The 57,671-nt window shown below is 52.3% G+C and carries 50 protein-coding genes, 6 tRNA genes and 1 pseudogene (1 of these 57 running past the window's edge); 32 read left to right on the top strand and 25 right to left on the bottom strand.

Going from position 1 to position 57,671, the window contains the following annotated elements:
- From sucA to sucD, 4 genes are all read left to right on the top strand, one after another.
- Positions 1 to 2,748, top strand: the 3' portion of a protein-coding gene (gene sucA / locus EHN07_RS02710) for a 2-oxoglutarate dehydrogenase E1 component (RefSeq protein ID WP_124022671.1). It extends 60 nt beyond the left edge of the window; 2,748 of the gene's 2,808 nt are visible here — the last part of the coding sequence; its start codon lies beyond the left edge, outside the window; the stop codon is at positions 2,746 to 2,748.
- A 14-nt stretch (positions 2,749 to 2,762) separates the two neighbouring features.
- Positions 2,763 to 3,989, top strand: coding sequence for a 2-oxoglutarate dehydrogenase complex dihydrolipoyllysine-residue succinyltransferase (gene odhB, locus EHN07_RS02705; RefSeq protein WP_124022670.1), 1,227 nt, complete (start codon positions 2,763 to 2,765; stop codon positions 3,987 to 3,989).
- Between the two features lie 108 nt (positions 3,990 to 4,097).
- Positions 4,098 to 5,264 carry an ADP-forming succinate--CoA ligase subunit beta gene (gene sucC / locus EHN07_RS02700; RefSeq protein ID WP_124022669.1) on the top strand — a complete coding sequence of 389 codons (1,167 nt, stop codon included), beginning with the start codon at positions 4,098 to 4,100 and terminating at the stop codon, positions 5,262 to 5,264.
- The gene (gene sucD, locus EHN07_RS02695) at positions 5,264 to 6,136 is read left to right on the top strand and encodes a succinate--CoA ligase subunit alpha (protein ID WP_124022668.1); all 873 of its coding nucleotides are present in this window, start codon (positions 5,264 to 5,266) and stop codon (positions 6,134 to 6,136) included. Before sucC ends, sucD begins: the two co-directional genes overlap by 1 nt.
- A 61-nt stretch (positions 6,137 to 6,197) precedes the next feature.
- On the opposite strand, the gene EHN07_RS02690 is transcribed toward sucD, so the two are convergent.
- Positions 6,198 to 6,914, bottom strand: a complete 717-nt coding sequence (locus EHN07_RS02690) for a GntR family transcriptional regulator (RefSeq protein WP_124022667.1) — start codon at positions 6,912 to 6,914, stop codon at positions 6,198 to 6,200.
- 185 nt (positions 6,915 to 7,099) lie between these two features.
- Between EHN07_RS02690 and mngA the strand changes: the two genes are divergently transcribed.
- The 20 genes from mngA to pnuC all read left to right on the top strand — a co-directional run bounded on the left by mngA (position 7,100) and on the right by pnuC (position 23,941).
- Positions 7,100 to 9,019: a PTS 2-O-a-mannosyl-D-glycerate transporter subunit IIABC gene (mngA, locus tag EHN07_RS02685; protein ID WP_124022719.1), complete on the top strand. Its 1,920-nt coding sequence runs from the start codon at positions 7,100 to 7,102 to the stop codon at positions 9,017 to 9,019.
- Positions 9,020 to 9,045: 26 nt separating this feature from the next.
- Positions 9,046 to 11,688 carry a mannosylglycerate hydrolase gene (gene mngB / locus EHN07_RS02680; protein ID WP_124022666.1) on the top strand — a complete coding sequence of 881 codons (2,643 nt, stop codon included), beginning with the start codon at positions 9,046 to 9,048 and terminating at the stop codon, positions 11,686 to 11,688.
- A 632-nt stretch (positions 11,689 to 12,320) separates the two neighbouring features.
- Positions 12,321 to 13,889 carry a cytochrome ubiquinol oxidase subunit I gene (cydA, locus tag EHN07_RS02675; protein WP_124022665.1) on the top strand — a complete coding sequence of 523 codons (1,569 nt, stop codon included), beginning with the start codon at positions 12,321 to 12,323 and terminating at the stop codon, positions 13,887 to 13,889.
- A gap of 15 nt (positions 13,890 to 13,904) precedes the next feature.
- Positions 13,905 to 15,044, top strand: a complete 1,140-nt coding sequence (cydB, locus tag EHN07_RS02670; protein ID WP_124022664.1) for a cytochrome d ubiquinol oxidase subunit II — start codon at positions 13,905 to 13,907, stop codon at positions 15,042 to 15,044.
- Positions 15,045 to 15,058: 14 nt separating this feature from the next.
- Entirely contained in the window at positions 15,059 to 15,172 is a 114-nt protein-coding gene (gene cydX / locus EHN07_RS02665) for a cytochrome bd-I oxidase subunit CydX (protein ID WP_124022663.1), read from the top strand.
- Positions 15,172 to 15,465 (top strand): cyd operon protein YbgE, encoded by a 294-nt coding sequence (ybgE, locus tag EHN07_RS02660; RefSeq protein ID WP_124022662.1) that lies wholly within the window; start codon positions 15,172 to 15,174, stop codon positions 15,463 to 15,465. Before cydX ends, ybgE begins: the two co-directional genes overlap by 1 nt.
- A gap of 147 nt (positions 15,466 to 15,612) precedes the next feature.
- Complete coding sequence (gene ybgC, locus EHN07_RS02655; protein ID WP_124022661.1) at positions 15,613 to 16,017, top strand: tol-pal system-associated acyl-CoA thioesterase; 405 nt, start codon at positions 15,613 to 15,615, stop codon at positions 16,015 to 16,017.
- On the top strand, positions 16,014 to 16,700 hold the full coding sequence (gene tolQ / locus EHN07_RS02650) for a Tol-Pal system protein TolQ (protein WP_124022660.1): 687 nt from the start codon (positions 16,014 to 16,016) through the stop codon (positions 16,698 to 16,700). Before ybgC ends, tolQ begins: the two co-directional genes overlap by 4 nt.
- 10 nt (positions 16,701 to 16,710) lie before the next feature.
- Positions 16,711 to 17,136, top strand: a complete 426-nt coding sequence (gene tolR / locus EHN07_RS02645) for a colicin uptake protein TolR (RefSeq protein WP_124022659.1) — start codon at positions 16,711 to 16,713, stop codon at positions 17,134 to 17,136.
- A 34-nt stretch (positions 17,137 to 17,170) separates the two neighbouring features.
- Positions 17,171 to 18,352 carry a cell envelope integrity protein TolA gene (tolA, locus tag EHN07_RS02640; protein WP_124022658.1) on the top strand — a complete coding sequence of 394 codons (1,182 nt, stop codon included), beginning with the start codon at positions 17,171 to 17,173 and terminating at the stop codon, positions 18,350 to 18,352.
- A gap of 130 nt (positions 18,353 to 18,482) precedes the next feature.
- On the top strand, positions 18,483 to 19,775 hold the full coding sequence (gene tolB, locus EHN07_RS02635) for a Tol-Pal system beta propeller repeat protein TolB (RefSeq protein WP_124022657.1): 1,293 nt from the start codon (positions 18,483 to 18,485) through the stop codon (positions 19,773 to 19,775).
- 25 nt (positions 19,776 to 19,800) lie between these two features.
- A complete protein-coding gene (gene pal, locus EHN07_RS02630; protein ID WP_064544887.1) occupies positions 19,801 to 20,322 on the top strand; it encodes a peptidoglycan-associated lipoprotein Pal in 522 nt (173 codons plus the stop codon).
- 9 nt (positions 20,323 to 20,331) lie between these two features.
- A complete protein-coding gene (gene cpoB, locus EHN07_RS02625) occupies positions 20,332 to 21,123 on the top strand; it encodes a cell division protein CpoB (protein ID WP_124022656.1) in 792 nt (263 codons plus the stop codon).
- A 164-nt stretch (positions 21,124 to 21,287) separates the two neighbouring features.
- Positions 21,288 to 21,363 (top strand) — tRNA-Lys (locus EHN07_RS02620).
- Between the two features lie 195 nt (positions 21,364 to 21,558).
- Positions 21,559 to 21,634: transfer RNA gene (locus tag EHN07_RS02615), tRNA-Lys, on the top strand.
- A gap of 53 nt (positions 21,635 to 21,687) precedes the next feature.
- Positions 21,688 to 21,763: transfer RNA gene (locus tag EHN07_RS02610), tRNA-Val, on the top strand.
- A 3-nt stretch (positions 21,764 to 21,766) separates the two neighbouring features.
- Positions 21,767 to 21,842: transfer RNA gene (locus tag EHN07_RS02605), tRNA-Lys, on the top strand.
- Positions 21,843 to 21,886: 44 nt separating this feature from the next.
- Positions 21,887 to 21,962, top strand: a tRNA-Lys gene (locus EHN07_RS02600).
- Positions 21,963 to 22,139: 177 nt separating this feature from the next.
- Positions 22,140 to 23,201, top strand: coding sequence for a quinolinate synthase NadA (gene nadA, locus EHN07_RS02595; protein WP_124022655.1), 1,062 nt, complete (start codon positions 22,140 to 22,142; stop codon positions 23,199 to 23,201).
- Between the two features lie 23 nt (positions 23,202 to 23,224).
- A complete protein-coding gene (gene pnuC / locus EHN07_RS02590; protein ID WP_124022654.1) occupies positions 23,225 to 23,941 on the top strand; it encodes a nicotinamide riboside transporter PnuC in 717 nt (238 codons plus the stop codon).
- On the opposite strand, the gene zitB is transcribed toward pnuC, so the two are convergent.
- A complete protein-coding gene (zitB, locus tag EHN07_RS02585; protein ID WP_124022653.1) occupies positions 23,942 to 24,874 on the bottom strand; it encodes a CDF family zinc transporter ZitB in 933 nt (310 codons plus the stop codon).
- Between the two features lie 119 nt (positions 24,875 to 24,993).
- Complete coding sequence (locus tag EHN07_RS02580) at positions 24,994 to 25,371, bottom strand: YbgS-like family protein (protein WP_124022652.1); 378 nt, start codon at positions 25,369 to 25,371, stop codon at positions 24,994 to 24,996.
- A 320-nt stretch (positions 25,372 to 25,691) separates the two neighbouring features.
- Between EHN07_RS02580 and aroG the strand changes: the two genes are divergently transcribed.
- Positions 25,692 to 26,744 (top strand): 3-deoxy-7-phosphoheptulonate synthase AroG, encoded by a 1,053-nt coding sequence (aroG, locus tag EHN07_RS02575; RefSeq protein WP_124022651.1) that lies wholly within the window; start codon positions 25,692 to 25,694, stop codon positions 26,742 to 26,744.
- A gap of 65 nt (positions 26,745 to 26,809) precedes the next feature.
- On the opposite strand, the gene gpmA is transcribed toward aroG, so the two are convergent.
- From gpmA to modE, 7 genes are all read right to left on the bottom strand, one after another.
- On the bottom strand, positions 26,810 to 27,562 hold the full coding sequence (gene gpmA, locus EHN07_RS02570) for a 2,3-diphosphoglycerate-dependent phosphoglycerate mutase (RefSeq protein WP_124022650.1): 753 nt from the start codon (positions 27,560 to 27,562) through the stop codon (positions 26,810 to 26,812).
- Positions 27,563 to 27,770: 208 nt separating this feature from the next.
- A complete protein-coding gene (galM, locus tag EHN07_RS02565) occupies positions 27,771 to 28,811 on the bottom strand; it encodes a galactose-1-epimerase (RefSeq protein ID WP_124022649.1) in 1,041 nt (346 codons plus the stop codon).
- Positions 28,805 to 29,953: a galactokinase gene (gene galK, locus EHN07_RS02560; protein WP_124022648.1), complete on the bottom strand. Its 1,149-nt coding sequence runs from the start codon at positions 29,951 to 29,953 to the stop codon at positions 28,805 to 28,807. Before galK ends, galM begins: the two co-directional genes overlap by 7 nt.
- A gap of 2 nt (positions 29,954 to 29,955) precedes the next feature.
- The gene (gene galT / locus EHN07_RS02555; RefSeq protein WP_124022647.1) at positions 29,956 to 31,002 is read right to left on the bottom strand and encodes a galactose-1-phosphate uridylyltransferase; all 1,047 of its coding nucleotides are present in this window, start codon (positions 31,000 to 31,002) and stop codon (positions 29,956 to 29,958) included.
- Between the two features lie 9 nt (positions 31,003 to 31,011).
- Positions 31,012 to 32,028: a UDP-glucose 4-epimerase GalE gene (gene galE, locus EHN07_RS02550; RefSeq protein ID WP_124022646.1), complete on the bottom strand. Its 1,017-nt coding sequence runs from the start codon at positions 32,026 to 32,028 to the stop codon at positions 31,012 to 31,014.
- 217 nt (positions 32,029 to 32,245) lie between these two features.
- Complete coding sequence (gene modF / locus EHN07_RS02545; RefSeq protein WP_124022645.1) at positions 32,246 to 33,727, bottom strand: molybdate ABC transporter ATP-binding protein ModF; 1,482 nt, start codon at positions 33,725 to 33,727, stop codon at positions 32,246 to 32,248.
- 75 nt (positions 33,728 to 33,802) lie between these two features.
- Complete coding sequence (modE, locus tag EHN07_RS02540; protein WP_124022644.1) at positions 33,803 to 34,594, bottom strand: molybdenum-dependent transcriptional regulator; 792 nt, start codon at positions 34,592 to 34,594, stop codon at positions 33,803 to 33,805.
- 128 nt (positions 34,595 to 34,722) lie between these two features.
- Here modE and EHN07_RS02535 point away from each other — a divergent pair, with 128 nt between their 5' ends.
- Positions 34,723 to 34,872 (top strand): AcrZ family multidrug efflux pump-associated protein, encoded by a 150-nt coding sequence (locus EHN07_RS02535; RefSeq protein ID WP_124022643.1) that lies wholly within the window; start codon positions 34,723 to 34,725, stop codon positions 34,870 to 34,872.
- 60 nt (positions 34,873 to 34,932) lie between these two features.
- On the opposite strand, the gene EHN07_RS02530 is transcribed toward EHN07_RS02535, so the two are convergent.
- Positions 34,933 to 36,213 carry a DUF445 domain-containing protein gene (locus tag EHN07_RS02530; protein WP_124022642.1) on the bottom strand — a complete coding sequence of 427 codons (1,281 nt, stop codon included), beginning with the start codon at positions 36,211 to 36,213 and terminating at the stop codon, positions 34,933 to 34,935.
- Positions 36,214 to 36,451: 238 nt separating this feature from the next.
- Here EHN07_RS02530 and EHN07_RS02525 point away from each other — a divergent pair.
- Both EHN07_RS02525 and EHN07_RS20585 read left to right on the top strand, forming a co-directional pair.
- Positions 36,452 to 36,622, top strand: a pseudogene (locus tag EHN07_RS02525) (S24 family peptidase); the annotation flags it as partial.
- A gap of 226 nt (positions 36,623 to 36,848) precedes the next feature.
- A complete protein-coding gene (locus tag EHN07_RS20585) occupies positions 36,849 to 37,067 on the top strand; it encodes a DUF4113 domain-containing protein (protein ID WP_425267163.1) in 219 nt (72 codons plus the stop codon).
- A gap of 35 nt (positions 37,068 to 37,102) precedes the next feature.
- Here EHN07_RS20585 and EHN07_RS02515 read toward each other — a convergent pair whose 3' ends face one another.
- From EHN07_RS02515 to EHN07_RS02500, 4 genes are all read right to left on the bottom strand, one after another.
- Positions 37,103 to 38,545 (bottom strand): sugar porter family MFS transporter, encoded by a 1,443-nt coding sequence (locus EHN07_RS02515; RefSeq protein WP_124022641.1) that lies wholly within the window; start codon positions 38,543 to 38,545, stop codon positions 37,103 to 37,105.
- 477 nt (positions 38,546 to 39,022) lie between these two features.
- Positions 39,023 to 39,099: transfer RNA gene (locus tag EHN07_RS02510), tRNA-Pro, on the bottom strand.
- A 73-nt stretch (positions 39,100 to 39,172) separates the two neighbouring features.
- Positions 39,173 to 40,936, bottom strand: coding sequence for an LPS biosynthesis-modulating metalloenzyme YejM (gene yejM, locus EHN07_RS02505; RefSeq protein ID WP_124022640.1), 1,764 nt, complete (start codon positions 40,934 to 40,936; stop codon positions 39,173 to 39,175).
- Between the two features lie 19 nt (positions 40,937 to 40,955).
- Positions 40,956 to 41,183, bottom strand: coding sequence for a YejL family protein (locus tag EHN07_RS02500; protein WP_124022639.1), 228 nt, complete (start codon positions 41,181 to 41,183; stop codon positions 40,956 to 40,958).
- 136 nt (positions 41,184 to 41,319) lie between these two features.
- Between EHN07_RS02500 and yejK the strand changes: the two genes are divergently transcribed.
- Complete coding sequence (gene yejK, locus EHN07_RS02495; protein ID WP_124022638.1) at positions 41,320 to 42,327, top strand: nucleoid-associated protein YejK; 1,008 nt, start codon at positions 41,320 to 41,322, stop codon at positions 42,325 to 42,327.
- Between the two features lie 49 nt (positions 42,328 to 42,376).
- Here yejK and rplY read toward each other — a convergent pair whose 3' ends face one another.
- Both rplY and radD read right to left on the bottom strand, forming a co-directional pair.
- On the bottom strand, positions 42,377 to 42,661 hold the full coding sequence (rplY, locus tag EHN07_RS02490) for a 50S ribosomal protein L25 (RefSeq protein ID WP_124022637.1): 285 nt from the start codon (positions 42,659 to 42,661) through the stop codon (positions 42,377 to 42,379).
- A 126-nt stretch (positions 42,662 to 42,787) separates the two neighbouring features.
- Positions 42,788 to 44,548, bottom strand: a complete 1,761-nt coding sequence (gene radD, locus EHN07_RS02485; protein ID WP_124022636.1) for a DNA repair helicase RadD — start codon at positions 44,546 to 44,548, stop codon at positions 42,788 to 42,790.
- 174 nt (positions 44,549 to 44,722) lie between these two features.
- Between radD and rsuA the strand changes: the two genes are divergently transcribed.
- From rsuA to EHN07_RS02470, 3 genes are all read left to right on the top strand, one after another.
- The gene (rsuA, locus tag EHN07_RS02480) at positions 44,723 to 45,430 is read left to right on the top strand and encodes a 16S rRNA pseudouridine(516) synthase RsuA (protein ID WP_124022635.1); all 708 of its coding nucleotides are present in this window, start codon (positions 44,723 to 44,725) and stop codon (positions 45,428 to 45,430) included.
- 15 nt (positions 45,431 to 45,445) lie between these two features.
- Positions 45,446 to 46,648 carry a Bcr/CflA family multidrug efflux MFS transporter gene (locus EHN07_RS02475; RefSeq protein ID WP_124022634.1) on the top strand — a complete coding sequence of 401 codons (1,203 nt, stop codon included), beginning with the start codon at positions 45,446 to 45,448 and terminating at the stop codon, positions 46,646 to 46,648.
- Between the two features lie 344 nt (positions 46,649 to 46,992).
- Positions 46,993 to 47,340, top strand: a complete 348-nt coding sequence (locus tag EHN07_RS02470) for a YejG family protein (protein ID WP_124022633.1) — start codon at positions 46,993 to 46,995, stop codon at positions 47,338 to 47,340.
- A 16-nt stretch (positions 47,341 to 47,356) separates the two neighbouring features.
- Here the strand turns inward: EHN07_RS02470 and yejF are convergent, their stop codons facing one another.
- The 8 genes from yejF to EHN07_RS02430 form a co-directional block, all read right to left on the bottom strand.
- Entirely contained in the window at positions 47,357 to 48,946 is a 1,590-nt protein-coding gene (yejF, locus tag EHN07_RS02465) for a microcin C ABC transporter ATP-binding protein YejF (RefSeq protein WP_124022632.1), read from the bottom strand.
- 1 nt (position 48,947) lies between these two features.
- Positions 48,948 to 49,973 carry a microcin C ABC transporter permease gene (locus EHN07_RS02460; RefSeq protein WP_124022631.1) on the bottom strand — a complete coding sequence of 342 codons (1,026 nt, stop codon included), beginning with the start codon at positions 49,971 to 49,973 and terminating at the stop codon, positions 48,948 to 48,950.
- Positions 49,970 to 51,067: a microcin C ABC transporter permease YejB gene (locus EHN07_RS02455; RefSeq protein WP_124022630.1), complete on the bottom strand. Its 1,098-nt coding sequence runs from the start codon at positions 51,065 to 51,067 to the stop codon at positions 49,970 to 49,972. Before EHN07_RS02455 ends, EHN07_RS02460 begins: the two co-directional genes overlap by 4 nt.
- 8 nt (positions 51,068 to 51,075) lie before the next feature.
- Positions 51,076 to 52,884, bottom strand: coding sequence for an extracellular solute-binding protein (locus EHN07_RS02450; RefSeq protein ID WP_124022629.1), 1,809 nt, complete (start codon positions 52,882 to 52,884; stop codon positions 51,076 to 51,078).
- A gap of 89 nt (positions 52,885 to 52,973) precedes the next feature.
- Positions 52,974 to 54,569, bottom strand: coding sequence for a cyclic di-GMP phosphodiesterase (locus EHN07_RS02445; protein WP_124022628.1), 1,596 nt, complete (start codon positions 54,567 to 54,569; stop codon positions 52,974 to 52,976).
- 250 nt (positions 54,570 to 54,819) lie between these two features.
- Positions 54,820 to 55,386 carry a bifunctional murein DD-endopeptidase/murein LD-carboxypeptidase gene (gene mepS, locus EHN07_RS02440; protein WP_124022627.1) on the bottom strand — a complete coding sequence of 189 codons (567 nt, stop codon included), beginning with the start codon at positions 55,384 to 55,386 and terminating at the stop codon, positions 54,820 to 54,822.
- Positions 55,387 to 55,808: 422 nt separating this feature from the next.
- A complete protein-coding gene (locus EHN07_RS02435) occupies positions 55,809 to 56,516 on the bottom strand; it encodes a phosphatase PAP2 family protein (protein WP_124022626.1) in 708 nt (235 codons plus the stop codon).
- Positions 56,517 to 56,557: 41 nt separating this feature from the next.
- A complete protein-coding gene (locus tag EHN07_RS02430) occupies positions 56,558 to 57,538 on the bottom strand; it encodes a CobW family GTP-binding protein (protein WP_124022625.1) in 981 nt (326 codons plus the stop codon).
- Positions 57,539 to 57,671 lie beyond the last annotated feature (133 nt).

Here is a 57,671-nt window from a genome sequence, read left to right as displayed (position 1 = left end):
TCCTGGATAGAGCAGCTCTATGAAGACTTCTTAACCGATCCTGACTCTGTTGATGCGCACTGGCGCTCAATGTTCCAGCAATTACCTGGAACCGGGGCCAGACCGGATCAATTCCATTCCAAAACACGTGATTATTTCCGTCGTCTGGCGAAGGATGCCTCACGTTACTCCACCGCAATTACCGACCCTGACACTGACGTTAAGCAAGTCAAAGTGTTGCAGCTGATCAACGCCTGGCGTTTCCGTGGCCATCAGGCCGCAAACCTCGATCCGCTTGGCTTGTGGAAGCAGGACGCGGTTCCCGATCTTGATCCAGCCTTCCATAATCTGACGGACGCCGATCTTCAGGAAACCTTCAACGTCGGTTCTTTTGCCAGCGGCAAAGAGACCATGAAGCTTGCTGACCTGATCGATGCGCTGAAGCAGACTTACGGCGGTTCAATCGGTGCGGAATATATGCACATCACCAACACCGAAGAAAAACGCTGGATCCAGCAGCGCATCGAATCGGTGGTGGGCCACTCAACGTTTACCGTTGATGAGAAAAAACGCTTCCTCAGCGAACTGACCGCAGCAGAAGGCCTTGAGCGTTACCTGGGGGCGAAATTCCCGGGCGCGAAACGCTTCTCGCTGGAAGGCGGTGATGCACTGGTGCCGATGCTCAAAGAGATGATCCGCCATGCGGGCAAGAGCGGCACGCGCGAAGTGGTGCTGGGCATGGCACACCGCGGCCGCCTGAACGTGTTGATCAACGTACTCGGCAAGAAACCGCAGGAACTGTTCGACGAATTCGCCGGTAAGCATAAAGAACATCTCGGCACCGGCGATGTGAAGTACCACATGGGCTTCTCATCAGACGTGGAAACCGAAGGCGGCCTGGTTCACCTGGCGCTGGCGTTTAACCCGTCGCACCTCGAAATCGTAAGCCCGGTGGTTATCGGTTCTGTGCGTGCGCGTCTGGATCGTTTAGATAAACCCGGCAGCAACCAGGTTCTGCCAATCACCATTCACGGTGACGCCGCGGTAGCGGGCCAGGGCGTAGTTCAGGAAACCCTGAATATGTCTAAAGCGCGTGGTTACGAAGTGGGTGGCACCGTTCGCATCGTTATCAACAACCAGATTGGTTTCACCACCTCTAACCCGCTGGATGCGCGTTCCACGCCGTACTGTACCGATATCGGTAAGATGGTGATGGCACCGATTTTCCACGTCAATGCCGATGACCCGGAAGCGGTGGCGTTTGTCACTCGCCTGGCGCTGGATTTCCGTAACACCTTTAAGCGCGACGTATTTATCGACCTGGTTTGCTACCGTCGCCACGGTCATAATGAAGCTGACGAGCCAAGCGCCACCCAGCCCGTGATGTACCAGAAAATCAAAAAGCACCCGACGCCGCGTAAGATTTATGCAGACCGTCTGGAGCAGGAAAAAATCGCCACCCTCGAAGATGCCACCGAAATGGTGAACCTCTACCGTGACGCGCTTGATGCCGGTGAATGCGTGGTGAAAGAGTACCGCCCAATGAACATGCACTCCTTCACCTGGTCGCCGTACCTCAACCACGAGTGGGATGAGAGCTACCCGAATAAGGTCGAAGTGAAGCGTTTGCAGGAGCTGGCTAAACGTATCAGCAGCGCGCCTGAAAGCGTTGAAATGCAGTCCCGCGTGGCGAAAATCTACAGCGACCGTCAGGAAATGGCGAACGGCGCGAAGAAATTCGACTGGGGCGCGGCTGAAAACCTGGCGTACGCCACTCTGGTGGATGAAGGCGTTTCCGTGCGTCTGTCCGGTGAAGACGTGGGCCGTGGCACCTTCTTCCACCGTCACGCTGTGATCCACAACCAGACCAACGGTTCGACTTACACGCCGCTGCAACACGTGCACAACAGCCAGGGCGAGTTCAAAGTCTGGGACTCGGTGCTGTCTGAAGAAGCGGTACTGGCATTCGAATACGGCTATGCCACTGCGGAGCCTCGCACCCTGACTATCTGGGAAGCGCAGTTTGGCGACTTCGCCAACGGCGCTCAGGTGGTTATCGACCAGTTCATCAGCTCCGGCGAGCAGAAATGGGGCCGTATGTGTGGCCTGGTGATGCTGCTGCCGCACGGTTACGAAGGCCAGGGTCCGGAGCACTCCTCCGCGCGTCTGGAGCGTTACCTCCAGCTGTGTGCCGAACAGAACATGCAGGTTTGCGTACCTTCCACGCCTGCGCAGGTTTACCACATGCTGCGTCGCCAGGCGCTGCGCGGTATGCGTCGTCCGCTGGTGGTGATGTCGCCGAAATCTCTGCTGCGCCATCCGCTGGCGGTTTCCACTATGGAAGAGCTGGCAAACGGCACCTTCCTGCCGGCGATTGGCGAAGTTGACGAGCTGGATCCGGCTGGCGTGAAACGCGTGGTAATGTGTTCGGGTAAGGTTTATTACGATTTGCTGGAACAGCGTCGTAAGAACGATCAAAAAGATGTGGCGATTGTGCGCATCGAACAGCTGTATCCGTTCCCGCACCAGGCGGTGCAGGAAGCGTTGAAACCTTTTGCTCACGTACATGATTTTGTCTGGTGCCAGGAAGAGCCGCTTAACCAGGGCGCATGGTATTGCAGCCAGCACCATTTCCGTGAAGTAGTTCCATTTGGATCGGGTCTGCGTTACGCAGGTCGTCCAGCCTCCGCATCACCTGCGGTAGGGTACTTGTCCGTTCACCAGAAACAGCAGCAAGATCTGGTTAATGACGCGCTGAACGTCGATTAATTAAAGGATAAAAAATGAGTAGCGTAGATATTCTAGTTCCTGACCTGCCTGAGTCCGTTGCCGATGCGACCGTTGCCACCTGGCATAAAAAACCGGGCGACACCGTGACCCGTGATGAAGTGCTGGTGGAAATCGAAACTGACAAAGTGGTACTGGAAGTACCGGCGTCGGCTGATGGCATTCTGGATGCCGTGCTGGAAGATGAAGGGACCACCGTCACGTCTCGTCAAATCCTGGGCCGCCTGCGTGAAGGCAACAGCTCCGGTAAAGAAACCACGGCGAAAGCGGACAGCAAAGAGTCAACGCCTGCACAGCGCCAGCAGGCTTCTCTGGAAGAGCAGAGCAATGACGCGCTCAGCCCGGCGATCCGCCGCCTGATTGCCGAGCACTCTCTGGATGCCAACGCCATTAAAGGCAGCGGCGTTGGTGGCCGTATCACCCGTGAAGATGTGGATAAGCATCTGACGCAGGCGAAGGCGGCTCAGCCTGCTCAGGCTAAAGCGCCGGAAGAAACTAAAGCAGCGGTTGCGCCACTGGCTGGCCGCAGCGAAAAACGCGTGCCGATGACGCGCCTGCGCAAACGCGTTGCCGAGCGTCTGCTGGAAGCGAAAAACTCCACCGCCATGCTCACCACGTTTAACGAAGTGAACATGAAGCCAATCATGGAACTGCGTAAGCAGTACGGCGAATCTTTCGAGAAACGCCACGGCGTGCGTCTGGGCTTCATGTCTTTCTACATTAAAGCGGTAGTAGAAGCGCTGAAGCGCTATCCGGAAGTGAATGCTTCTATCGATGGCGAAGATGTGGTTTACCATAATTATTTCGATGTGAGCATCGCGGTTTCTACCCCGCGTGGCCTGGTGACGCCAGTGCTGCGTGATGTGGATACCCTGGGTATGGCTGACATCGAAAAACGCATTAAAGAACTGGCCGTGAAAGGCCGTGACGGCAAGCTGACCGTTGAAGATCTGACGGGCGGTAACTTCACCATCACTAACGGTGGCGTGTTTGGCTCCCTGATGTCGACGCCGATCATCAACCCGCCGCAGAGCGCGATCCTCGGTATGCACGCCATCAAAGACCGCCCGATGGCGGTGGACGGTAAAGTTGAGATCCTGCCGATGATGTATCTGGCGCTCTCTTACGATCACCGTCTGATCGATGGTCGCGAGTCCGTCGGTTATCTGGTAGCAATCAAAGAATTGCTCGAAGATCCTACTCGTCTGCTGCTGGACGTTTAGTCGTAAGGTTTCACCTGCACTGTAGGCCGAAAGCTGCGCGCCATCTGGCATGAATAGCGCACCGGCCTACAGGTTTATAACGATTACCCTGAAGGATGGATAGAACTCATGAACTTACACGAGTATCAGGCGAAACAGTTGTTTGCTCGATATGGCCTACCGGCTCCCGTCGGTTACGCCTGCACCACGCCACGTGAAGCGGAAGAAGCAGCCTCTAAAATTGGCGCAGGTCCGTGGGTGGTAAAATGTCAGGTTCATGCCGGTGGCCGCGGTAAAGCGGGCGGCGTGAAAGTGGTCAACAGCAAAGAAGATATTCGTGCTTTTGCTGAACACTGGCTGGGCAAACGCCTGGTCACCTATCAAACAGATGCCAATGGCCAGCCGGTTCACCAGATTCTGGTGGAAGCGGCGACGGACATTGATAAAGAACTGTATCTCGGCGCGGTAGTCGATCGCAGCTCCCGTCGCGTCGTGTTTATGGCGTCCACCGAAGGTGGCGTAGAAATTGAGAAAGTGGCGGAAGAAACCCCGCACCTGATCCATAAAGTGGCGCTGGATCCGCTGTCAGGCCCAATGCCTTATCAGGGCCGTGAACTGGCGTTCAAACTGGGCCTGGAAGGTAAGCAGGTTCAGCAGTTCACCAAAATCTTTATGGGTCTGGCGAACATCTTCCTTGAGCGCGACCTGGCGCTGATCGAAATCAACCCGCTGGTGATCACAAAGCAGGGGGATCTGGTCTGCCTCGACGGCAAACTGGGCGCTGACGGCAACGCGCTGTTCCGCCAGCCGGAGCTGCGCGAAATGCGTGACCCAAGCCAGGAAGATGCGCGTGAATCTCAGGCTGCTCAGTGGGAACTGAACTACGTTGCGCTTGATGGCAACATCGGCTGCATGGTAAACGGTGCGGGCCTGGCAATGGGCACCATGGACATCGTGAAACTGCACGGCGGCGAACCAGCAAACTTCCTGGACGTGGGCGGCGGTGCCACCAAAGAACGCGTAACCGAAGCATTCAAAATCATTCTGTCCGACGACAAAGTGAAGGCCGTTCTGGTTAACATCTTCGGCGGCATCGTGCGCTGCGACCTGATCGCAGACGGCATCATCGGTGCGGTGGCAGAAGTCGGTGTTAACGTTCCGGTGGTTGTCCGTCTGGAAGGTAACAACGCGGAACTGGGTGCGAAGAAACTGGCTGATAGCGGCCTGAATATTATTGCTGCGACTAGTTTGACGGATGCAGCACAGCAGGTAGTTGCTGCCGTGGAGGGGAAATAATGTCCATTTTGATCGATAAAAACACCAGGGTGATTTGCCAGGGCTTTACCGGCAGCCAGGGGACTTTCCACTCCGAGCAGGCGATTGCCTACGGTACGCAAATGGTTGGCGGCGTGACGCCAGGCAAAGGCGGCACCGAGCATCTCGGCCTGCCAGTATTTAATACCGTGCGTGAAGCGGTAGAAGCAACGGGCGCTACCGCATCTGTTATCTACGTTCCGGCACCGTTCTGCAAAGATTCCATTCTGGAAGCCATCGATGCAGGCATTAAGCTGATTATCACCATCACCGAAGGCATCCCGACGCTGGATATGCTGACGGTGAAAGTGAAACTGGACGAAGCCGGCGTGCGCATGATTGGGCCAAACTGCCCGGGCGTTATCACTCCGGGCGAGTGCAAAATCGGCATTATGCCGGGCCATATTCACCTGCCGGGCAAAGTGGGCATCGTTTCCCGTTCTGGTACGCTGACCTATGAAGCGGTTAAGCAGACCACAGATATCGGTCTGGGCCAGTCGACTTGTGTAGGCATCGGCGGCGATCCGATCCCGGGATCTAACTTTATCGATATCCTGAAGCTGTTCGAAGAAGATCCGAAAACTGAAGCTATTGTGATGATCGGTGAGATCGGTGGTAGCGCGGAAGAAGAAGCCGCAGCCTACATCAAAGACCACGTCACCAAGCCTGTTGTGGGCTACATCGCAGGTGTGACCGCGCCGAAAGGCAAGCGTATGGGCCACGCGGGCGCTATCATCGCGGGCGGTAAAGGCACTGCGGATGAGAAATTCGCAGCGCTGGAAGCCGCAGGCGTGAAAACCGTTCGCAGCCTGGCTGATATCGGTGATGCACTGAAAGCTATTTTGCCTCAGTAAGCAGAACTAATAATAATTGTTCGACATGGTTGGCCGCTCTTTTGAGCGGCCTTTTTTATGGCTAATGCTTACGCCGCGCCACCAGCGTAAATTTGTAATCGTCACTTTTAAAGATATTGCGGCTAAATTCAAACACTCGTCCATCCTTCAAATAGCCACAGGAAACCTTCTCCAGAATGGGTTTACTGGCGTCGATTCCCAACGCTTTCGCTACCTCTTCTGACGGCATCACGGGGATGATTTCTTGTTCGCTGCGGTCGATAACCATCTTTTTCACCTTCTCAATAAAGTGATATTTGGAGTTTTCCATCACTTCCCAGGTGAGATCGGGAAATAGCGTGAGCGGCATCCAGGTTTCTTCCAGCGTGACCGGCTTTTGCTTGATAAAACGCACGCGTTTTACATGCCAGACTTTGTCATCAATGGTGAGCTGCAGCCGGGCTGCCAACAACGCATCGGCTTTTGTCACTTCAAACACTTGTACTTCGCTATGGGTTTCAACGTTACGATCGGCCAGTTTTTCATACAAGCTGGTGAGCTGATAAATATCGTAGTTAACCTTTTCTTCTTTGACGTAAGAACCGCTGCCTTGAATGCTCTCAATGATTTGCTGTTCAGTCAGCTGCTTTAGCGCCTGGCGAACCGTGACCCGACTTACGGAAAACTGAGCCTGAAGCGTAGATTCGGTCGGTAGTGCGTCACCCGGTTTCAGCTCGCCGCTTTCAATCTGTTGACGGATAGCATCGGCTATCTGGCGATACATTGGTTTTTTCCCCACCACGCACTCCTCTGAGAACGTTAGTCATCATGGGCAGATAATAGCGCTATTCATCATCGCTGTTAACAGATAAGTATTAATACAAATTAAATACAAATATGGATTAAGGTGAAATTGATCACATAAAGGTATTGTTTTACTGTGTAAACTTCCGGCAACCAGCACCGACTCCTGACGAGGGAATGATGAACCTGACGGCTTTAACGCATCCTGATTTGCTAACGCTACAAACGACGTTCGTTAGTCGTGATGAAGCAATAAACGCGATGGCGCAGCAACTTGCGGCTCTTGGAAAATTACATAATCTGGAACAATTTCTGGCGGAGGTTTTTGCTCGTGAAGCACAGGGACCAACCGCGCTGGGCGAAGGGCTGGCCGTACCACACGGCAAAACCAACGCCGTAAAAGAAGCGGCATTCGCAGCCGCAACGCTTACCACTCCGATTGACTGGGAAGGGGTCGACGGGCCGGAGGCAGTACAGATGATTTTCTTGCTGGCAATCCCTGAAGGGGAAGCCGGCTCTACGCATATGCAGCTCCTGACTTCGCTAACCACGGCTCTGGTGGATGATGAAGTGCGTGAAAAAGTGATGCGGGCCAGAACTGTTGACGAATTTATGTCGCTGCTGAATCGCGAGCCGGAAAGTGTTGCCGCCCAGGAAGATCTCACGCGTCCTACTATCGTTTGCGTAACGGCCTGTCCGGCTGGCATTGCGCATACCTATATGGCCGCTGAGTATCTGGAAAAAGCCGGACGCAAACTCGGTATTAATGTTTACGTTGAAAAGCAGGGGGCAAACGGGGTTGAAGGGCGTTTGACCGCCGCTCAGATTAACCAGGCGCACGCCTGTATTTTTGCGGCAGAAGTCGCGATTAAAGAAATCGAAAGATTCAAAGGCATCCCGTCCATCACTACGCCGGTTGCTGAACCCATCAAACACGCCGAGCGTATTTTGCAGCAGGCTCTGGCTCTGAAACCTCTGACGGAAGAGCGGGTGCAGCAACAGGACGCGCCTGCGGCTAAACCCAGTGTTAAAACAGAATTAAAGCAGGCACTGCTGAGTGGGATTTCCTTCGCCGTTCCGTTGATTGTCGCGGGCGGTACCGTGTTAGCCGTAGCCGTTTTGCTGGCGCAGATTTTCGGCCTGCAGCATTTGTTTGATCTCGAAAACTCCTGGCTGTGGATGTACCGCAAACTTGGTGGAGGCATGCTGGGCACATTGATGGTGCCGGTCCTTGCAGCCTATACCGCTTATTCTCTGGCGGATAAACCCGCTCTCGGCCCGGGGTTCGCCGCAGGGCTTGCCGCCAACATGATCGGTTCGGGTTTTCTGGGCGGCGTGGTCGGAGGATTAATTGCGGGTTACCTGATGCGCTGGGTAAAACAGCACATCCGCCTGAGTGCAAACTTCAATGGTTTCCTGACGTTCTATCTTTATCCGGTGATTGGTACGCTGGTCGCAGGCAGCCTGATGCTGTTCGTGGTCGGCGAACCTGTTGCGTGGCTCAATACCTCATTAACCCACTGGCTTAATGGGTTATCCGGTAGCAATGCATTGCTGCTGGGCGCCATTCTCGGCTTTATGTGTTCCTTCGATCTCGGCGGACCGGTGAATAAAGCCTCCTACGCATTTTGCCTGGGGGCGATGGCAAACGGCGTATACGGGCCTTATGCCATTTTTGCTTCCGTTAAAATGGTTTCCGCTTTTACCGTAACGGCTTCGACGCTGATGGCGCCTCGTTTGTTTAAAGACTTCGAAATTGAAACGGGAAAATCGACCTGGCTACTCGGACTTGCGGGGATCACCGAAGGGGCGATCCCAATGGCGATTGAAGATCCGATCCGTGTGATTGGCTCTTTCCTGGTGGGATCGGTGGTGACTGGTGCGATGGTTGGGGCAATGAATATTGGGTTATCAACGCCGGGCGCAGGCATTTTCTCTCTGTTCTTGCTGCATCCTGGCGACCATAGCGGCATGACGGCGGCGGCGGCCTGGTTTGGGGCGGCGTTGATTGGCACCGCTATTTCAACCCTGGTGCTGATTTTGTGGCGTAGGCATGCGGTTAAGCAGGGCAAATACTCCCCTGACAGCGTTTTATCGTAATCACTCAGACGTTAAGGCAGACAAGAATGAAAGCTGTATCTCGTGTTCATATAACTCCCCATATGCATTGGGACCGTGAATGGTATTTCACGACTGAAGAATCACGCATCCTGTTGATTAATAACATGGAGGAGATTCTGACACGCCTTGAGTGTGATGCTGAATATCAATATTATGTGCTTGATGGGCAAACCGCAGTGCTGGAAGATTACTTTGCGATTAAGCCGGAAAATAAGCCGCGAGTAAAAGCGCTGGTGGCAGCGGGCAAGCTGATTATCGGCCCGTGGTATACGCAAACCGACACCACTATTGTTTCTGGCGAATCCATCGTTCGTAACCTGATGTACGGAATGCGCGACTGCCTGGCGTTTGGCGAGCCGATGAAAATCGGCTATCTGCCGGACTCGTTTGGAATGTCTGCGCAATTGCCGCATATCTTTAACGGTTTTGGAATCAAGCGCGCAATGTTCTGGCGGGGTTGTTCCGAACGCCACGGCACTGACCGAACGGAATTTTTATGGCAAAGCAACGATGGCAGCGAAGTGACAGCCCAGGTGCTGCCGCTGGGTTATGCGATTGGTAAATATTTGCCAGCAGACGAAGCGGGCTTACGTAAGCGCCTCGACAGCTATTTTGAGGTGCTGGAAAAGGCCTCCGCAACGCAGGAAATCTTACTGCCAAACGGCCATGACCAGATGCCGCTGCAGCAAAATATCTTTGCGGTCATCGACAAGCTGCGTGAAATATACCCGCAGCGTGAGTTTGTCATGAGCCGCTACGAAGAAGTGTTCGAGAAGATTGAAGCATTACGCGACAAACTTGCCACGCTAAAAGGCGAGTTTGTCGATGGCAAGTACATGCGTGTGCACCGCACCATCAGCTCGACGCGCATGGACATTAAAATTGCTCACGCGCAGATTGAGAACAAAATCGTCAATATTCTCGAGCCGCTGGCCTCTATCGCGTGGTCGCTAGGCTTTGAATATCACCACGGCTTGCTGGAAAAAATGTGGAAAGAGATCCTGAAAAATCATGCACACGACAGTATCGGCTGCTGCTGTAGCGATAAGGTTCACCAGGAAATCATGACCCGTTTTGTGCTGGCAGACGACATGGCGGAAAACCTGATTCGATTCTACATGCGCAAAATTGTCGACAATATGCCCTCTACCACCGCGGATAAGCTGACCTTTTTCAACATGATGCCTTACCCGCGTGAAGAGGTCATCAACACCACTATACGTATTCGTGCCGGCCAGTTTTCGCTTAAAGATGAGCAGGGCAATGAAGTGGAATATTTCATTCGTGAAGCACGTGAAATCGATCCGGGGCTGATCGACAGGCAAATTGTGCATTACGGCAATTACGATCCGTTTATGGAATATGATATTCAGCTCAGCCAGGTACTGCCAGCGATGGGTTATTGCACGCTGTATGTGGAAGGGAAAAAACCAGGGGTTCAGCGCAGCGCAGCGGAAAGCACAGAAGCTTTATTGGAAAACAATTTCTACCGTATCGCGCTGAACCAGAATGGCACGCTGCATATCACTGATAAGCAAAGCGGCCTGACCTACGACCAGGTTCTGCAACTGGAAGATGGGTCGGATGATGGCGATGAATATGACTATTCACCTGCCAAAGCCGAATGGCTGATTTACTCGACCGCCAGCGCGCATGTTTGTGAAGTGAAACGCGAAGCCTGGCAAAGTACGGCTTTGCTGAAACTGCGTATGGCATTACCGGAAAATTTGCAACAGCGCGCGGAGCGCCAGACTGGCGGGTATCTGGACGTAGCATGCCATATCACGCTTGCCCACCATAGCCGCCGCATTGATATCGAAATGCAACTCGACAACCAGGCCGACGACCACCGGGTGCGCGTGCTGATTCCTACTCCGTTCGCGTCTAAAACCGTTTTGGCTGATAACCAGTTCGGCACTATTACACGCCCGGTTGATGACACGGCGATGGAAAACTGGCAGGAAGAGGGTTGGAAAGAAGCGCCGATCCCGGTATGGAATCTACTGAACTACGCCGCGTTACATGATGGTAAGAAAGGCATGGCGCTGTTTACCGAAGGGCTGCGCGAGTTTGAAATCATCGGTGAGAAAAAAGACACCTTCGCGTTGACGCTATTCCGTTCGGTGGGGGTTCTGGGCAAAGAAGAGCTGGTGTTACGCCCGGGGCGCCCATCCGGCATCAAATTACCTACTCCTGATTCCCAGCTCCGCGGAAAGCTGAGCTGCCGTTTTAGCCTGATGGCATTTAGCGGCTCACCCACTACGGCGAATATTGCTCAACATGCGCGCGCATGGCTAACGCCGGTTCAGTGTTACAATAAAATTCCGTTTGATGCGATGAAGCTGAACAGAGCTGATTTTATAACGCCGGGCACATTTAGTTTGCTTACGCTGCCTGCAACGGGATGTGCGCTCAGCGTGCTTAAAAAAGCGGAAGACCGCGATGCATTAATTATTCGCCTCTTTAACCCTGATGAGCAGCAGTCCAGCGAAGGAGCCGTGGTTTGTTCGCTGCCTGTGGTTGACTGGCATGAGACGGGAATGGATGAACAATCGCTGTTACAGCCCTCAGCAAGTACAGGGCAGTTTGCTCAGCTAAAACCTTGCCAGTCACGCACTTTTAACCTGGCAATAGATCGTTCAAAATAACGTTATTGTTTTAATCCTCTACTTCAGGGCCACGTAAAACGTGGCCCTTCTGTTTTTTAGTCAGGCATATAGTGTCAATTACCATGCAAAAAATAAGGATTTATTTAAAAGCTGCGGTCACTACTGGACGGGCGTTTATTTTTTTATTTATCGCCAGAAGATAGTTTTTTCTCCAGGTAATGTTTTTATTAACGCAATCTTTACCTGGAGTCATGATTGATAACAATCCATTCACTTTTATCCGTAACGATAAACTAAATTAACAGCAAGCGAATAAATTGCGCTAGATCAATATTTAAAATTAGCAAGCAGTGTGCTTAATTGCGTAAATTGTTGCAGATCAAGATGGCGGTAAAGCGGTATTTTCGCTATAAATTGATCACTGTCGAGAAACGTAAATATCTCTAAGCAATTACCTGTTTATTGTGGGGAAATTGCAGGGTAATATATTTGCGGATTATTTTTTGGTTTTTTTAACGTGTTTGTAACCTTTCACCTTTCTTCGTTACATGTAAATGAAATGACGAAGGGATGAAGTCTGGAAGCGAATGTTTTTGTATTAAGGCATGCGTTGTGGTTTACCCGTGGGTGAACCATGGTCGGAGTCTTCATGCGAAGAGCAAGGAGTCAAGATGTTTGATATTGTCGAACTGTCGCGCTTACAGTTTGCCTTGACCGCGATGTACCACTTTCTGTTTGTGCCACTAACGCTCGGTATGGCGTTCCTGTTGGCTATTATGGAAACGGTGTACGTGCTGTCAGGTAAGCAAATTTATAAAGATATGACCAAGTTCTGGGGCAAGTTGTTTGGTATCAACTTTGCTTTGGGCGTGGCCACCGGTTTAACTATGGAGTTCCAGTTCGGCACAAACTGGTCTTATTACTCGCACTACGTGGGTGATATTTTTGGTGCCCCTCTGGCCATTGAAGGCCTGATGGCATTCTTCCTTGAATCCACCTTCGTGGGTCTGTTCTTCTTCGGTTGGGATCGCCTCGGCAAAGTCCAACACATGGCGGTAACCTGGCTGGTGGCGCTTGGCTCCAACCTTTCCGCGCTGTGGATTCTGGTGGCGAACGGCTGGATGCAGAACCCGATTGCTTCCGACTTTAACTTCGAAACCATGCGTATGGAGATGGTCAGCTTCTCCGAGCTGGTGCTGAACCCGGTTGCGCAGGTGAAATTCGTTCACACAGTGGCTTCTGGCTATGTGTGTGGCGCGATGTTTATCCTCGGTGTGAGCTCTTACTATCTGCTTAAAGGCCGTGACGTCGCATTTGCCAAACGTTCATTCGCCATCGCAGCGAGCTTTGGTATGGCGGCAATCCTGTCTGTTATCGTGCTGGGCGATGAGTCCGGCTACGAAATGGGTGACGTGCAGAAAACCAAGCTGGCCGCCATTGAAGCCGAGTGGGAAACCCAACCGGCTCCGGCCTCGTTTACGCTGTTTGGTATCCCGGATCAGGACAAGCAAGAGAATCATTTTGCGATTCAAATTCCGTATGCGCTGGGCATCATTGCTACCCGTTCGGTAGATACGCCCGTTATCGGTCTGAAAGATCTGATGGTGCAGCATGAAGAACGTATTCGTAACGGGATGAAGGCCTACAGCCTGCTGGAACAGCTACGCGCAGGTTCTAACGACCAGGCGGTTCGCGATGACTTTAACGCCATCAAGAAAGACCTGGGTTACGGTTTGTTGCTTAAACGCTATACCCCGAACGTCGCTGACGCTACGGAAGCGCAAATTCAGCAAGCAACCAAAGATTCTATTCCACGCGTAGCTCCGCTGTACTTTGCTTTCCGTATCATGGTGGGCTGTGGCTTCCTGATGCTGTTTATCATTGCGGTTTCGTTCTGGACCGTGACGCGTAATGCCATCGGCTCGAAAAAATGGCTGTTGCGTGCGGCGCTCTATGGTATCCCGCTGCCGTGGATTGCGATTGAATCCGGCTGGTTTGTTGCCGAATACGGTCGTCAGCCATGGGCCGTTGGCGAGGTATTGCCAACTGCGGTGGCTAACTCCTCGCTGACCGTGGGCGATCTGATCTTCTCCATGGTGCTGATTTGCGGCCTTTACACGCTGTTTATGGTGGCGGAACTGTTCCTGATGTTCAAATTTGCTCGCCTTGGGCCGAGCAGTCTGAAAACAGGTCGCTATCACTTTGAGCAGTCCAATGTGACCTCTCAGCCGGCACGCTAAGACAGGAGTCGTCAAATGATCGATTATGAAGTATTGCGTTTTATCTGGTGGCTGCTGGTTGGCATTCTGCTGATTGGTTTTGCCGTTACCGATGGCTTTGATATGGGCGTGGGCATGCTGTCACGCATCATTGGCAAGTCTGACGTTGAACGCCGCATTATGGTGAACTCCATCGCCCCGCACTGGGATGGTAACCAGGTATGGCTTATCACGGCGGGCGGCGCGTTGTTTGCTGCCTGGCCGATGGTTTATGCCGCTGCGTTCTCCGGCTTCTATGTGGCGATGATCCTGGTGCTGGCTTCCTTGTTCTTCCGTCCGGTAGGTTTCGACTACCGTTCGAAGATTGAAGACATGCGCTGGCGTAACATGTGGGACTGGGGCATTTTCATCGGCAGCTTTGTGCCGCCGTTGGTTATTGGTGTGGCGTTTGGCAACCTGCTGCAGGGTGTACCGTTCCACGTTGATGAGTATCTGCGTCTGTACTACACCGGTAACTTCTTCCAGTTGCTCAATCCGTTTGGCCTGTTGGCGGGTATCGTGAGCGTTTCTATGATCCTCGCTCAGGGGGCAACTTACCTGCAAATGCGTACGGTGGGTGAACTGCATCTGCGCGCCAAAGCTGCGGCACAAATTGCAGCGCTGGTGATGATGGTGTGCTTCGCGCTGGCTGGCGTTTGGGTGATTTACGGTATCGATGGCTACGTTGTGACTTCAGAATTGAATCACCATGCAGCTTCTAACCCGCTGACCAAAGAAGTGGCTCGTCAGGCAGGCGCCTGGATGGTGAACTTCAACGCGATGCCAATTCTGTGGCTTATCCCGGCGCTGGGTGTGGTGCTGCCGCTGCTGACGGTGCTGATGTCACGTCTGGAAAAAGGGGCCATGGCATTTGTCTTCTCCTCACTGACGCTGGCCTGTGTGATTCTGACTGCCGGTGTGGCGCTGTTCCCGTTCGTGATGCCTTCCAGCACCATGCTGAACGCGAGCCTGACCATGTGGGATGCGACATCCAGCCAGCTGACGCTGAACGTGATGACCTATGTAGCTGCGGTGTTCGTACCGATTATTCTTATCTACACCACCTGGTGTTACTGGAAGATGTTCGGTCGAATCACTAAAGAACACATTGAAAGCAACACCCACTCTCTGTACTAAGTAAGGAGCTGATTATGTGGTACTTTGCATGGATTCTGGGGACGCTTCTTGCCTGTGCATTTGGCATCATTACCGCCCTGGCACTTGAGCACGTAGAAGCTGCCAAAGCCGGTAAAGAAGATATTTAATGGAAGCAATTATCGCAAAGCTGTATGCGGTAATGGATAAGAGCCCTTTAAGGGCTCTTTCCTTGATCATGGCACTAATACTTGCCGGGTGTATCTTTTGGGACCCGTCCCGCTTTGCGGCAAAAACCAGTGAGCTGGCAATATGGCATGGTTTTTTGTTGATGTGGGCTGTGTGTACCGGTGTGATACACGGCGTGGGCTTTCGTCCACGTAAAGTGCTGTGGCAGGGCGTTTTTAGTCCGTTGCCTGCGCTATTAGTCCTGCTGGCAGGACTGGCTATTTTTTTCTTCTGATGCTTCTTTAACCGCGAAGTTTTTTACACAGATTTTATGGGCTTTAACAAGCCCATAAATATTTACCTAACGTTTAATGCAACCCATTCCCAACCCCCATCCTCTTGCGTATAGTAGCAACGTTTAATTGCATTACCGGGATGTCCTGTGAGTACAACGCTGTTTCGATGGCCGGTTCGTGTCTACTATGAAGATACTGACGCCGGTGGTGTGGTATACCACGCCAGTTATGTTGCTTTTTATGAAAGAGCACGCACAGAGATGTTGCGCCATCACAACTTCAGTCAGCAAAATTTGTTGGCACAGCGCGTCGCCTTTGTTGTTCGCAGAATGACGGTGGATTATCTGGCGCCGGCCAGACTCGACGATTTACTCGAAATCCAAAGTGAAATTACATCGATGCGTGGTACCTCTATGGTATTTACACAGCGAATCGTCAATGCCGATAATCAGGTTCTCAACGAAGCTGAGGTTCTGATCGTCTGTGTTGATCCACACCTAATGAAGCCTCGTGCGCTTCCCAAGTCTATTGTCGCGGAGTTCAAGCAGTGACTGACATGAATATCCTTGATTTGTTCCTGAAGGCAAGCCTTCTGGTCAAATTTATCATGTTGATTTTGATTGGTTTTTCCATTGCATCATGGGCAATCATTATTCAGCGAACGCGAATCCTCAATGCTGCCACTCGTGAAGCAGAAGCGTTTGAAGATAAGTTCTGGTCGGGCATTGAATTGTCCCGTCTCTATCAGGAAAGCCAGGGCCGCCGTGACAGTCTTTCCGGCTCTGAACAGATTTTCTATTCGGGCTTCAAAGAGTTTGCCCGTCTGCATCGTGCGAACACGCATGCGCCTGAGGCGGTAGTGGAAGGGGCTTCCCGCGCCATGCGTATTTCCATGAGCCGGGAGCTGGAAACCCTGGAAACCCATATTCCATTCCTCGGAACGGTCGGTTCCATCAGCCCATATATTGGTCTGTTTGGTACAGTTTGGGGGATCATGCACGCTTTTATTGCACTCGGTGCGGTAAAACAAGCGACATTGCAGATGGTGGCACCGGGTATCGCAGAAGCACTGATTGCCACGGCAATCGGTCTGTTCGCTGCAATTCCTGCGGTTATGGCGTATAACCGCCTCAACCAACGTGTGAACAAACTGGAATTGAATTACGACAACTTCATGGAAGAGTTCACGGCTATCCTGCACCGTCAGGCTTTTACCAGCAGCGATAAGCAGTAAGGGGTAAGTCATGGCCAGACGTGGACGTGGTCGTCGGGAATTAAAATCAGAAATTAACATCGTTCCTCTACTGGACGTGCTGTTGGTGCTGTTGCTTATTTTTATGGCAACCGCGCCGATCATCACGCAGAGCGTTGAGGTTGATTTGCCGGATGCGACCGATTCGCAAACCGTAAGCAATAACGATGAACCGCCGGTCATTATTGAAGTGTCCGGGGTAGGGCAATACAGCGTGGTGGTTGAGAAGGACCGTCTGGAGCAGTTGCCGTCTGAACAAGTTGTTGCGGAAGCGCAGCGTCGTTTGCAGGCAAATCCGAAAACGGTCTTTTTGATCGGTGGTGCTAAAGATGTTCCTTATGAGGAGATTATCAAAGCACTTAACCTGCTGCATAGCGCAGGTGTGAAATCCGTCGGTCTGATGACGCAGCCAATCTGATCTACCTCGTGATAGCTATATTTGGGAACCGATAGTGTCAAAGGCAACCATAGAAAACGATAAGCTCAAGCGTGCGATAATCGTCTCAGTGATCCTGCATATCATTTTGATTGCAGTCCTGATTTGGAGTTCGTTTGACGAGCACATCGACGCCAGTGCTGGTGGCGGTGGGGGTTCGGCTATTGACGCGGTCATGGTCGACCCAGGTGCGGTTGTGCAGCAGTACAATCGCCAGCAACAACAGCAGGCGAGCAGTAAACGTGCGGCTGAGCTTCGCGAGAAACAAGCGCAACAACAGGCGGAAGAGCTTCAGGAAAAACAGGCGGCTGAACAACAGCGCCTGAAACAGCTGGAGAAAGAACGCCTGGAAGCGCAGGAACAAGTGAAGCAGCAGGCAGAACAGCAAAAACAGGCGCAGCAAGCGGCTAAAGAAGCGCAAGAGCAGCAGAAGCAGGCCGAAGCGGCAGCGGCGAAAGCCAAAGCGGAGGCTAAAGCACAAGCTGATGCGCAGGCGAAGGCTGCGGAAGAAGCTGCGAAGAAAGCGGCGGCTGACGCACAGAAAAAAGCTGTGGAAGAAGCTGCCGTAGCGGCTAAAAAAGCGCAGCAGGAAGCTGAGAAGAAAGCTGCGGCTGAAGCGGCCAAAAAGGCTGCAGAGGCAGAGAAAAAAGCCGCTGCGCAAGCTGTAGCCGCAGAAAAAGCAGCCTCTGAAAAAGCGGCTGCCGATAAGGCTGCTGCGGCAAAAGCAGCCGCTGATAAAAAAGCGGCTGCGGATGCGAAGAAAAAGGCTGCTGCAGAAAAAGCGGCAGCTGATAAAGCCGCAGCCCAGGGCGTTGACGATCTGTTTGGCGACCTGAGCGACGGTAAGAATGCACCGAAAACTGGCGCAGGGGCGAAAGGTAATAGCGCAGCTGCGGCAGGGAAAGGGAATAATAAAAATAATGGCGCTTCTGGTGCCGAAATCAGTGGTTACGCAGGTCAGATAAAAGCCGCAATTGAAAGTAAGTTTTATCAGGACCCTGCCTTTAGTGGCAAGACCTGCACATTGCGCATAAAACTGGCTCCTGACGGTTTACTGCTTGATATCAAATCAGAAGGTGGCGACCCGGCTCTGTGTCAGGCTGCCATCGCGGCAGCGCGTCTGGCGAAGATTCCGAAGCCGCCAAGCCAGGACGTTTATGAAGTTTTCAAAAACGCGCCTATCGACTTTAAGCCATAGTGAAATTTCCTCGCGAAAGTGGGGAAAACTAACCAGGCTGAGTCACAGGGTTTTGGTAGTTTTGTGTATTTGAGTTTGTTAACATTCTGCTAAATTATCGTGGGCTTTGGGTCCAGATAAGGGAGATATGATGAAGCAGGCATTTCGAGTTGCATTAAGTTTCTTGATGCTGTGGGCAGCCGTGCTGCACGCAGAAGTTCGTATTGAAATCACCCAAGGGGTGGATTCAGCACGTCCGATTGGTGTGGCGCCGTTCAAATGGGCAGGCCCGGGTGCAGCACCGGAAGATATTGGTGGCATCGTTGCCGCTGATTTACGGAACAGTGGCAAATTCAATCCATTGGATCGTTCGCGTTTACCGCAGCAGCCTGGCTCCGCTCAGGAAGTGCAGCCGGCCGCGTGGACCGCATTGGGTATTGATGCCGTTGTTGTAGGCCAGGTCACACCAAATGGTGACGGCAGCTATACCGTGGCTTACCAACTGGTGGATACTTCTGGCGCCCCAGGTACTGTGCTGGCGCAAAATTCCTACAAAGTGAACAAACAGTGGCTGCGCTATGCCGGTCATACCGCCAGCGACGAAGTGTTTGAAAAGCTGACAGGTATCAAAGGCGCGTTCCGTACTCGTATCGCCTACGTGGTGCAGACCAACGGCGGCCAGTTCCCGTATGAGCTGCGCGTGTCCGATTATGATGGCTACAACCAGTTTGTGGTTCACCGTTCTCCGCAGCCGTTGATGTCACCGGCCTGGTCTCCAGACGGTAGCAAAGTGGCTTATGTGACGTTTGAAAGCGGTCGTTCAGCGCTGGTTATCCAGACGCTGGCGAATGGCGCGGTGCGTCAGGTTGCTTCTTTCCCACGTCATAACGGTGCGCCGACCTTCTCTCCAGACGGCAGCAAGCTGGCCTTCGCATTGTCGAAAACCGGTAGCCTGAACCTGTATGTGATGGACATTGGCTCGGGTCAGATTCGTCAGGTGACTGATGGTCGTAGCAACAATACTGAACCTACCTGGTTCCCGGATAGCCAGAACCTGGCTTACACTTCCGATCAGGCCGGTCGTCCACAGATTTATAAAGTGAATGTCAATGGCGGCGCTCCGCAACGTATCTCCTGGGAAGGTTCTCAGAACCAGGATGCGGATGTGAGTACCGACGGCAAGTTTATGGTGATGGTGAGCTCCAACGGTGGGCAACAGCATATCGCCAAACAGGATCTGGTAGCGGGTGGCGTACAAACTTTATCGTCAACGTTCCTGGATGAAACGCCAAGTCTGGCACCTAACGGCACGATGGTAATCTACAGCTCTTCTCAGGGGATGGGATCTGTGCTGAATCTGGTCTCAACAGATGGGCGTTTCAAAGCGCGTCTTCCGGCAACCGATGGTCAGGTTAAATTCCCTGCCTGGTCGCCGTATCTGTGATAATAAAATCTAAAGGATCAAAGAAATGCAACTGAACAAAGTGCTGAAAGGGCTGATGCTGGCACTGCCTGTTATGGCAATCGCTGCGTGTAGTTCTAACAAGAGCGCCAACAACGAGAGCGGCGAAGGTATGCTGGGCGCCGGCACTGGTATGGACGCTAACGGTAGCAATGGCAACATGTCATCTGAAGAACAGGCTCGCCTGCAGATGCAACAGCTGCAGCAGAACAACATCGTCTACTTCGGTCTGGACAAATATGATGTTTCTTCTGAATTCGCTGCCATGCTGGATGCGCACGCTAACTTCCTGCGTAGCAACCCATCTTACAAAGTGACTGTAGAAGGTCATGCGGACGAACGTGGTACTCCGGAATACAACATTTCCCTGGGTGAGCGTCGTGCGAGCGCAGTTAAGATGTACCTGCAGGGTAAAGGCGTTTCTGCAGACCAGATCTCCATCGTTTCTTACGGTAAAGAAAAACCAGCCGTTCTGGGTCATGACGAAGCGGCTTACGCTAAAAACCGTCGTGCCGTTCTGGTTTACTAAGAGAACAGTATGAACAGTAACCTCAGACATCACTTGTTGAGTCTGTCGTTACTGGTTGGCATAGCGGCCCCCTGGGCCGCTACTGCTCAGGCGCCAATCAGTAGTGTCGGCTCAGGCTCGGTCGAAGACCGTGTCACCCAACTCGAGCGTATTTCCAACGCTCACAGTCAACTCTTAACCCAACTCCAACAACAACTCGCTGATAACCAACGTGATATTGATTCCCTGCGCGGCCAGATTCAGGAAAACCAATATCAACTGAATCAGGTTGTTGAGCGCCAGAAGCAAGTTTTATTGCAGATAGACAGCCTCGGTAGCGGCGCTGCTGCAGGGCAAGCTGCGGGTGTAACCGATCAGGGTGCTGCTGCGACAGCAGCACCTGATGCTGGTGCGTCAGCCAGCACTCCGGCGGCCCCAGTGCAGGGAGGCGATGCCAACAGCGACTACAATGCTGCTATTGCTATGGTGCAGGATAAGTCCCGTCAGGACGAAGCCATCGCTGCATTTCAGAGCTTTGTTAAGAAGTACCCGGATTCAACCTATCAGCCAAATGCCAATTACTGGCTGGGTCAGTTGAATTACAACAAGGGGAAAAAGGATGATGCGGCATTTTATTTTGCCTCGGTGGTGAAAAACTACCCAAAATCACCTAAAGCCCCGGATGCTATGTTTAAAGTCGGTGTGATCATGCAGGACAAAGGCGATAGCGCAAAAGCGAAAGCCGTGTATCAACAGGTGATCAAACAATTCCCGAATACCGATGGCGCAAAGCAGGCGCAAAAACGTCTGAATGCCATGTAATGAGTGCGGCCTGACCAGATATTGCTGCTTTTCTGGCCGGGTCGAACGAAATGCAAGCCATTAGGTGATCTTGATCGAAATTCTTGTTGCGTCAAAATCTTAAATCAGTAATATATGCCGCCGTTGCCAGGGGATATCAAACAAACCCAAAGTGACGCGAAATTGGGGCGTTAGCTCAGTTGGTAGAGCAGTTGACTTTTAATCAATTGGTCGCAGGTTCGAATCCTGCACGCCCCACCAATTTCGATGTAGTACGAAGAAAGTGAACGTGTAGGGTTTGAACCTGTAGCAGGTTCGACAAAATCGTCGGGAACGATTTTGAACGCCATTTGTGGCGGCCCGGAGGGCGAGTCTCAGGATGAGACGAGTCATTATCCTGCACGCCCCACCAATTTCGATGTAGTACGTGTTTGAAGAAGCAGTAAACCGCATTGCGGGGCGTTAGCTCAGTTGGTAGAGCAGTTGACTTTTAATCAATTGGTCGCAGGTTCGAATCCTGCACGCCCCACCAATTATGATGTAGTGCGAAGTAAGTGAGTCGTGTTTATAGCAGTACCGAAGTTTGGGTGATTAGCTCAGTTGGTAGAGCACCTCCTTTACACGGAGGGGGTCGGCGGTTCGAGCCCGTCATCACCCACCATTCGGGGCGTTAGCTCAGTTGGTAGAGCAGTTGACTTTTAATCAATTGGTCGCAGGTTCGAATCCTGCACGCCCCACCAATTTCGATGTAGTAAGTATGTGAAGAAGCAGTAAACCGCATAGCGGGGCGTTAGCTCAGTTGGTAGAGCAGTTGACTTTTAATCAATTGGTCGCAGGTTCGAATCCTGCACGCCCCACCAAATTTAGACTAAGGCGCCTTTACGGCGCCTTAGTTGTTTCTGAAGATTCAAATTCCTCACGACAATCCCGCCATAATTCGCTATCTTGTTTAGCATACAAAACAACCTTAGCCATTTCTGGTCGGTCTTTAGCAGAAAAGCGCTAATTTGGTTAAGTCAGTCAAACGAGAAAGCACTATGAGCGTAATGTTCGATCCAGAAGCCGCGATTTATCCCTTCCCACCTAAGCCACAGCCTTTGAGCGCGGACGAAAAGCAATTTTACCGCGAGAAAATCAAGCGTCTGCTGAAAGAGCGGAATGCTGTCATGGTGGCTCACTACTACACCGACCCTGAAATTCAGGCTCTGGCGGAGGAGACTGGCGGCTGTATTTCTGATTCTCTCGAGATGGCGCGTTTTGGGGCAAATCATCCCGCAACCACGCTCCTGGTGGCAGGCGTGCGTTTTATGGGCGAAACCTCGAAAATTCTGAGCCCGGAAAAGACCGTTCTGATGCCAACGCTGAATGCGGAGTGCTCTTTGGATCTCGGCTGCCCAATCGAAGAGTTCAACGCCTTCTGCGATCAACACCCCGATCGCACAGTGGTGGTCTATGCTAATACTTCCGCAGCGGTAAAAGCGCGTGCGGATTGGGTTGTGACTTCCAGTATTGCAGTTGAATTAATTGAACATCTGGACAGTCTGGGCGAGAAAATCATCTGGGCGCCGGACCGCCATTTGGGGAACTACGTCCAGAAGCAAACGGGTGCTGATGTATTGTGCTGGCAGGGCGCGTGTATCGTGCATGACGAGTTTAAAACTCAAGCCCTGACCCGCATGAAGGCGCTTTACCCGGATGCTGCGGTACTGGTTCATCCTGAGTCACCACAAGCGATTGTGGATTTAGCCGATGCAGTCGGTTCTACCAGCCAGTTGATTGCCGCGGCGCAAACACTGCCGAACAAGCAGTTGATCGTCGCGACCGACCGCGGCATTTTCTACAAAATGCAGCAGGCGTGCCCGGACAAAGAATTGTTCGAAGCGCCGACAGCAGGCGAGGGCGCAACATGCCGTACCTGCGCACATTGCCCGTGGATGGCGATGAACGGCCTTAAAGCTATCGCTGAGGGACTTGAGAACGGCGGAGCGGCTCATGAGATTCATGTTGATGCTGCGCTGCGTGAGGGCGCTCTGGTTCCTTTAAATCGAATGTTAGATTTTGCCGCCGAGTTGCGACGCAATATTAAAGGTAATGCATAAGGAAATTATGCTCAGGAGCGAATATGGATTTTTTTAGCACGCAGAACATTTTAGTCCACATCCCAATCGGGGCGGGCGGGTACGATTTATCGTGGATTGAAGCTATCGGAACCGTGGCGGGCTTGCTGTGCATCTGGTTAGCGAGTCTTGAAAAGATCAGCAATTACGCGTTCGGTTTAATTAACGTTACGCTCTTTGCGATTATTTTCTTTCAGATTCAACTGTACGCCAGCTTGCTGCTCCAATTGTTCTTCTTTGTGGCCAATATTTACGGATGGTATGCCTGGTCCCGACAAACAAGCGACAATCAAACGGCTCTTCAGATTCGCTGGCTGCCATTGCCTAAAGCGATTGCCTGGATTGCGGTTTGTATCGGTGCGATTGGTTTGATGACGGTATTCATCGACCCGGTTTTTGCTTTCCTGACCCGCATTGCGGTTTCCGTGATGCAGGGGCTGGGGATAAATGTGGCCATGCCTGAGCTTCAGCCTGATGCTTTCCCATTCTGGGACTCTTGCATGATGGTGCTGTCGATTGCGGCAATGATCCTGATGACCCGTAAATATGTGGAAAACTGGCTGCTGTGGGCGATCATTAATGTGATTAGCGTGGTGATTTTTGCCTTGCAGGGCGTCTATGCGATGTCGCTTGAGTATCTGATTCTGACGTTTATTGCGCTCAACGGCAGCCGTATGTGGATTAAAAGTGCGCACCAACGGGGTTCACGCGCCTTATCTTAATCAGTGATGATGATGAGCATGGTCGTGCTGACCATGCTCATTTAAATCGCAGTCCTGCCCGTGGCAAAGCTGATACTCCATCTGCACCGTCGCATGTTCAATCTGATACTCATCGTGGAGAAAACGGTGAATGCGATCCAGCAGGGCATCATGATCGTGTGGCGGCACAACCTGCGCGTGTAACGTCATGAGCGGCTTTTCGCCCACCAGCCAGATATGCACATGATGGACGTTACGCACTTCCGGAATGGTTCTGGCTAGTTTTCGCTTCAGCAGCGCGATATCAATGCTGTGGGGTGCCCCTTCGAGCAGCTCATTCACGCTCTCTTTGAGCAAATGCCACGCGCTACGCAGTACCAGGCACGAAACCAGAATCGAAAGGATGGGGTCAATGGGCGTCCAGCCGGTCGACAAAATAATCAGCGCCGCGGCAATCGCCCCCACCGAACCTAATAAATCACCCAGAACATGCAGGGCTGCGGCACGCACGTTAATATTCTTTTCTTCATTGCCGCGATGCAAAATCCAGAACGAAAACAGATTCGCCAGCAGTCCTGCAAAGGCGATCATCAGCATTGTCCAGCCCGCGACAGGCTGCGGGTGATAAAAACGGATTATCGCTTCCCAGACAATCAGTACCGTAATCACTACCAGAGCAATGGCATTCACAAATGCGGCAAGGGTCGTTAGCCTTAGCCATCCGAACGTATGGCGAGCATTCGGCGGGCGGCGGGCAAAATGCACGGCCAGCAAGGCCACTAACAGCGCTGCGGCATCCGTCAGCATATGCCCTGCATCAGCCAGTAGGGCGAGCGAGCCTGACAGCACACCGCCGATGACTTCAGCCACCATAAAGAGGGCGGTGACGGCAAAAGCCCAGAACAGGCGTCTGGCATTGGAATCAGCTGAAGCGTGTTGATGTGTATGCGCCATGGTTTCTTCTGTTTTCTGAAACAACGATGCGCTAATTATAACCACTAATGCTGATTAACTTATTGAATAAAACTCATAAAAAAGGGGAGCCTTAGCTCCCCTGTTTAGCGGTATTTCTTTTACTGCGAAGTGCCGTCCACTTTTGTATTGACGTCATCACCGCTACCGGTTTCAACCTTTTGGTTGGTATCCGGGCATTTACCGTCTTTACACATCGAATTTTTATGGATTTCATCTTTGCTCATCCCGTCGCTGGTGATACCGCTACTGCTGGTTGAGCCATTTGGATGAAGCATAGTGCCGCCATTATTGATATTGCTGTTATCAACGCCTTTAGGCGCAAGGTTCTGATTCGCATCCGGCGCGACCTGGCCTGCTGATGCTGCAGCATTAGCCTGGCCATTATTGTCTGCAGCCGTATCTGCAGCCATTGCCATGCCGCTGGCGACGGAAAGGGTTGCTGTCAGGAAAAGCGCGGTTAATTTTTTCATCATCATGCTCCTGTTCTGGCGGTTATTGCTGGATAACTTCTTCCAACAGTTGCACTGGCTTATTCTGAGTTGCAGGCCTTTATCGGTTAAATATCTCACCAATGAAAGCCCTGTCAGAATACAATTTTGCAAAATGGCTATTTTTTAGGGTTAACAGTTAAAAATTGTAGCCGAAAAGGGTGGTTTTACCATTTTTTGACGCTTTTTAGGCCATTTCCAGGAATATTCCGCCGGAAGTGTAAAAGCCCGTTTACACTTCCGGCCTGAAGAGATAGATTGAAGAGATTGCAACTCGGTTAAATCTCAAGGCCATTCCCGGAAATATCATGAATTATCAGAACGACGACTTACGCATCAAAGAAATCAACGAACTTTTACCGCCAGTAGCGCTGCTTGAAAAATTCCCAGCCACTGAAAAAGCCGCCGCCACCGTTTCTGGCGCGCGCAAAGCGATTCACAAAATCCTGAAAGGCAATGACGATCGTCTGCTGGTGGTGATTGGTCCTTGCTCCATTCACGACGTGAAAGCGGCGAAAGAATATGGCGCTCGTTTACTCAAACTGCGTGAAGAGCTGCATGGCGAGCTGGAAATCGTGATGCGTGTTTACTTTGAAAAACCGCGTACCACGGTGGGCTGGAAAGGCCTGATCAACGATCCTGAGATGGATAACAGTTTTAAAATCAACGATGGCCTGCGCATTGCCCGTAAGCTGTTGTTAGATATCAACGACTCCGGCCTGCCTGCAGCGGGTGAGTTCCTGGATATGATCACCCCGCAGTACCTGGCGGATTTGATGAGCTGGGGGGCTATCGGCGCACGTACTACCGAATCCCAGGTTCACCGTGAACTGGCCTCTGGCCTGTCTTGTCCGGTCGGTTTCAAGAATGGTACCGATGGCACCATGAAAGTCGCGATTGATGCGATTAACGCGGCTGGCGCGCCTCATAGCTTCCTGTCCGTGACCAAATGGGGCCACTCCGCCATCGTCACTACCAGCGGCAATGGCGACTGCCACATCATTCTGCGTGGCGGTAAAGAGCCAAACTACAGCGCCGCTCACGTAGCCCAGGTGAAGACTGACTTACAGAAAGCGGGTCTGCCGGCGCAGGTGATGATCGATTTCAGCCATGCGAACAGCAGCAAGCAATTTAAAAAGCAAATTGAGGTGTGTGCCGATGTTTGCCAGCAAATTTCAGGCGGCGATAAAGCGATTACCGGCGTGATGATCGAAAGTCACCTGGTGGAAGGAAATCAAAACCTGGAGAGCGGCGAACCGCTGGTGTACGGCAAAAGCGTAACCGATGCCTGTATTGGCTGGGAAGATACTGAAGCTGTGCTGCGCCAGTTGGCCGACGCGGTAAAAGTCCGCCGCGGCTAAATCTCGAATCAGCAGTATAAAAAAGGCGTGGTGAAAACCGCGCCTTTTTCACTGCTAGCGGCGCTTTACTTCGCTTTACCCTGGTTGGCAACGGCTGCGGCTTTTGCCGCGATTTCATCCGCATTACCCAGATAGTAGCGTTTCAGCGGTTTGAAGTTCTCGTCGAACTCGTAGACCAGCGGCACGCCGGTTGGGATATTCAGCTCAAGAATTTCTTCTTCGCTCAGGTTATCGAGGAATTTAACCAGGGCACGCAGGGAGTTACCATGAGCGGCAACAATCACGCGCTCGCCGCTTTTCATGCGTGGCAGAATGGTTTCGTTCCAGTAAGGGATCACGCGGTCAATAGTCAGCGCCAGGCTTTCAGTCGTCGGCAGCTCTTTGTCGCTCAGGCTTGCATAACGCGGGTCATGCCCCGGGAAACGCTCATCATCACGGGTTAATTCTGGTGGCGTCACAGCAAAACCACGACGCCATTGTTTAACCTGTTCGTCACCGTATTTCTCTGCGGTTTCAGCTTTGTTCAGACCCTGCAGCGCACCGTAGTGACGCTCATTGAGCTTCCAGGATTTCTCAACCGGCAGCCAGGCCTGATCCAGCTCATCAAGGATGTTCCACAGGGTATGGATGGCACGTTTCAGCACTGAAGTGTAAGCAAAATCGAAGGCGTAGCCTTCGTCTTTCAGCAGCTTACCCGCCGCTTTTGCCTCAGTTTTACCTTTTTCAGACAGGTCAACATCATACCAACCGGTAAAGCGGTTTTCGTTGTTCCACTGGCTTTCACCGTGACGAACCAGAACCAGCTTAGTAACAGCCATAGTTTACTCCTCAATAAGCTCATGGTTAATGATAACGATTATCATTATATTGCCGCAGCGGGGCCCGCGGCAATGCCAAACGTTTAACATAGCGAAAAAGAGGGAGAAGTGTAAGGTGGATGTGAATGGTTGTTATATTTTTGTCGATAAATGGCGGGAAATCCAGCGGTTTGCATAATAATCGCCCTTCGCAAAGAAGGGCGAAAACTTAAAGCGCAATAAATTCGTATTGCGTAATGCTCAGATACTCATCGTCCGGCTGTAGCCAGCAATCGGGCTGTGGCCATTCCGGGTGATTTGGGCTGTCGGGCAGAAACTCGCTCTCAAGCGCCAGCCCCTGGTACGCGCTGTAGCACCCTTGTTCCCTGGCAGGCGTTCCGTCGAGATAGTTTCCGCTATAAAACTGCAACGCGGGTGCCGTAGTGTAGACCGTCATTTGCAGCCTGTTGTCGCTCGACCAGACGTGAGCCGCAGGCAGGCTGGCATCGCCCTGCGCCTGGAGCAGAAAAGCATGATCGTAGCCTTTTACCAGCTGCTGGTCGGCATCGCTCAGAAAATCATCGGCGATAGTTTTTGGCCTGCGGAAATCAAAGCTGGTGCCATCCACCGCTTTAAGCCCGGTCCTGGGGATGCCGCTGCTGTCTACCGGCAAATAGCTATCTGCCAGCAATTGCAGGCGATGCTGGCGAATATCGTTCTGCTGGCCGTCGAGGTTGAAATAAGCGTGATTGGTCAGGTTCACCGGGCACGGCCTGCTGGTTCTGGCGCGAAACTCAACGGTGATGCAGTTATCTTCGGTGAGCGCATAACGCGCGGTGGCGCATAACTCACCCGGGAAGCCCTGGTCACCGTCAGGCGAATCAAGCGTATACAGCACCTCCTGCTCGTTCTGGCGCACAATACGCCAGCGGCGTTTATCAAAGCCGTCCGGGCCGCCGTGCAACTGGTGCGCCCCCTGGTTTGCGCTAACCTTGACGGTGACGCCATCGCGTTCAAACTGGCTATTGGCAATGCGGTTGGCATAACGCCCAACCGTTGCGCCCAGATAAGCCGACTGATTGAGATAATCTTCCGGCGTTTCGCAGCCGAGCAGCGTTTCGCGCACGCTGCCGTCTTTCATCGGCACGCGGCACGACAGCAAAGTTGCGCCCCAGTCCATCACGGTGACCACCAGCCCCGCGCTATTGCGCAGGGTGGAGAGGCGGAAAGGTTGCCCGTCTGGTGCGAGCTGTGGAGTCTCTTTTAGCATTGGCCAGCGCCCTCCGAAGGTTTGCAAACGTAGAAGGTTTCTTTGATACCGGTTTTCGCTTCGTACTGTTTTTCGACCGCTTGTTTAACCGCTGGAACCAAATCTTCCGGGATAAGCGCCACGATGCAGCCGCCGAAGCCGCCACCTGTCATACGTACACCGCCTTTATCGCCGATAGTTGCTTTCACGATTTCAACCAGCGTATCGATTTGCGGCACGGTAATTTCAAAATCGTCGCGCATTGAAGCGTGAGATTCAGCCATCAATTCGCCCATACGTTGCAAATCGCCTTTTGCCAGCGCGTCAGCCGCTTCAACGGTACGGATGTTTTCCGTCAGAACGTGGCGCACGCGTTTAGCCACAACCGGGTCAAGCTCATGAGCCACTTCATTGAATTTGGCCAGCTCAACGTCGCGCAGCGCTTTCTGGCTGAAGAAACGTGCTCCAGTTTCACATTGTTGGCGGCGGGTGTTGTATTCACTACCGACCAGCGTGCGTTTGAAATTGCTGTTGATGATGACAACTGCCACGCCTTTTGGCATCGAAACGGCTTTGGTGCCCAGCGTGCGGCAGTCGATCAGTAATGCGTGATCTTTTTTGCCTAACGCTGAAATCAGCTGATCCATAATTCCACAGTTACAGCCGACGAACTGGTTCTCTGCTTCCTGGCCATTCAACGCAATTTGCGAACCATCAAGGGACAGATGATAAAGCTGCTGAAATACCGTGCCGACCGCCACTTCCAGAGAGGCTGATGAACTCAAGCCCGCGCCCTGGGGTACGTTGCCGCTAATCACCAAATCCGCACCACCAAAATTCTTATCACGCTTTTGCAGATGCTTCACCACGCCGCGAACGTAGTTAGACCACTGTTGGGTATCGTGGCTCAGGATAGGTTTATCCAGCGAGAACTCATCAACCTGGTTGTCATAATCCGCCGCAATAACGCGCACCATGCGGTCGCCACGTTTTGCACAGCTGATGACCGTCTGGTAGTCGATCGCGCAAGGCAGCACGAAGCCGTCGTTGTAATCGGTATGTTCGCCAATCAGGTTTACGCGCCCCGGAGCCTGAAGGGTATGGGTCGCCGGATAGCCAAATTTCTCGGCAAAGAGGTGTTGGGTATTATCTTTCAGACTCATTTTTAAACTCCTGATTGGCGAAAGTGGATATCGGATACTGCACGCAAGCGTTCTGCGGCCTGCTCTGCGGTTAAATCACGTTGGGTTTCAGCCAGCATTTCATAGCCGACCATAAATTTACGCACCGTCGCGCTGCGCAGCAGCGGCGGATAGAAGTGGGCATGTAACTGCCAGTGGTCATTTTCCTCGCCGTTAAACGGTGCGCCGTGCCAGCCCATGGAATAGGGGAAGGAGCACTGGAACAGATTGTCATAACGGCTGGTCAGTTTTTTCAGCGCTACGGCTAAATCACGGCTCTGTTCTGGCGTTAAATCGGTGATGCGCAGGACAGGCGTTTTTGGCAACAGCAGCGTTTCGAACGGCCAGGCCGCCCAGTAAGGCACCACCGCAATCCAGTGTTCGGTTTCAACCACCGTGCGGCTGCCGTCTTTAAGCTCACGCCGTGCGTAATCGACCAGCATTGGCGAGCCATTTTCAGCAAAGTATTCGCGCTGCAATAGATCTTCACGCGCCACTTCATTGGGCAGGAAGCTGTTTGCCCAGACCTGACCGTGCGGATGCGGGTTGGAGCAACCCATCGCCGCGCCTTTATTTTCAAAAACCTGCACCCACGGGTAGCTTTTACCCAACTCCGCCGTTTGTTCTTGCCAGGTTTTCACCACTTCTTCCAGGGCGGTGACGGAAAGCTGCGGTAGCGTTTTGCTGTGGTCAGGAGAGAAACAGATAACCCGGCTGGTACCGCGTGCGCTTTCACAACGCATTAGCGGGTCGCTGCTTTGTGGGGCGTCCGGGGTGTCCGTCATCAGGGCGGCAAAGTCATTAGTAAAAACAAAAGTGCCGGTATAGTGCGGATTTTTATCACCGGTAACGCGCGTATTGCCCGGGCACAAGAAACAATCCGCATCGTGCGGCGGTAAAGTTTCTTGCGCCGGTGTTTCCTGCGCCCCTTGCCACGGGCGCTTAGCCCGATGCGGAGAGACCAGGATCCATTGTCCGGTCAGCGGGTTGTAACGACGATGTGGATGATCCACCGGGTTAAACTGCTCCATTACATTTCCTTAGTCTGGATAACCTTGAGGATGGCGGGACTGCCAGCGCCAGGTATCATCTGCCATTTCTTGCAGCGTGCGGCTGACACGCCAGTTAAGTTCTTTATCGGCTTTGCTGGCATCTGCCCAATAAGCGGGGAGATCGCCGTCACGACGCGGAGCGAAGTGGTAATTCACCGGCTTTCCGCAGGCGGCGCTGAAAGCGTTAATCACATCCAGCACGCTGCTGCCAATACCGGCGCCGAGGTTATAGATGTGGACGCCGGGTTTGCCCTGTAGCGTTTGCATGGCTGCAACATGACCATCGGCTAAATCCATCACATGAATATAGTCGCGGACACCTGTGCCATCTGCGGTTGGATAATCGTTGCCAAAGACCGCCAGTGAATCACGACGCCCAACCGCAACCTGCGCGATGTACGGCATTAGATTGTTTGGAATACCTTGCGGATCTTCGCCCATATCTCCTGACGGATGGGCGCCAACCGGGTTGAAGTAACGCAGCAGCGCCACGCTCCAGTCCGGCTGGGCTTTTTGTAAATCAGCGAGGATCTGTTCAACCATCAGCTTGCTGCGGCCATATGGGCTTGCAGGCGTGCCGGTCGGGAAGCTTTCAACGTAAGGGATTTGTGGCTGATCGCCATAGACCGTGGCGGAAGAGCTGAAGATAAAGTTGGTGACGTTGGCGGCGCGCATCGCAGAAATCAGGCGCAAAGTACCGGTGACGTTGTTGTCGTAATATTCCAGTGGCTTGCTGACTGATTCGCCTACGGCTTTCAGCCCGGCAAAATGGATAACAGCATCAATTTGATGGTCGTGGAAAATTTCAGCCAGTAAGGCTTCATCACGAATATCGCCGTCAATAAACAGCGGGTGTTTTCCACCAAGGCGTTCAATCACCGGCAGCACGCTGCGTTTACTGTTGCAGAGGTTATCCAGAATGACGACATCGTGACCGTTTTGCAGCAGCTGGACGCAGGTATGACTACCAATGTAACCGCTACCACCTGTAACCAATACTCTCATTTTGCTCTCCATTAGGCGTATGGTATGTGTTAAACATAGCATAACAGAGATGGCAAAAGTGTGACATGGGCTAAATTAGTGGAATCGTTTACACTGACGTTTCAGGCACGGCGAACAGTGGGGAAAATGATTATAAAACAAATGATAGCGGTGTCGATGCTGCGGGTTGTCTGAAAGTCTTGCGGTGAGGTTAGCCTCACCGCCGGATAGAAAGTTTTTAGCGCGCAGCCGCCAGGTCTTCACAGTCGTAACGGTAAATATCGCCATCGGCCACAAAGCTCAGCCGTTTAGTAATGCACTTCGGCGCGTCTTCCGCATGGTGGGAGACGAACAGCAGCTGCGTTTCCCCTTCACCGATCAAAATATCAATGAAACGGCGTACTAGCTGGCGATTTAGCGGGTCCAGCCCCTGCAGCGGTTCGTCAAGAATCAGCAGCGTCGGGTGTTTAACCAGCGCGCGGGCAATCAGCGCCAGGCGTTGCTGACCCCAGGAGAGGCTGTGGAAGGGCGCATCAGCGATAGCGTTATCCATGCCGAGCATATTCAGCCATTCCCGGGCGAGTTTCTGCTGGCGATCGGAAACGGCCTGGTAAATGCCAATTGAATCAAAGTAGCCTGAGAGCACCACGTTTCGCACCGTGGTGCTGACGCGATAATCGAGATGCAAATTGCTGCTGACGTAGCCGATATGCTTTTTGATATCCCAGATGGTTTCGCCGCTGCCGCGCCGACGGCCAAACAGCGTCAGATCGTTGCTGTACCCTTGCGGGTGATCGCCCGTCACCAGGCTTAATAACGTCGATTTCCCTGCACCGTTCGGGCCGACGATTTGCCAGTGTTCCCCAGGGTTTACCGTCCAGGAAAGTTTGTGCAGGATAGGGCGATCGTTGTACTCCACCACGCCATCGCGCAGCACAATACGCGGTTCATTTTCAGGGAGCGTATAGCGTGCACTCGGATCGTCTGCCTCCGGCAGCGCGACGCCTGCCAGTTTTTCGCTGTGAGCCAGTTGGGCAATCAGCGCCTGCTCAAGCAGCTTTTGTTTTTCACCGACTTCAATCAGCGCGCAATCGGCCAGTACGCCAGCGTGCTGGATAAAATCAGGGATCTCATCAAAGCGGTTAAGCACCAACACCACGGTGTAGCCCTGCGTGCTCAGTTCACCTAATAGTGCGGCTAGCTGCTCGCGGGATTTCACATCTAAGCCGTCAAACGGCTCATCAAAAATAAGCAAATCAGGCTGTGGCATCAGTGCCTGGCACAGCAGCGTCTTGCGCGTTTCGCCGGTGGAAAGGTATTTAAAACGGCGATTTAACAGCGGCGCGATGCCGAAAAGTTCCGCCAGCTGCCGGCAGCGGGCTTCATCTTTGATTTCATCCTGAATCATTTCCGCGGTGGTGCGGCCGGTATCGTCTTCATCAGGACTTAATAAATCGGTGTTATTGCGCTGCCACTCATCGCTGACTAATTTTTGCAGTTGTTCAAATGAGAGGTGTGCGATGCGGGAAAATGTGCACTGGCGCGTGCCTTGTTGCAGCGCCAGGTAGCCTGCGAGCGCGCGGGCAAGCGCGGATTTACCGCTGCCGTTGGCCCCCACAAACGCCCAGCTTTCACCGGCGTGAATGGTTAAATTATTGAGGGTAAGAGGTCGGGTATCGCTCAGACGGAATATCCCTTGCGAAATTTGCAACACAGACATAGAACATCCCATTTTTTGCCGTGGTTAACGCCAGATTTAAGGATTGTCTGCCGCTTGTCAATCCGCCGCGCGGTTTTAGCACAGCGTGGCGACAATCACGCGATCGGCATTAAAAAATGCTATGACTTCAGCACCTTCTACCAGTTTTTGCTCTTCTACTACGCTATTAGGCACGGTGGCGCACAGCGTTTGCCCATCGGGTAATTGCACCAGAACTTCGCTTTGCTCAGCGTCTTGCTCAATATTGCAGAGGGTGCCGCAAAGTTGGTTGTCGGCACGGCTGGCACGTTTCGCCTCGGTGGTGATTTCCACCCATGGTGCTTTAATCAGTACCAGGACTTCTTTACCTTCACCTAGCCCCAAACGCTCGGCGCTCTGGCGGGTAATGGCGGCCTGCAGGCGTGTGCAGCCATCCGCCAGTAAAATATCAATATGCTGCTGCACCTGCTCACCATCGCGATGCACAACCGTGCCGAAAAGCTGGTTGCGGGCGCTGGTTTGCAGGGAAAAACGTGAGATTGCGGCGAGCAGGCTGTCGAGTGGCAGGGCATCGTCACGCAGCACATCAAAGGCTTTTTGCTGGATTTGCGCGAGCAATTCATACAGCTGGATCAGGCGTTCACCATAGGGGGTAATGAGCGCACCCCCTCCGCCTTTGCCGCCGGTTGCGCGTTCAACTAATGTCTCATCGCTGAGCTGATTCATCTCATTGATGGCATCCCAGGCACTTTTGTAGCTGATGCCAGCGAGCTTTGCTCCCTGGCTAATTGAGCCGGTATGCTGTATTTGTTTAAGTAGCGCGATACGACGTGGATCGGCGAACAGCCGCTGCTGGAGTTTCAGCGTCAGTAGAATTTCAGCTTGCATAACCGCTCCGCGAGAAAGAAAACGCCATTTTCCTCTATTGCGCGGGGTTGGGCAAATCGCACAAAAGGAGAGTGCGTTTTTCTGTCAGCTCGTTAGAATAGCCGTTCTCACTTTTGTTGGAGGCATCCATGTTAGAGTTATTGAAAAGCTTGGTGTTTGCCGTGATCATGGTGCCAATCGTTATGGCGCTGATCCTCGGCCTTATCTATGGATTGGGTGAAGTCTTTAACGTCTTCTCAAAAGTCGGTCATAACGACCAGCCAAAACAAAACCATTGATTCCCTGGCGCCCGCAAATGCGGGCGTTGCTTTATGCTACTCGCCTCATTCATCTCTTCTTCACCAGTTCAGCAACGGCAGCGCCGCGGGTAGCTGTGACAGCAGATACAGCAGCAACCCGATAGTGCCGCCAACCAGCGTGCCGTTAATGCGGATAAACTGTAAATCTTTGCCGATATTCAGCTCAATTTGCCGCGACATATCCTGCGCATCCCAGCTTTTAACCGTATCGCTAATATGGCGTGTCAGAAACGTGGCGAAGTCGGGGGCCACTTTTTGTACCGCCTGCTCCAGATGCTCATTCAACGAAGCGCGCAGCGCGCTATCGGCAACCAGCGTCTCCCCCAGCCACTGCCCGGCTTCTGCGATGCGTTTTTTCATGAGCGAATCTTCAGAATTAACATCCACTTTCAACCATTCGCGCAAATCGCCCCACAGTTCGCCCAGATAGCGGTTAAAGGCCTCATCCTCTTGCAGATAACGTTTAATACCGTCGGCCTTTTCAGCCATTTGCGGCGAGCGTTTGAGATTTTCAATGAGCTTTAGCGTGGCACGATCGAAAGCCTGGCGGATCTGGTGCCCTCGATCGTGGCTGACGTCATCAAGAAATGAGTTTACCGCATTAGAAACCATGTCGGCGCTGTGTTCCCCGAGCCATTCTATTGGCAGGATTTTTGCTTTGCGTGGGTGTTCGGTTTCCAGCCAACGCACTATCTGACGGGCAATTAACGCCCGTGTGCTTTCACGTTTTAATAGCATCAGCATCTGTGCAATAACCGAGTCGAGCAGCTCCTGATGGCGGTTATTTTTAGTCAGGCTTTCCAGCAGCAGGGCGCTTGAATGGGTCAAATCGACTTTATCGATAGCCTTATGAACGGCCTTGCGGATTAAGCGCTGAATGCGCGCATCGTCGGTTAAGTCTAAAAATGCGCTCATCACCTGCAACAGATGTTGCCCAACGCGCCGGGCATTGTCAGGTTTGCTGAACCACTGGCCAATAAGGTTTGCCGGTTCATGGCGGCGAATCAGGGAGATCAGCGATTGGGCGTCGAGAAACTTCTCTTGCACAAAAATGCCAAGATTTTCGCCAATTCTGTCTTTATTACGCGGGATTATCGCCGTATGGCGAGAGATAAAGGGGATTGGCAGGCGATGAAACAACGCCGCCACGGCAAACCAGTCAGCGAGCGCTCCCACCATCGCGGCTTCGGCGATAGCTTTTAAGCCACTCACCCAGAATCCCGGGGGCAACAAGAGGGTTATCACAAAGGTTACAGCGGCAATCAGCAGTAAGGACAGCGCAAGGCGCTTGGCGCGTTTTAATTCAGCTATTTTCTCCATCCGCTAAGCATAGAACGCCGGGTCGTGAAGCGGTAGGGCAAATTTGAACAGCGATAAAACCCGCTCGGTCTGCGCCAGCTAAATTCTCCTGTGCTTCAAATTGTTATAAAAATCTTTCTGTCGGCAGCTTGATTGGCATCTTTGTTTAGCAATGCTGTGTATTCATACAGTTTTTTTGTAAGAGATTCACAATATCGCTAACCTATTTTATTTTTTGCCAATCAACCACGTATGGAGCATGACTATGGCAGCCTTTCCATCACCGGCACAGGATTATGCTGAAAAGAGCATCGACCTTCATGAACTGCTGGTTAAATATCCTGCTGCTACATACTTTGTGCGTGCAGCGGATGATTCGATGCAAGAGGGAGGGATCGGCACTGGCGATTTGCTAGTGGTCGACACCACTATCAAAAAGCCGGGATTATGCTGGGTAATGCCAGTCAGTTAAGGAATCGAGGCCCTAATTTAGTGGGCTCCGATGAAGGTAAACAGGGCTACAACCCTGATTCCTTCGTTATCCGTCTAAGCAAAAGTATGAATATTAATTCACAAAAATGCTTATCTGATTGGCATTACGGGATTATGCTGGGCGACTTTTTTAGCCGCGGGAGGGGGCAACTCAATCATCTTTGATGAGACCCCCAAAGATTAACAGCGAAGCGTTGATGCAGGCGATAGATAGCATTAATAAGAAGAGCAGAGGAACGCTCTACTTTGCAGAGCAAGGGATTGAACAACCATGTCAGATGAAGAGGGCTATGTTATCCCCGTGCTACACCACCCGCGTTTGCGAACCTCATGAGGTTTGTCATCAGTCTGAATACTCTTGTTTTGTTCGGCACAACCGCTGACTTTTTCGGTTTTCATACCAGCTTCTGTATACAGGCTAATGAGTGCGCCGCCGGGAGAGCACCACCTGCTCGATTCTTTCCAGCGAAACGCCTTTAGTTTCAGGGATGAAACGGTGGATTAACCATAAAGCGAGCAGCATAAAGCCCACGAAAATCCACAGTGGGAATGCGCCGTGGAATGTCTCTTTCAACCAGACGTTTTCGCTAATCATCGGGAAGAGCTGGGCGACAATGAAGGCGGCAATCCACTGGCAGCCTATGGCGATCCCCATCCCGGCAGAGCGCATACGGTTAGGGAAAATTTCTGCAACCAGTGCCCAGGAGGCAACGCCCCAGCCGACAGAAAACGCCACCAAAAACAGCATCATCCCCGCCACCGCAAGGTAACCATGCGTTTCGGTGTAGAGGCTGAAAGAGGCGATCAGCAGACCCAGTGCGCAGCCTGAAGAACTGGTATACATCAGCTTTACGCGCCCGGTTTTATCAATCAGCCACAGCCCCAGCGCATTTCCGGCAACGAACACCGCGCCCAACAACGAGGTTTGCAGCAGCGCGCTTTCCATGGAACCCATCACATTTTTCAGTATTTCCGGCGCGTAGTACATAATGGCGTTGATGCCGGTAAGCTGGTTAAAAACGGCGATCGTGCAGCCCACCATCAGGATAAAAAAGAGATCCGGTGAGCGAAAATTAATTTTCTTCCCGCCAGTCTGTTGCTCAACCGCCAGGGTGCGCTTGATATCGTTGACCAGGTGGCTGGCGTGCGAGGCGTCTGAAATGCGCTCAAAGGTTTTAAAAGCACGATTATCAAAGCCTTTCATTACATTCCAGCGTGGGGATTCCGGGATCAAAAATACCGTGATGAGAAAGGCGATGCAGGGAATGATGCCGACACAGAACATCCAGCGCCAGCCGGTGTTGACAATCCACTCCTGGGGCATGCCGCGGGCAATCAGATAGTTGGTGAAAAACACCACGCTCTGGCCTAAAACGATGGCAAACTGCTGCATGCCAACGGCGCGACCGCGCATATCTTTTGGCGCCACTTCAGACATATACATAGGTGAGACAACCGATGCCAGGCCTACCGCCACGCCGCCAATCATCCGGTAGCTAACGAAAGCGCTGAACGAGTAGCTGAGCGCGACGCCCACAATAGAAACAATAAACAGGATAGCGGCAATGCAAAGCGCTTTTTTGCGCCCCAACGAACCGGCTATTTTACCCGCCAGCAGCGCACCGATAACACAGCCTATCACGACGTTGGATACTGCCCATCCGGTCTGTGCCGGGGTGAGCGCAAACAACGTGTTCAGGGCATCAATGGACCCGGAGATTACCGCGGTGTCAAAGCCAAACAGAAAGCCGCCGAGCGCGGCAACAAAGCAGATGCGTAATACATACCAGATATCATGGTGGACCTTGCGCGGATCGTAAGTTCCTTCTTCGGGTGAACAGTGAGGGACAGAAACGGCCATGGTGTTAACTCCTTCTTTAATAACTGACTCATTTATTTAAAGAATCGATAACTCATCGGTCTGAGGTCAATGCTCAGTGAGGAAACGCTTTCCCCGAAAAGAGCGTTAATAGCAGGATAATCAGGTCCTGAAATGAAATATATATTTCATATTTAAGTAAAGTGGCTAATTTATTTTATGTGCGAGAGATCGCAAAGTGTGTTTATTTTTATTTGATAATCAGTGGATTACAGTTTTACGGTGACCATGCGTAGGCGTAGGCGTAGGCGTAGGCGTAGGCGTAGGCGTAGGCGTAGGCGTAGGCGTAGGCGTAGGCGTAGGGTGAAAATGACGTAATGAATTGAAACGCTGGTTGACGATTGGCTAGCAATAGTCAGGAAATTTGTAGATTTGGGGCGAAGCCGCGTTTAAAGAGGGATTAAGTCGCAGCGGATGCAAAACGGGTTAGAGCTTTTAAGCTCTAACCCGCTGTAGAATTGGTCGGCACGGAGAGATTCGAACTCTCGACCCTCGCCACCCCATGACGATGCGCTACCAGGCTGCGCTACGCGCCGAATGAAAATAATACTACCTTTTTTACCATCGTTTGCAAGATGGGTTACTGCTAACTGATTCATAAATAAACAATCAGTTGGCGATAAAACGCTTCTCGTCGGTCAGCACCTGTAGCAACAGCCCAAGCTGTGGCCGGGTTTCTTTGATGCCTTCACCCTGTAAATCATACATCCGATAATTGCCGTTGTTATCGAGCACCAGCGTCATCGTCGGTAGGGTAATCGCCAGACTATTATTATCCGCACCCACTACCCAATTATTACGACGCGTCGCCGCGAACAGATCTTCACCTTGTGAATACTCGTTTGCCGGATTTTTAACGTGCAGCAGGCGCTGCATCAGCGTGGTCATAACATCCTGATGGTCGGTAAGCTTCGAGATGGTTTGCGCCGGAGTCCCTGGCCAGTGGATAACCAGCGGGACCTGAATGCGCGAGCGCGACCAGGCGAAAGTGTTCTGCGCTTTGCCAGGAGGCACACCGTGTCCGGCGGTAATAATGACCACCGTGTTCTGGAGTTTCCCTGAGGCTTCCAGCGCCTCAAGCACGCGTTTGATTTGTTCATCAACATTGCTGGCGGCTCGAGCATAGCGACGAGTAAAGGCTTGCTGATTGCTGTCTGCGGTAATAGTGGTGCCGTTAAAGGCCACCCACGAGAACCAGCGATTATCTTCTGATGCGTACTGCGTCAACCAGTTAATCCACTGCGAAGCCGTTTGCCCGTCAGACTGGCTGCGTGCGGAAGGCAAAGAGAAGTCAGACAGCAGGGCCTGGCGGTACATTGATGAGTCAAAGCCATCGGAGGCGAACAGCCCCAGCTGATAGCCTTGCTGATTAAGGGCGGTAATCAGGGCTGCTGGGATCCTGGCGGATAACACGCCATCCATATAGGCTGGCGAAATGCCATAGAACAGACCAAAAATGCCGTTATCAGTAGCGTTACCGGCGCTCATATGCTGCGTGAAGTTAATGTTGCTGGTGGCAAACTGGCTGAGGTTGGGCAGATCTTTCTGCACGTGTTCAGCATTCAGGCCATCCACGGTAATCAACAGCACATTGTGACCGGTACCCATGTCGCGGAACTGCAGTTCGCTGAGCGGATACTGCACCGATACCGCCTCAGGATTTCCCTGTTCCACAAGACGACGCTGGTACTCTTTTGCATCCAGCAAACCGTGTTTTTCGAGGAAGCGGCGGGCCGTCATTGGATAAGACAGGGGCAGGTTGGCGCGCTGCATGGTAATCGGGCGATAGAAGTTTGCATCTGCCCAGATATACATAATATGGCTGCTGAAAAACGCCACGAAGAACAGCACCACGACGGGTCGGGCATAGTGCTTGCGCCGTCCGAGACTGCGTAGTTTCTGCCAGCTCCAGGTGGCAAACAGCATTTCAAGCAGGAAAATGACCGGCACGCTGATAAACATCAGCTGCCAGTCTCGCGCCATTTCGCTCTGGTCGGGGTTGATCACCAGTTCCCAGACGATCGGATTAAGATGGAGATGGAAGCGAGTAAAGACTTCGCTGTCGATAAGCAGCAGCGTCATGCCGGCGGTAGCAAGGGCCGCCGAGACAAAGCGCATCAGACGTTGCGACATCACAACGAAGGTCAGCGGGAAGAGGATCAGCAGATAGGCGGCGAACACCACAAAGCTGAAATGGCCGATGACGCTCAACCAGGAGTAGAGACGGCCCGTGAGCGTTGCCGGCCAGTCAGCGACAAACAGATAGCGGCTACCCAGCAGCGTTGCCAGCAGGATATTGAACAGGGCGAACCAGTGTCCCCAGCTGACCATCTGGGAAACTTTTTCGCGGTAGCGCTGACGGTTAGTCACCATAACGTGTTGCTACAATCCCTTAATGAGCTTTGTCTTCGCTCACGGAGGCCTGCAGCGCCTGCGCAAATGAGCGAGCCAGCGACTGGCGTTGAGCAGAAGCTACGCTGGTATTAATCAGGTTGGTGACCATATTTCCCAGCACCATCAGGGAAAGATCGGTAGGCGTCTGGTGCTTTTCCAGCACGGCCGCCAGTTCACTCAACAGTTCTTCGACGCGTTCGTCACTATAACGGGATATTTGTGGCATAAATTAACAGTCAATTAGATTCGGGAAAGGGCGATATCTTACCGTAGAAGCCGCTGTTTTTCTGCTTTTTTATCTTCGGTTGCACAAGGCTTCCGGCAATGGTTGAATACCGCCAAGTCTAAAAGGAGAGTTTATCATGAGTCTGGATATCAACCAGATTGCCTTACACCAGTTGATCAAGCGCGGCGAACAGACACTTGAGGTCGTGCTGCGTGATTCTCTGTTGGCAACCAACGGTGCCGTAGAAGAAATGATGGCCGAATTGCACCGCGTTTATAGTGCAAAAAATAAAGCATATGGTCTGTTTAGCGAAGAGAGCGAACTGGCAGACGCGCTGCGTTCGCAGCGTAAGGGGAACGAGGATTTCCTCGCCTTTAGCCGCGCGGCGACAGGGCGCTTACGTGATGAGCTGGCGAAATATCCGTTTGCAGACGGCGGTATCGTACTGTTCTGCCAGTATCGTTATCTGGCGGTGGAGTATCTGCTGGTGGCGGTACTGAATAATTTAAGCAGCATGCGCGTTAATGAAGAGCTGGATATCAGTTCCACGCATCACCTGGATATTAACCATGCGGATATCGTGGCGCGTATTGATTTGACCGAGTGGGAAACCAACCCGGAGTCCACGCGTTACCTGACTTTCCTCAAAGGGCGCGTCGGGCGCAAAGTTGCCGATTTCTTTATGGATTTTTTGGGTGCCAGCGAAGGCTTAAACGCCAAAGCGCAAAACAAAGGTCTGCTGCAGGCGCTGGATGACTTCACCAGCGAAGCGCAGCTGGATAAAAACGAGCGCCAGGCGGCGCGTCAGCAGGTTTACGCCTACTGCAACGAACAGCTTCAGGCGGGCGAAGAGATTGAGCTTTCGTCCCTTGCAGAGGAGCTGCCGTGGGCGGTTGATGATAAAAACTTCCAGCAGTTCACCGCGGAGAAAGGTTATCAGCTCGAAGAGAGCTTCCCGGCCGATCGCAGCACGCTGCGCCAGTTAACCAAATTTTCCGGTAGCGGCGGTGGGTTGACGATTAGCTTTGATGCCATGCTGTTGGGCGAGCGTATTTTCTGGGACCCGGCGACCGATACGTTGACCATTAAAGGCACGCCACCGAATCTGCGCGATCAGCTCCAGCGCCGAAGCTCTGGCAAATAGCGATAAAAAAACCCGCCGCAGCGGGTTTTTTTTCGAGCTAAATTCGCGATTAAGCGCGAACGAAGTCGATGTGAGTCAGTTTTGGCTTGAACGGGTGACGCTGAACAGCCTGAACTTTAACCTTAACTTCTTTACCGTCTACAACCAGAGTCAGAACTTCTTCGTAGAAACCTGGTTTAGCTTGCAGGTTCATTACGTTGTCGTGATCCAGTTCGATTGCGATCGCAGCTTCGGAACCACCATAGATGATTGCCGGGAATTTGTTAGCTGCACGCAGGCGGCGGCTCGCACCCTTGCCCTGCTCTTTGCGTTCTACTGCATTGATAGTAAACATTAACTGTTTCTCTCTTAAATAATCCTGTTACAGGCGACCCAGCAACAGGTAAATTTCCTGCTTTGCGGATGCAAAAGCGGGCGGGATTATAGCCATATCTGACTTGCGCTTCAATGAAAAGAACCGTTAACCGCGCAATTCATTCGCGCGGCGGAAGCGTCCCTGGTAATCAAATACCTTTTCCCGCACGTTCCAGAAGTTGCCGTTCTTGCGGGCGACGACAAAATCCGGGTGACGGAGCGCCGATTGCTGCGCCACGACATCAGCCGCGTTTATCCAGCGCAGCGGCACGCCTGGGGTACGGCTATGGGGCCGAATAAATAGTTGCTCAAACGCCATGCGCTGGGCAGGCGTTTGCAGGCGAAAGCGTTCGCTGACATCTGCACCATCTTCATCAAAATAGGTGATTTTTAGCCAGTCACCTTTCTCGTCGCTGCCGTTTTGCAGCGTCATACCGCCACAACGCAGCACCAGCGCATCTTTTAATTTCAGCGCGGCTTTCAACATATCATCGGGGTCGACCAGAATGCGATCGCACTGATGGCAGCGACGCGCGGCGATATCGTTCTCTGCGTTGCACTGTGGGCAGTGCTTAAAGCGAAAGCGGAAATCGCACTGCTCGCGCGTGCCGTCGTCATCTTCAAACCAGCCCTGGCAGCGGCGGCCAAAGTGTTCAATCAGGGTGCCATCGCTGGTGGTTTTGCCCCAGAAGGTGTTGGCAAAACCGCATGCAGGGCAAAATACCTGAACAGGCACATTGTCGCTGTTGCCTTTTGCTGCCCCGACTTCTGGCGTAAACAGATCATGAGGGTTTCCGGCGTAGTCCAGAATCAGGCAGTCTTTCTTATCCGGTGCGAGGCGCAAACCACGGCCAACAATTTGCTGATAGAGGCTAACGGATTCCGTCGGGCGCAAAATAGCGATTAAATCGACGTGTGGCGCATCAAACCCCGTGGTCAGCACCGAAACGTTGACCAGAAAGCGGAACTGCTGCTTTTTGAAGGCTGCTATTAATGTATCGCGCGCGGGGCCTGGGGTATCAGCGGTAATCAGTGCTGCATCGTTCGCAGGAAGTAGCGCGGTCACCTCTTTGGCGTGTTCTACGGTGGCCGCAAAAATCATCACGCCGCGCCTGTCGGCGGCAAACTCCACGATCTGGCTGATAATATGTGGGGTAATACGCTGTTGCTGTTTTAACTCACGGTTAAGATCCGCCTCGCTGAACAGACCGTTCGCTTGCGCCTGCAAGCGGCTAAAATCGTACTGCACCACCGGCATATCCAGGCGCTCGGGCGGCGTTAAATAGCCGTGCTTAATCATATAGCGCAGCGGCAATTCGTAAATACAGTCGCGGAACAGGGCGTTTTCGTTGCCGCGCACCATGCCGTGATAGTGAAAATGGTAAATCCAGCCTTTTCCCAGCCGATAAGGAGTGGCGGTCAGCCCCAGCAGGCGCAGTTCAGGATTGGCCGCGCGTAAGTGGCTGAGAATTTGCTGATACTGGCTGTCGTCGGCATCGCCAATACGGTGGCATTCATCGACGATCAATAATGAAAACTCGCCCCGGAACTGTTCAAGGTTACGCGCAACGGACTGCACGCTACCGAAAACCACTTTGCCATGGCTCTCTTTGCGTTGCAGGCCCGCGGCGAAAATGTCGGCTTCCAGGCCAAGCGCGCAATATTTAGCATGGTTCTGCGCGACCAGCTCCTTGACGTGTGCGAGCACTAACACTCTTCCTCGCGCCACGCGTGCGAGTTCGGCGATCGCCAGGCTTTTGCCTGCGCCCGTCGGTAACACTATCACCGCCGGAGTGATGTGTTTGCGAAAATAGGCGAGCGTGGCGTCCACCGCTTCTTGTTGGTAGGGGCGTAAAGTAAAAGACATCGCTGCTCATATCAGAGAAATAACGCGCTCAATTATGCCATGGGAAACGTTTTACCTTGAGAGAGTTTTTGTTAACGCTATACTGGCAAAAGATTTATACCTTCATACATACCACGGGCCGATGCCCGGCCAGCCGTTTGCTGCTGGCACTTCTTAGATACAGGCAATTTTTTAATGCGACTCGATAAATTTATCTCTCAGCAGCTTGGCGTGAGCCGCGCTATCGCTGGCCGTGAAATCCGCGCGCAGCGCGTCACTATTGATGGCGAAATGGTGCGTGATGCCTCCTTTAAACTGCATCCGGAACACCAGGTTGAGTTTGATGGCCGCTCACTGACCCAGCAGAACGGCCCTCGCTATTTTATGCTGAATAAGCCTCAGGGTTATGTTTGCTCGACTGAAGACCCGGATCATCCAACGGTACTCTATTTTCTGGATGAGCCGATGGCGCACAAACTCCATGCTGCCGGGCGCCTGGATATCGACACCACCGGTCTGGTGCTGATGACCGATGATGGCCAGTGGTCGCATCGTATTACCTCACCGCGCCACCACTGCGAAAAAACCTATCTGGTTACGCTGGAAAACCCGGTGTCCGATGACACAGCAGAGCAATTCGCCGCAGGCGTTCAATTGCATAATGAAAAAGATCTGACGTTACCGGCGGTAATGGAAGTCATCACGCCGCTGGAAGTGCGTCTGACCATCAGCGAAGGGCGCTACCACCAGGTAAAACGCATGTTTGCCGCAGTGGGTAACCATGTGGTTGGTTTACATCGCGAACGCATTGGTGCCATTGCTATGGATGCGGATCTCGCGCCGGGTGAATACCGCCCATTAACCGCAGAAGAAGTGGCCAGCGTTGGCATGCCACCACGTTAATTTCGGGAGGAAGCGTTGAGCAGTAAGCAAAATTCGTCTGTTGGCATTGTGGTGATACTTGGCCTGCTGGCCATGTTAATGCCGTTATCCATTGATATGTACCTGCCGGCACTGCCGGTTATTGCCTCCGAATTTGGCGTGCCGGCCGGCAGCGCGCAAATGACGTTAAGTACCTACATTCTTGGCTTTGCTATCGGTCAGCTCTTTTATGGCCCAATGGCGGACAGTATTGGCCGCAAGCCGGTGGTGCTGGGCGGGACGCTAATCTTTGCGGCGGCGGCGATAGCCTGTGCGCTGTCACAAACCATCGACCACCTGATTGCCATGCGCTTCCTGCACGGTCTTTCGGCAGCGGCGGCAAGCGTGGTGATTAACGCCCTGATGCGCGATATTTATCCGAAAGAAGAGTTTTCGCGCATGATGTCCTTTGTGATGCTGATAACCACCATTGCGCCGCTGGTTGCGCCAATGGTCGGCGGCGCGGTACTGGTGTGGTTTAGCTGGCACGCCATCTTCTGGATCCTCGCCCTGGCGGCGCTGCTGGCATCGGCGATGATTTTCTTCCTGATCCATGAAACCTTACCCGTTGAGCGTCGGCAGAAGTTTCATTTGCGCACCACCATCGGTAACTTTGCGACGCTGTTCCGCCATAAACGTGTGTTGAGCTATATGCTGGCGAGCGGTTTTAGTTTTGCGGCGATGTTCTCATTCTTGAGCGCTGGCCCGTTTGTGTACATTGAGCTGAACCACGTGGCGCCGCAGCATTTTGGTTACTACTTCGCGCTAAATATTCTGTTTTTGATCGTGATGACGCTTATCAACAGCCGCTTTGTGCGCCGTTTTGGCCCGCTGGCGATGTTCCGCTGCGGACTGTTCGTGCAGTTTGCGATGGCCATCTGGCTGGTGCTCAGCACCGCTCTGGGCTTAGGTTTCTGGTCGATGGTGCTGGGGGTTGCGGCGTTTGTGGGCTGCGTGTCGATGGTGTCGTCTAACGCAATGGCGGTTATTCTCGATGAGTTTCCGCATATGGCGGGGACGGCTTCTTCGCTGGCGGGGACCTTCCGTTTCGGTATCGGTGCATTAACCGGAGCGCTGCTCTCGTTTGCCACCTTCACCTCTGCGTGGCCAATGATTTGCTCGATTGCGGTATGTGCAACCTGCTCAATCGTTTTTTATCTCTACGCCAGCCGTCCGCGCTTAGCCGCTAAAAAATCCTGAAGTTGTGAAACGGGTAGCGCCAGCTGCCCGTTTTTTTAATCCAAATCAACGAAAATTTCCCGCCAGCGCCTACAATTTGTTTCTCAAATGTAAATTTAACAACAATAAAAAGTCATGCTCTTGTGGTTAAAAAGGTTGAGTTACATCGCATAAAGCGTTACATATAGCGCCGAAATGTGTGCGGCAGCACAAAAATAAACCTTTAAATATGAAATGGTAGACAAACATTTACATTGGATGTAAGCGGTTTCGAGGTTGTTTACACACAAATCATCAACATTGTGTTAACCTTTTGATGTAAATCATTTGTGAAATAATTTTGGCTTTTTTTTGGGGATACCACAGTGAATACCTTACAGCTTTCTATCGTCCATCGTTTACCGCATCGCTATCGCTGGCTGGCGGGTTTTGCAGGCTCCAGAGTTGAACCGATTCCGCAAAACGGGCAGAGCGCTGAAAATTGCCTGATTGGCCTGAAATTACTGAGCGACAGCAACAGCGATTCCGCCTGGCCGACGATGCAAAAGTTAAGCCTCGCGCTAAGAGATATTGAGGTGGATTCGGCGATCGTTGAGTGTGAAGGGCAGCCGTGCCTGTTTGTGAATCGCCAGGATGAACAAACGGCAACCTGTCGCCTGAAGAATTTCGGCGTCGCTATTGCTGAATCCTTCTCCAGCACTAACCCTTTTTGATGCTGAGGTTTGCCGTTCAGGCAAGCGCAAGTAACTGGCGTGTGTATTCCGCCTGAGGCGCGGCAAAAATTTGCTGGCATGCCCCTTGTTCCACCACTTCCCCCTGCCGCAGCACCACCACCTGATGGCATAAAGACTTCACCACCCGCAAATCATGGCTGATAAAAATATAGGCCAGCTGATGCTTTTGCTGGAGAGACTTCAGCAGCGCAAGAATCTGCGCCTGTACTGAACGGTCGAGCGAAGAGGTCGGCTCATCCAGAATAATTAATTCAGGCTGTAAGATAAGCGCTCTGGCAATGGCGATACGCTGACGTTGTCCGCCGGAAAACTCAGCCGGATAACGATGCCTTGTCTGCGGATCTAACCCCACTTCCTGCATTGCGACGATCGCTTTTTGTTCGCGTTGCGCCGCACTTAACGCGGGCTGATGGACGCGCAAACCTTCTTCAATTATCTGTAAAACATCAAGTCGCGGATTGAGCGAGGAATTCGGGTCCTGGAAAACAACCTGTATGCGGCTACGCAGCGGCAACAGCTGTTTGCGGTTAAGCTCATGCAGCGGTTTGCCAGCGAACCAAATCTCCCCGCTGGAGTGAATCAAGCGTAATAGCGCAAGCCCGGTGGTGCTTTTGCCCGATCCTGACTCGCCAACCAGGCCGATACTTTCACCCGCGCGTAGCGTAAAGCTCAGATCTTTAATTCCATAGCGGTAGCCGATGGTTTTCTTTAGGAAACCCCGACGAACAGGGAAGGCGACCTGTAAATCACGAACCGTAAGCAGCGGGGCGCGAGATTCGTCAACCGGGCGTGGGCGGCCCGCGGGTTCTGCGGCCAGCAATTGCTGAGTATAGGAGTGTTGTGGCGCCGATAATAATTTTGCCGCCGAATTTTGCTCAACGCATTTTCCGTTGCGCATCACCGCCACATTATCCGCCAGCTTTTGCACGATACCCAGGTTATGAGTGATGAACAGCAGCCCCATATTCAGCTCTTGCCTGAGCTCTTTGAGCAGCTGCAGAATTTGCGCCTGAACGGTGACATCCAGCGCGGTGGTAGGCTCGTCGGCAATTAGCAGTTCCGGGCGCGTGAGCAGCGCCATCGCAATCATTACGCGCTGACGTTCGCCGCCAGAAAGCTGATGCGGAAAGTCATTTAAACGGTTTATTGCGTTGCGGATCCCGACTCTGTCAAGGCAGGTGAGCATTTCAGCACGCGCTGCTTCACGGCGCATGCCACGGTGCAGCGATAGCACTTCATAAAGCTGTTTTTCGATATTGTGCAACGGGTTGAGCGAAACCATCGGCTCCTGGAAAATCATGGCGATTTTATTGCCGCGCACCGTGCGAAGCGTGCGTTCGGGCGCATGTAATAATTCCTCGCCTTTAAAGAAAATTTCGCCTGAGGGGTAAACCACCGGCGGCGCTGGAAGCAAACGCAAAACGGACAGCGCCGTGACGCTTTTCCCTGAGCCAGACTCGCCCACCAGCGCCAGCGTTTCACCCGCGTTTACCTCAAGTGATAAGTCATCCACCACTTGCCGGACGGTATCGCCGCTGCGAAAGGCCACGGATAAATTCTTAATCGAAAGCAGAGAGGTTGTCATATCAGAGCGCCTTGCTCGGGTCGAAGGCGTCGCGCACTGCTTCGCCGATAAAAATAAGTAACGTCAGCAAAATGGCCAGCGAGAAAAATGCGGTAATCCCAAGCCACGGTGCCTGGAGGTTATTTTTGCCCTGTAGCAGCAATTCCCCGAGGGAAGGGGAGCCCAGCGGTAAACCAAAGCCTAAGAAATCCAGCGAGGTGAGGGTGGTTATGGAGCCGCAAAGTATAAACGGTAAAAATGTGAGCGTGGCGACCATCGCGTTTGGCAGCATATGACGCAGAATAATCGACCGGTCACTCACTCCCATTGCCTGAGCGGCGCGAATATAGTCGAAATTCCGGGTGCGCAGAAACTCTGCGCGCACCACGCCGACCAGACTCATCCAGCCAAACAGCACCGTAATGCCGAGCAGCCACCAGAAGTTCGGCTGGATAACGCTTGAAAGCAGGATTATCAGGAATAACGTTGGCATCCCTGACCATACTTCGATCAGGCGTTGCCCCCATAAATCGATGCGCCCGCCGTAGTAACCCTGTACCGCACCCGCAACAATGCCAATCATGCTGGAAAGGAGGGTCAACATCAGGCCGAACAGAATTGAAATACGCGTACCGTAGAGGATGCGCGCCAGCACATCACCGCCGTTAGCGTCGGTTCCCAGCCAGTTCTGACGGCTTGGGGGGGAAGGGAAGGGGTGAGATGCGGCAAAGTTAATAGCATTCGCCCCAAAGCGAATCGGCGCCCAAAGGACCCAGCCTTTTTGGCTCAGGCGCTGGGCAAGCCAGGGGTCCTGGTAATCTGCCGCAGTCGCCAGCGGCCCGCCAAAATCGCTTTCGCTGTAAGCGGTGATAAACGGGAAGTAGAGGCGATCCTGATAGTGGACGATCAGCGGCCGATCGTTGGCGATAAGCTCAGATCCGAGCGTTAGTAAAAACAGGACGGCGAAAATCCACAATGACCAGTAGCCGCGTTTATGGTGGCGAAAACGCGCCCAGCGGGCCTGATTGACCGGACTTAACTGGCTCATCCTCGCCCCTCGAAATCAATACGCGGATCGACCAGCGTGTAGGTTATATCGCTCAGAATATTAAGCAGCAGGCCTATCAGGGTGAAAATGTAAAGCGTACCAAACATCACCGGATAGTCGCGTGAAATCGTCGACTCATAGCCGAGTAATCCTAGCCCGTTAAGTGAAAACATCACTTCAATGAGCAGCGAGCCGGTAAAAAACATGCTGATGAAGGTGGCAGGAAAACCGGCAATCACCAGAAGCATGGCGTTGCGGAACACGTGGTGATAGAGAATTTTCTTTTCACTCAGCCCCTTGGCGCGCGCGGTGACCACGTACTGCTTACGAACCTCATCAAGAAACGAGTTTTTTGTCAGCATCGTTAAAGTCGCAAAGCCGCCGACCACGGTTGCCAGCACCGGCAAGGTGATATGCCACAGGTAATCCACTATTTTGCCGTACCAGGGCAGGGTGTCGAAATGCGTCGATACCAGGCCGCGTAGCGGGAACCAGTCCAGATAGCTGCCGCCGGCAAACACCACAATCAGCAGGATGGCGAATAAAAATGCCGGGATGGCGTAGCCAATGATAATAAAGGTGCTGCTCCAGATATCAAAACTGCTGCCGTTGTTGACGGCTTTGCGTATGCCGAGCGGAATGGACACCATGTAGATAATTAAGGTGCTCCACAGGCCAATCGAGACAGAAACGGGCAGGCTTTCCTTAATAAGATTTAAAACCGAAGAGCTGCGAAACAGGCTGTCGCCAAAATCAAAGCGCAGATAGTCGCCGAGCATATTGAAATAGCGCTCATGAATCGGTTTATCAAAGCCGTAGCGGTGGGTGATTTCAGCAATCACTTCCGGGTCGAGGCCACGCGCGCCGCGGTACTGGCTGTCCGTTGCGTTGCCGACGCCAACACGGGCGTGTCCGCTCCCCATGGTGTCTGTAGCCATTCCCGGAATGCCTGCACCATGCCCAAACTGAATAGCAGCGATGGCCTGATCGACGGGCCCGCCGGGCGCAATCTGCACGATGAAAAAATTGAGGGTGATAATCGCCCATAAGGTGGGGATGATGAGCAGCAAACGGCGTAACAGATAGCTTCCCATCTGTGCCCCTAACGTCTATTTTCTGGTAGTTGAGCGGCTTTGTTTACGTCATACCACCAGGTGTCAAACCCGGTGGCATATAGCGGATGAACCACCGGTTTTGAGAATTTGTTCCACCAGGCGAAGCGGTCTGCGGCCATGTACCACATTGGGATCATGTAATAATTCCAGGTCAACACACGGTCCAGCGCGCGGCCTAATGGCAGCAGTTTTTGTTTATCACCCTGATTAGCCACAATCTGAGAAACCAGTTTATCGATAACCGGGCTTTTCACACCCGGGGCATTATAGCTGGAGTCGACATATTCTGAAGCCCAGCTGATTTGCACATCGGCGCTGGGATAAGGCATGGCGCTGTAAAGGGTTGGCATCATGTCATAATCACGGTTACGCAAACGGTTAGTGAGCTGTGAGTTATCGACCTGGCGGATCTCCATCGTCACCCCCAGGCGTTGTAGATTGTGCCTGAAGGGTAAAACCCATTGGGTATTCCCGGTGCTACCTGTCAGCACTTCAAAGATGAAGGGCTTTCCCGTTTTCACATTGGTGAGTTTCCGGTCTTTAATCTCCCAGCCCGCTTCTTTAAGTAGCGCCAGCGCTTTGAGCAGGTTCTCCCGGTCAAAGCCATTGCCGCTGGTTGTCGGCGGGGTGTAGATAGTGGTGAAGACTTCCGGCGGTAAATCCTTTTTCATCGGCGCCAGCAGCGTCAGCTCATCGGCATCCGGATAATTTCGCGCCGCATACTCGGTATTCTGGAAATAGCTGTTGGCCCGTTTATAAGAGCCATAAAACAGCGCCTTGTTCATCCATTCAAAATCAAAGGCCAGGCCGATGGCCTCGCGAACTTTTCGGTCGGCAAAGAGGGGGCGCTGAACGTTAAACGCCAGCCAGCGCGCGTCCTGTGCCGCATCGTTGGGCTGTTCTTCTTTTACGATGTGATGGTTGGCAAAGTTTTTGCCGATATAACGCGTGGCCCAGTTTTTGGCGGATGCTTCGTGGCGAAAATCGAACGCCCCGGCTTTAAAGGCTTCAAAAGCGACATTGTCATCAAGGTAATAGTCGTAGCGGATGGTGTCAAAGTTCCAGCTGCCACGGTTTACCGGCAGGTTGGCAGCCCAATAATCCCTGACGCGCGAGTAGGTAATGTACTGCCCCATACGCCATGCGGTTATTTTATAGGGACCGCTGGCCGGCGGTGGCGCGGAGAGAGGATCGCTGAGTTTATGATCTTTCCAGAATGTTTCAGGAAACACCGGCAGCGAGAACAGCCCCAGCATACGTTCTTTACTCGGTTCAGCCAGCTCAATACGTAGCGTTAAAGGTGCGATAGCCTTTACCTTTGCACCTTTATAAATCTGGCGAAACTGCGGCACGCCCTCGGCCATGAATTTATTAAAGGTGAAGGCAACGTCGCGGGCTTTGATCGGGGTTCCATCATGAAAACGTGCGCGCGGGTTAATTTCGATTTCGGCCCAGGCAAAATTTTCCGGATAGCGGGCCATTTCAGCAATCAGCGGGTAGTAGCTACCGGGTTCATCATCAGAGGTGGTAAACAGCCTGTCATAAAGGGCTTCTGTACGCACGCCCGGGTTGCCACGCAGGGCATAGCGGTTGAAATTATCAAAGGTGCCAATGGCTGAGAGGGTGATGTTCCCCCCCTTTGGGGCCGCGGGATTGACGTAGTCGAAATGGGTGAAGCTGATGGCGTATTTCGGTTCACCTAAAACGGCAAATGAATAACTTTCCCTGATGTTTTCGGCCAGGCTCTGGAAGGCCACCAGGCACAGGCTGAGCAGAGCGAAGGCGCGGGCTAACATCGTTTGGGCCAATCCTTATAACGTCGTGATGATAAATCATAAGTTATCCTCATGATACTTCAAGCGCTACCTGTGTGGGGCAGGCCGGGTTAGTCCGCAACCACCGGGCTTCTAAGCTCTTCGTATGCTTTCGGCTGTTCTTTCCATTGTCTGAGTTGCTCAAAGGTGAGCGGGCGCGCGAAGTAAAAACCCTGCAGGTAATTGACGCCCTGGTCAATCAGCCATCTGGCCTGCTCTGGTGTTTCTACGCCTTCTGCAACGGTGGTCATACTCAGTTTTCGGGCAAGCGTTAACACCGCATCAAGCACCGGGGAGGTGACCGTTTCCAGACCAATGGAGTTCACAAAGCCCCTGTCTATCTTGAGATAGTCAAGCCTGAAGCGTTCAAGATAAATCAGTGCGCTATGTCCGGTGCCAAAATCATCAACCGCAATTTCAAAGCCTTGCTCATGCATCCAGTTAAACAGGGAGCTGGCTTCGTTTGCCTTGACCATATCGCGCTCGGTAATTTCAAACATCAGCTGGAAATAGCGAGCGGGCAATGAGGCGACAAAAGCCTGAATATCTTCTTTAAATCCAGGCGCGTGCAGATGGCTGGGGGCCAGATTGACGCCAAGCCGCGCGCCTGCGGGTAAAATTTGCTGCAGCCTTCTGGCATCGCGTGCGATGAGCTCAAACAAATGACGGGTGAGAGGAACGATGAGCTGCTGCGCTTCGGCGAAGGCGATAAAGGCGTCTGGAGGGATAGAGCCCGCGCTCGGGTGGTTCCAGCGCATCAAGACTTCTACGCCCGAAATTTTTAAGCTTTTGGCATCGATAATTGGCTGATAGACCACGTAAAACTGGCCGCGTTTAATACCGGTCAGGATCTCTTTCCCGGAGCGCAGGCGTACCACCAGGAACCAGGCACATAGCGCTCCGCCGAGAATGCCAAAGATAAGGCCTGTCAGAATAGCGATTTGAATATCGACCGCAGGCCAGGTTTTGCCGTACAGGGCTATCTTAATCGGATAACCCTGAATTGAGACGATGCGCGTGGGATGCTGCGGCAACTCAGATACATTCATCACGTTGCTGGAAAGGGTGGTGAGCGCCTTATCGCCGGCGATTATCGCCATTGAGGCCACATCGCTTTGGCGGGTGGAAAAAAGCAAATAAGGCGTGAGGTTAACATTCAGCGTAGCGAAAACCCCTTTGTCCGGGTTTTGCGGATTTTTAAACCAAGCGGCAATCGTTGGCTTGCCCGGCATCATCGAGGTGCCATGCAGAATATTAATATCAATGCTGGAATGGATGTCGATATCCGCAACAAGCTGATGCATATCAAGCATCATGCTGCCCGTTGCAGAAGAGCAGTAGGCAAAACCGTCCTGAACTAATATAAACGCGCGCACATTGGCATTAAAGGCGGCGCTAGCTGTCAGTTCGCCAGAAACCTGGTGGCAATCAGCAAGAGTTAAGGGCTGAACCGTGTTGGTCGTGGACTGAAGCTCGTGAAAAAAATCACTAATGTAAGCGAGGATGTTTTCAGACAGCACGTCATAGCTTGCCTCACGCTTGCTGTGGAGCGTCAGGCTGGTGATGCCACCCATCAGCAGTGCGGTAAGTATGCCTGCCACAATGCTAAAGGTGACAATTTGTCGGACCGAGGTGACGTGCTGTGAAAAAAGTGTTTTTGAAAACATGGGCATGGTGCCTGTACTAGCAAGAGATTTATTGTTTATATGCGTTTTTTCCGACTATAACGCAAAAGTTGCAGCAGTGTTATAAGGTTTCAGATGTAAATTATAAATTTCGTTAAAATGAAGCGGCGGATGCTGGCTAAGGTGAATTTAAGCCAATAAAAAACGCTGCCTGGGCAGCGTTTTTTGGTAACCATCGTTGATACTTGCTTTGCAGTACAGCCAAGGGAGTCGCCGTCTGCAAATAAGCGCATTAGCTGCGGCTCAACACGCGGCGCGCTTCGTTATAGCGCTTTTTCCAGTACGGCTCGTCCATGCTCGAAATAGTCACGCCGCTGCTGGTGGAGGCGTGGACAAACTGGTTATTACCGATGTAAATACCAACGTGTCGTCCCGTTGAACCCGCGCGGAACAGAACCAAATCGCCCGTACGTAATTTATTACGCGAAATGGATTTACCGGAACCCTGCTGTTCAGAAGTTGAACGCGGTAATTCTAAACCAAATTGTTCGCGGAACGTACGCTGCACGAAGGCAGAACAATCAATGCCGCTTTTATTGCTGCCGCCAAGGCGATAACGCACGCCTTTCCAGCTTGCATATTGATCCATGAGACGTGATTTCACATCTACATTACGGACCATCTCTTCGAATTCATCCTGAGAAGCTTGCAGTAAAAAACTATCTTTATTGCCGACTGCATGCGTCTCAGAATGCATATTTGCGGTGTTTGTCGAACTACAGGCTGACAGCATTACTGCCACAGCAACGGCGGGAATGGCCCGCAAGATATATCTCAAAATAGGCTGAGATTTGACCATTATGTTTGTTATCCCTTGATGTCCTTAACGATAAATATCGTTATACAAAATACCAACGTGGCGAGACTAATTACCTGAGCGCAATGAAACAATGGCTTATGAGCAAAACTGTGGCATGACGCACAAATTTATGCACATTGCTAAGCAACTGGCTTAAAGCACAAAACGTCTTCGAGATTACCTTATCAACACAGGTGTGGCGAGTGGTTTTGGTGGTTTTTTTATAAGAAATTGTGATGTTAAATGACAACAATAAATATTGCGCGATGGTTAATCACAAGTGGTGTTTTTATGTGCAGGTGATTCATTTACCTGGAGAAGGTGAAAAGTTATCGCTGTGGTTGCCCGGAAGGGGAGATAAAAAAACATCAGGGATCGTTTCCAAACCCTGATGATTGGCGGTAAGTGATGTTTATTTGATGTTAATTAATGGCTTGGTTTTTGCCGGGTAAATAGCGATCCAGCAGGTTAATTAACCCATCGCTTACCGGGGTTAATAGCGCCCAGGGCAGGCAAACAAGCGCAATAGATAACGACCCCACAAAGATATCCGTGAACCAATGTGCGCCAATCATCATGCGCGGCATGATGAAGACCAGGAAAATAATCATGGCAATAAAGAAGGCTTTTTTGCCGCAATAGCGCAACATGAAGCCGGTGAAAATCAGCAGCATTAACCCATGGTCGCCAGGAAAACTGTCAGTTGAGGCATCCTTGGTCGGGAAATGCAGCAATTCACTGACGCGATAAATATCGCTGAAATAAAGCGTAGGGCTGACGTGAGATTCCGGAATTAAATGGCCGAGCTGATTAATGATAATTGCGCAAAATAGCATCACAATTCCCATGATAACCCTGTGACGACGCCCGGTAGCTGACTCTTTGCGCCAATACCAGAAAAACAGCGAGCCCATCGCTAATAGCGAAATGCCGTCGAACACCCGATTATTGGTTACGGCAACCAGCACCAGAAAGGTATGGCTTTTAATCAGTGCCTGGTTGAAAAAATAGAAGATGCTGGCATCAAGGGTAAACCAGAAACCATGCCCCTCGGGCAGGTACCAACTAAAAAACAGTGCAAATCCCAGCGCGTTCAGCATCAGGATAAAAGGCCAGCGGATATTATTCATACAAATTCATCAGGTATTTTAACAAAAGGGAAAGGGTAGACCTACAGACTTAAACGTAGCTTCAACAGTGAGGTTTGCAATGCGTTCCAGTCAACGTCACCGCTGTGAATGAGTTCGATGCGGCTGTCTGGCGGGGCGACATTCTGCGTTTCGATATGGAAATCATGGCCCTGGCGGTTAATTCGCACCAGACCTTCCGCGATACGCAGCACGCCTTTAACGCGATCCACCGGTGCCAGCCTGGCCCACTCGAGAAGGCCAACGGTATCAAATTGCGTCTCAGCAGCAAAAATCCAGCCGCAGCCCACATAGCCCTGGCCGCTATTAATGCTGCGTCTCCAGTTCTGGTGCTCGGGCAGGCTTAAAGCGGCAAGACCGCGGGTGGCGGCATGGCTATGATGGTGCTCGGGGCTGGATGGCAGCTCGCGCAGGTTTTGACGAGGCCTGTCGAGCAGACTGAGGTCAATATCGCCATTTTGCGCAGCGATCACGGCGCGCCCGTCACCTTCACGCTGTTGCCATTCACGCAAAGCGTTACGGCTCTCGTCACCGGCGCGGTCTGCTTTATTGGCAATGATAATATCGGCAGCGGCCAGCTGATCGCGGAAGTTGTCATTAGCGATGGCCCGCTCATCAAGCAGCTGGCGCGGGTCCAGCAAGCAAAGCGTCGCGTTGAGTTCAATCCACGGCTGGTAAACTTCCGCGGTGAGCATATCGAGAATTTGTTTTGGATGACCCAGGCCGGTTGGCTCGATAAGCAGGCGGTCAGGCTTGCCCTGACGCAGCAAAGTATTCAGGCCAACCTGCATCGGCAAGCCATTGACACAACACATGCAGCCGCCGGGGATTTCCTTCAATAATGCGCCGCTGTCGGCTAACAGCGCGCCATCGATACCCACCTCACCAAACTCGTTGACCAGCACCGCCCATTTTTCATGCTCGGGTTTGTTGGCCAGCAGATGCAAAATAGTGGTGGTTTTTCCACTACCGAGAAAACCGGTAATCAAATTAGTTTTAGTCACAGGCGCTCCGGACAGGTTAACTGAATCCTTAATTATCCCTATCCTGAACCACATTTACCATCAATTGAAGCATTCACATCCCTGTGAAGAACGGTTGTGGTTATCAACCGAAAATCAATAAATTGATTTTCCT

The sequence above is a fragment of the Buttiauxella warmboldiae genome (genome assembly GCF_003818135.1).
GTDB lineage: Bacteria > Pseudomonadota > Gammaproteobacteria > Enterobacterales > Enterobacteriaceae > Buttiauxella > Buttiauxella warmboldiae.
The sequence above is the reverse complement of the archived record's forward strand: the minus strand, read 5'-3'. Positions and strand labels throughout refer to the sequence as shown.

Bases quoted from the DNA above. Each gene is read 5' to 3' on its own strand.
- odhB (WP_124022670.1), top strand. From the start codon at position 2,763: ATGAGTAGCGTAGATATTCTAGTTCCTGACCTGCCTGAGTCCGTTGCC.
- sucC (WP_124022669.1), top strand. From the start codon at position 4,098: ATGAACTTACACGAGTATCAGGCGAAACAGTTGTTTGCTCGATATGGC.
- sucD (WP_124022668.1), top strand. From the start codon at position 5,264: ATGTCCATTTTGATCGATAAAAACACCAGGGTGATTTGCCAGGGCTTT.
- mngA (WP_124022719.1), top strand. From the start codon at position 7,100: ATGAACCTGACGGCTTTAACGCATCCTGATTTGCTAACGCTACAAACG.
- mngB (WP_124022666.1), top strand. From the start codon at position 9,046: ATGAAAGCTGTATCTCGTGTTCATATAACTCCCCATATGCATTGGGAC.
- cydA (WP_124022665.1), top strand. From the start codon at position 12,321: ATGTTTGATATTGTCGAACTGTCGCGCTTACAGTTTGCCTTGACCGCG.
- cydB (WP_124022664.1), top strand. From the start codon at position 13,905: ATGATCGATTATGAAGTATTGCGTTTTATCTGGTGGCTGCTGGTTGGC.
- cydX (WP_124022663.1), top strand. From the start codon at position 15,059: ATGTGGTACTTTGCATGGATTCTGGGGACGCTTCTTGCCTGTGCATTT.
- ybgE (WP_124022662.1), top strand. From the start codon at position 15,172: ATGGAAGCAATTATCGCAAAGCTGTATGCGGTAATGGATAAGAGCCCT.
- tolR (WP_124022659.1), top strand. From the start codon at position 16,711: ATGGCCAGACGTGGACGTGGTCGTCGGGAATTAAAATCAGAAATTAAC.
- tolB (WP_124022657.1), top strand. From the start codon at position 18,483: ATGAAGCAGGCATTTCGAGTTGCATTAAGTTTCTTGATGCTGTGGGCA.
- pal (WP_064544887.1), top strand. From the start codon at position 19,801: ATGCAACTGAACAAAGTGCTGAAAGGGCTGATGCTGGCACTGCCTGTT.
- cpoB (WP_124022656.1), top strand. From the start codon at position 20,332: ATGAACAGTAACCTCAGACATCACTTGTTGAGTCTGTCGTTACTGGTT.
- nadA (WP_124022655.1), top strand. From the start codon at position 22,140: ATGAGCGTAATGTTCGATCCAGAAGCCGCGATTTATCCCTTCCCACCT.
- pnuC (WP_124022654.1), top strand. From the start codon at position 23,225: ATGGATTTTTTTAGCACGCAGAACATTTTAGTCCACATCCCAATCGGG.
- zitB (WP_124022653.1), bottom strand. From the start codon at position 24,874: ATGGCGCATACACATCAACACGCTTCAGCTGATTCCAATGCCAGACGC.
- EHN07_RS02580 (WP_124022652.1), bottom strand. From the start codon at position 25,371: ATGATGATGAAAAAATTAACCGCGCTTTTCCTGACAGCAACCCTTTCC.
- aroG (WP_124022651.1), top strand. From the start codon at position 25,692: ATGAATTATCAGAACGACGACTTACGCATCAAAGAAATCAACGAACTT.
- gpmA (WP_124022650.1), bottom strand. From the start codon at position 27,562: ATGGCTGTTACTAAGCTGGTTCTGGTTCGTCACGGTGAAAGCCAGTGG.
- galM (WP_124022649.1), bottom strand. From the start codon at position 28,811: ATGCTAAAAGAGACTCCACAGCTCGCACCAGACGGGCAACCTTTCCGC.
- galK (WP_124022648.1), bottom strand. From the start codon at position 29,953: ATGAGTCTGAAAGATAATACCCAACACCTCTTTGCCGAGAAATTTGGC.
- galT (WP_124022647.1), bottom strand. From the start codon at position 31,002: ATGGAGCAGTTTAACCCGGTGGATCATCCACATCGTCGTTACAACCCG.
- galE (WP_124022646.1), bottom strand. From the start codon at position 32,028: ATGAGAGTATTGGTTACAGGTGGTAGCGGTTACATTGGTAGTCATACC.
- modF (WP_124022645.1), bottom strand. From the start codon at position 33,727: ATGTCTGTGTTGCAAATTTCGCAAGGGATATTCCGTCTGAGCGATACC.
- modE (WP_124022644.1), bottom strand. From the start codon at position 34,594: ATGCAAGCTGAAATTCTACTGACGCTGAAACTCCAGCAGCGGCTGTTC.
- EHN07_RS02535 (WP_124022643.1), top strand. From the start codon at position 34,723: ATGTTAGAGTTATTGAAAAGCTTGGTGTTTGCCGTGATCATGGTGCCA.
- EHN07_RS02530 (WP_124022642.1), bottom strand. From the start codon at position 36,213: ATGGAGAAAATAGCTGAATTAAAACGCGCCAAGCGCCTTGCGCTGTCC.
- EHN07_RS20585 (WP_425267163.1), top strand. From the start codon at position 36,849: ATGAGACCCCCAAAGATTAACAGCGAAGCGTTGATGCAGGCGATAGAT.
- EHN07_RS02515 (WP_124022641.1), bottom strand. From the start codon at position 38,545: ATGGCCGTTTCTGTCCCTCACTGTTCACCCGAAGAAGGAACTTACGAT.
- yejM (WP_124022640.1), bottom strand. From the start codon at position 40,936: ATGGTGACTAACCGTCAGCGCTACCGCGAAAAAGTTTCCCAGATGGTC.
- EHN07_RS02500 (WP_124022639.1), bottom strand. From the start codon at position 41,183: ATGCCACAAATATCCCGTTATAGTGACGAACGCGTCGAAGAACTGTTG.
- yejK (WP_124022638.1), top strand. From the start codon at position 41,320: ATGAGTCTGGATATCAACCAGATTGCCTTACACCAGTTGATCAAGCGC.
- rplY (WP_124022637.1), bottom strand. From the start codon at position 42,661: ATGTTTACTATCAATGCAGTAGAACGCAAAGAGCAGGGCAAGGGTGCG.
- radD (WP_124022636.1), bottom strand. From the start codon at position 44,548: ATGTCTTTTACTTTACGCCCCTACCAACAAGAAGCGGTGGACGCCACG.
- rsuA (WP_124022635.1), top strand. From the start codon at position 44,723: ATGCGACTCGATAAATTTATCTCTCAGCAGCTTGGCGTGAGCCGCGCT.
- yejF (WP_124022632.1), bottom strand. From the start codon at position 48,946: ATGACAACCTCTCTGCTTTCGATTAAGAATTTATCCGTGGCCTTTCGC.
- EHN07_RS02460 (WP_124022631.1), bottom strand. From the start codon at position 49,973: ATGAGCCAGTTAAGTCCGGTCAATCAGGCCCGCTGGGCGCGTTTTCGC.
- EHN07_RS02455 (WP_124022630.1), bottom strand. From the start codon at position 51,067: ATGGGAAGCTATCTGTTACGCCGTTTGCTGCTCATCATCCCCACCTTA.
- EHN07_RS02450 (WP_124022629.1), bottom strand. From the start codon at position 52,884: ATGTTAGCCCGCGCCTTCGCTCTGCTCAGCCTGTGCCTGGTGGCCTTC.
- EHN07_RS02445 (WP_124022628.1), bottom strand. From the start codon at position 54,569: ATGTTTTCAAAAACACTTTTTTCACAGCACGTCACCTCGGTCCGACAA.
- mepS (WP_124022627.1), bottom strand. From the start codon at position 55,386: ATGGTCAAATCTCAGCCTATTTTGAGATATATCTTGCGGGCCATTCCC.
- EHN07_RS02435 (WP_124022626.1), bottom strand. From the start codon at position 56,516: ATGAATAATATCCGCTGGCCTTTTATCCTGATGCTGAACGCGCTGGGA.